This window comes from Nocardioides sp., assembly GCF_044226305.1.
In the GTDB taxonomy this organism is placed as follows: Bacteria; Actinomycetota; Actinomycetes; order Propionibacteriales; family Nocardioidaceae; genus Nocardioides.
Genome location: NZ_JBGAHF010000003.1, coordinates 111813 through 167502, shown reverse-complemented (window position 1 = coordinate 167502; position 55690 = coordinate 111813). Strand labels below are relative to the sequence as shown.

The 55690-nt window shown below is 72.6% G+C and carries 56 protein-coding genes (2 of these 56 only partly in view); 29 read left to right on the top strand and 27 right to left on the bottom strand.

Features of this window, described 5'->3' with window-relative positions; genetic code table 11:
• Window positions 1-52: the final stretch of a hypothetical protein gene (locus ACILQ5_RS04870; RefSeq protein ID WP_395656842.1), read on the top strand. 413 nt of this gene lie to the left of the window's left edge; only the last 52 of its 465 coding nucleotides appear in the window; its start codon lies off the left edge, out of view; its stop codon occupies window positions 50-52.
• 81 nt (window positions 53-133) lie between these two features.
• Here the strand turns inward: ACILQ5_RS04870 and ACILQ5_RS04865 are convergent, their stop codons facing one another.
• Complete coding sequence (locus tag ACILQ5_RS04865; RefSeq protein ID WP_395656841.1) at window positions 134-757, bottom strand: TetR/AcrR family transcriptional regulator; 624 nt, start codon at window positions 755-757, stop codon at window positions 134-136.
• A gap of 50 nt (window positions 758-807) precedes the next feature.
• Here ACILQ5_RS04865 and ACILQ5_RS04860 point away from each other — a divergent pair, with 50 nt between their 5' ends.
• A complete protein-coding gene (locus ACILQ5_RS04860) occupies window positions 808-1644 on the top strand; it encodes an alpha/beta fold hydrolase (RefSeq protein ID WP_395656840.1) in 837 nt (278 codons plus the stop codon).
• A complete protein-coding gene (locus ACILQ5_RS04855; protein ID WP_395656839.1) occupies window positions 1641-2315 on the top strand; it encodes a hypothetical protein in 675 nt (224 codons plus the stop codon). The genes ACILQ5_RS04860 and ACILQ5_RS04855 overlap by 4 nt, the downstream gene beginning before the upstream one ends.
• 79 nt (window positions 2316-2394) lie before the next feature.
• Here the strand turns inward: ACILQ5_RS04855 and ychF are convergent, their stop codons facing one another.
• The 4 genes from ychF to ACILQ5_RS04835 all read right to left on the bottom strand — a co-directional run bounded on the left by ychF (window position 2395) and on the right by ACILQ5_RS04835 (window position 6411).
• Window positions 2395-3471 (bottom strand): redox-regulated ATPase YchF, encoded by a 1077-nt coding sequence (gene ychF, locus ACILQ5_RS04850; protein ID WP_395656838.1) that lies wholly within the window; start codon window positions 3469-3471, stop codon window positions 2395-2397.
• An 11-nt stretch (window positions 3472-3482) separates the two neighbouring features.
• A complete protein-coding gene (locus tag ACILQ5_RS04845; RefSeq protein ID WP_395656837.1) occupies window positions 3483-3914 on the bottom strand; it encodes a hypothetical protein in 432 nt (143 codons plus the stop codon).
• Window positions 3915-3944: 30 nt separating this feature from the next.
• Window positions 3945-4991 carry an oxidoreductase gene (locus tag ACILQ5_RS04840; RefSeq protein WP_395656836.1) on the bottom strand — a complete coding sequence of 349 codons (1047 nt, stop codon included), beginning with the start codon at window positions 4989-4991 and terminating at the stop codon, window positions 3945-3947.
• Between the two features lie 193 nt (window positions 4992-5184).
• Window positions 5185-6411 carry a hypothetical protein gene (locus ACILQ5_RS04835; protein WP_395656835.1) on the bottom strand — a complete coding sequence of 409 codons (1227 nt, stop codon included), beginning with the start codon at window positions 6409-6411 and terminating at the stop codon, window positions 5185-5187.
• A 416-nt stretch (window positions 6412-6827) separates the two neighbouring features.
• Here ACILQ5_RS04835 and ACILQ5_RS04830 point away from each other — a divergent pair, with 416 nt between their 5' ends.
• From ACILQ5_RS04830 to ACILQ5_RS04815, 4 genes are all read left to right on the top strand, one after another.
• Entirely contained in the window at window positions 6828-8768 is a 1941-nt protein-coding gene (locus ACILQ5_RS04830) for a multicopper oxidase domain-containing protein (RefSeq protein WP_395656834.1), read from the top strand.
• Window positions 8769-8786: 18 nt separating this feature from the next.
• Entirely contained in the window at window positions 8787-9575 is a 789-nt protein-coding gene (locus tag ACILQ5_RS04825; RefSeq protein WP_395656833.1) for an exodeoxyribonuclease III, read from the top strand.
• A gap of 298 nt (window positions 9576-9873) precedes the next feature.
• Complete coding sequence (locus tag ACILQ5_RS04820) at window positions 9874-10926, top strand: DNA recombination protein RmuC (RefSeq protein WP_395656832.1); 1053 nt, start codon at window positions 9874-9876, stop codon at window positions 10924-10926.
• A complete protein-coding gene (locus tag ACILQ5_RS04815) occupies window positions 10923-11336 on the top strand; it encodes a DUF6542 domain-containing protein (protein WP_395656831.1) in 414 nt (137 codons plus the stop codon). Before ACILQ5_RS04820 ends, ACILQ5_RS04815 begins: the two co-directional genes overlap by 4 nt.
• Window positions 11337-11372: 36 nt before the next feature.
• Here the strand turns inward: ACILQ5_RS04815 and ACILQ5_RS04810 are convergent, their stop codons facing one another.
• Together ACILQ5_RS04810 and ACILQ5_RS04805 are read right to left on the bottom strand one after the other, a co-directional pair.
• Window positions 11373-11999, bottom strand: coding sequence for an L-threonylcarbamoyladenylate synthase (locus tag ACILQ5_RS04810; RefSeq protein ID WP_395656830.1), 627 nt, complete (start codon window positions 11997-11999; stop codon window positions 11373-11375).
• Between the two features lie 7 nt (window positions 12000-12006).
• A complete protein-coding gene (locus ACILQ5_RS04805; RefSeq protein ID WP_395656829.1) occupies window positions 12007-13008 on the bottom strand; it encodes a 4-hydroxy-3-methylbut-2-enyl diphosphate reductase in 1002 nt (333 codons plus the stop codon).
• A gap of 204 nt (window positions 13009-13212) precedes the next feature.
• Here ACILQ5_RS04805 and xseA point away from each other — a divergent pair, with 204 nt between their 5' ends.
• Both xseA and ACILQ5_RS04795 read left to right on the top strand, forming a co-directional pair.
• A complete protein-coding gene (gene xseA / locus ACILQ5_RS04800) occupies window positions 13213-14457 on the top strand; it encodes an exodeoxyribonuclease VII large subunit (RefSeq protein ID WP_395656828.1) in 1245 nt (414 codons plus the stop codon).
• Window positions 14450-14671, top strand: coding sequence for an exodeoxyribonuclease VII small subunit (locus tag ACILQ5_RS04795; protein WP_395656827.1), 222 nt, complete (start codon window positions 14450-14452; stop codon window positions 14669-14671). Before xseA ends, ACILQ5_RS04795 begins: the two co-directional genes overlap by 8 nt.
• Window positions 14672-14763: 92 nt before the next feature.
• Here the strand turns inward: ACILQ5_RS04795 and ACILQ5_RS04790 are convergent, their stop codons facing one another.
• Window positions 14764-15324 carry a DUF4245 family protein gene (locus ACILQ5_RS04790; RefSeq protein WP_395656826.1) on the bottom strand — a complete coding sequence of 187 codons (561 nt, stop codon included), beginning with the start codon at window positions 15322-15324 and terminating at the stop codon, window positions 14764-14766.
• Between the two features lie 35 nt (window positions 15325-15359).
• Between ACILQ5_RS04790 and ACILQ5_RS04785 the strand changes: the two genes are divergently transcribed.
• Genes ACILQ5_RS04785 through glpX form a run of 6 tightly spaced genes read left to right on the top strand, consistent with a single transcriptional unit; the run spans window position 15360 to window position 20637 of the window.
• Window positions 15360-16604 (top strand): SLC13 family permease, encoded by a 1245-nt coding sequence (locus tag ACILQ5_RS04785; protein WP_395656825.1) that lies wholly within the window; start codon window positions 15360-15362, stop codon window positions 16602-16604.
• Window positions 16605-16621: 17 nt separating this feature from the next.
• A complete protein-coding gene (locus ACILQ5_RS04780; protein ID WP_395656824.1) occupies window positions 16622-17035 on the top strand; it encodes a molybdopterin-binding protein in 414 nt (137 codons plus the stop codon).
• The gene (gene modA / locus ACILQ5_RS04775; RefSeq protein ID WP_395656823.1) at window positions 17032-17787 is read left to right on the top strand and encodes a molybdate ABC transporter substrate-binding protein; all 756 of its coding nucleotides are present in this window, start codon (window positions 17032-17034) and stop codon (window positions 17785-17787) included. The genes ACILQ5_RS04780 and modA overlap by 4 nt, the downstream gene beginning before the upstream one ends.
• Window positions 17788-17790: 3 nt before the next feature.
• On the top strand, window positions 17791-18558 hold the full coding sequence (locus ACILQ5_RS04770) for an ABC transporter permease (RefSeq protein WP_395656822.1): 768 nt from the start codon (window positions 17791-17793) through the stop codon (window positions 18556-18558).
• The gene (locus ACILQ5_RS04765; protein WP_395656821.1) at window positions 18555-19595 is read left to right on the top strand and encodes a sulfate/molybdate ABC transporter ATP-binding protein; all 1041 of its coding nucleotides are present in this window, start codon (window positions 18555-18557) and stop codon (window positions 19593-19595) included. Before ACILQ5_RS04770 ends, ACILQ5_RS04765 begins: the two co-directional genes overlap by 4 nt.
• A gap of 28 nt (window positions 19596-19623) precedes the next feature.
• A complete protein-coding gene (glpX, locus tag ACILQ5_RS04760) occupies window positions 19624-20637 on the top strand; it encodes a class II fructose-bisphosphatase (RefSeq protein ID WP_395656820.1) in 1014 nt (337 codons plus the stop codon).
• On the opposite strand, the gene ACILQ5_RS04755 is transcribed toward glpX, so the two are convergent.
• Complete coding sequence (locus ACILQ5_RS04755; RefSeq protein ID WP_395656819.1) at window positions 20602-21432, bottom strand: esterase/lipase family protein; 831 nt, start codon at window positions 21430-21432, stop codon at window positions 20602-20604. The genes glpX and ACILQ5_RS04755 overlap by 36 nt on opposite strands.
• A 193-nt stretch (window positions 21433-21625) precedes the next feature.
• Between ACILQ5_RS04755 and ACILQ5_RS04750 the strand changes: the two genes are divergently transcribed.
• Entirely contained in the window at window positions 21626-22516 is an 891-nt protein-coding gene (locus ACILQ5_RS04750) for an alpha/beta fold hydrolase (protein WP_395656818.1), read from the top strand.
• Between the two features lie 81 nt (window positions 22517-22597).
• Here ACILQ5_RS04750 and ACILQ5_RS04745 read toward each other — a convergent pair whose 3' ends face one another.
• Window positions 22598-23680, bottom strand: a complete 1083-nt coding sequence (locus ACILQ5_RS04745; RefSeq protein ID WP_395656817.1) for an ABC transporter ATP-binding protein — start codon at window positions 23678-23680, stop codon at window positions 22598-22600.
• A gap of 179 nt (window positions 23681-23859) precedes the next feature.
• On the opposite strand from ACILQ5_RS04745, the gene ACILQ5_RS04740 reads away from it, so the two are divergent.
• The 5 genes from ACILQ5_RS04740 to ACILQ5_RS04720 all read left to right on the top strand — a co-directional run bounded on the left by ACILQ5_RS04740 (window position 23860) and on the right by ACILQ5_RS04720 (window position 29178).
• Window positions 23860-25137, top strand: a complete 1278-nt coding sequence (locus tag ACILQ5_RS04740) for an extracellular solute-binding protein (RefSeq protein WP_395656816.1) — start codon at window positions 23860-23862, stop codon at window positions 25135-25137.
• Window positions 25134-26090, top strand: coding sequence for a carbohydrate ABC transporter permease (locus tag ACILQ5_RS04735; RefSeq protein ID WP_395656815.1), 957 nt, complete (start codon window positions 25134-25136; stop codon window positions 26088-26090). The genes ACILQ5_RS04740 and ACILQ5_RS04735 overlap by 4 nt, the downstream gene beginning before the upstream one ends.
• Window positions 26090-26962 (top strand): carbohydrate ABC transporter permease, encoded by an 873-nt coding sequence (locus tag ACILQ5_RS04730; RefSeq protein ID WP_395656953.1) that lies wholly within the window; start codon window positions 26090-26092, stop codon window positions 26960-26962. Before ACILQ5_RS04735 ends, ACILQ5_RS04730 begins: the two co-directional genes overlap by 1 nt.
• A gap of 5 nt (window positions 26963-26967) precedes the next feature.
• Window positions 26968-28188 carry an ABC transporter ATP-binding protein gene (locus ACILQ5_RS04725; RefSeq protein WP_395656814.1) on the top strand — a complete coding sequence of 407 codons (1221 nt, stop codon included), beginning with the start codon at window positions 26968-26970 and terminating at the stop codon, window positions 28186-28188.
• 72 nt (window positions 28189-28260) lie between these two features.
• Window positions 28261-29178, top strand: a complete 918-nt coding sequence (locus ACILQ5_RS04720) for an IS481 family transposase (protein ID WP_395656952.1) — start codon at window positions 28261-28263, stop codon at window positions 29176-29178.
• Between the two features lie 31 nt (window positions 29179-29209).
• Here the strand turns inward: ACILQ5_RS04720 and ACILQ5_RS04715 are convergent, their stop codons facing one another.
• Window positions 29210-30868, bottom strand: coding sequence for a sulfatase-like hydrolase/transferase (locus ACILQ5_RS04715; RefSeq protein ID WP_395656813.1), 1659 nt, complete (start codon window positions 30866-30868; stop codon window positions 29210-29212).
• 72 nt (window positions 30869-30940) lie between these two features.
• A complete protein-coding gene (locus tag ACILQ5_RS04710; RefSeq protein WP_395656812.1) occupies window positions 30941-31540 on the bottom strand; it encodes a DUF1707 domain-containing protein in 600 nt (199 codons plus the stop codon).
• A 37-nt stretch (window positions 31541-31577) separates the two neighbouring features.
• On the opposite strand from ACILQ5_RS04710, the gene ACILQ5_RS04705 reads away from it, so the two are divergent.
• Window positions 31578-33275 carry a fumarate hydratase gene (locus ACILQ5_RS04705; RefSeq protein ID WP_395656811.1) on the top strand — a complete coding sequence of 566 codons (1698 nt, stop codon included), beginning with the start codon at window positions 31578-31580 and terminating at the stop codon, window positions 33273-33275.
• 305 nt (window positions 33276-33580) lie between these two features.
• Here ACILQ5_RS04705 and ACILQ5_RS04700 read toward each other — a convergent pair whose 3' ends face one another.
• Both ACILQ5_RS04700 and ACILQ5_RS04695 read right to left on the bottom strand, forming a co-directional pair.
• The gene (locus ACILQ5_RS04700) at window positions 33581-34546 is read right to left on the bottom strand and encodes a DUF559 domain-containing protein (RefSeq protein WP_395656810.1); all 966 of its coding nucleotides are present in this window, start codon (window positions 34544-34546) and stop codon (window positions 33581-33583) included.
• A gap of 179 nt (window positions 34547-34725) precedes the next feature.
• Window positions 34726-34935, bottom strand: coding sequence for a hypothetical protein (locus ACILQ5_RS04695; protein WP_395656809.1), 210 nt, complete (start codon window positions 34933-34935; stop codon window positions 34726-34728).
• Window positions 34936-35002: 67 nt separating this feature from the next.
• Between ACILQ5_RS04695 and ACILQ5_RS04690 the strand changes: the two genes are divergently transcribed.
• Together ACILQ5_RS04690 and ACILQ5_RS04685 are read left to right on the top strand one after the other, a co-directional pair.
• Window positions 35003-35686 carry a spermidine synthase gene (locus ACILQ5_RS04690; RefSeq protein WP_395656808.1) on the top strand — a complete coding sequence of 228 codons (684 nt, stop codon included), beginning with the start codon at window positions 35003-35005 and terminating at the stop codon, window positions 35684-35686.
• Window positions 35683-37065 carry a class II fumarate hydratase gene (locus tag ACILQ5_RS04685; protein ID WP_395656807.1) on the top strand — a complete coding sequence of 461 codons (1383 nt, stop codon included), beginning with the start codon at window positions 35683-35685 and terminating at the stop codon, window positions 37063-37065. Before ACILQ5_RS04690 ends, ACILQ5_RS04685 begins: the two co-directional genes overlap by 4 nt.
• A gap of 119 nt (window positions 37066-37184) precedes the next feature.
• Here ACILQ5_RS04685 and ACILQ5_RS04680 read toward each other — a convergent pair whose 3' ends face one another.
• The 4 genes from ACILQ5_RS04680 to ACILQ5_RS04665 form a co-directional block, all read right to left on the bottom strand.
• Window positions 37185-37841 carry a transglycosylase SLT domain-containing protein gene (locus tag ACILQ5_RS04680; protein ID WP_395656806.1) on the bottom strand — a complete coding sequence of 219 codons (657 nt, stop codon included), beginning with the start codon at window positions 37839-37841 and terminating at the stop codon, window positions 37185-37187.
• A gap of 249 nt (window positions 37842-38090) precedes the next feature.
• Complete coding sequence (locus tag ACILQ5_RS04675; RefSeq protein WP_395656805.1) at window positions 38091-39815, bottom strand: Ig-like domain-containing protein; 1725 nt, start codon at window positions 39813-39815, stop codon at window positions 38091-38093.
• Window positions 39816-39969: 154 nt separating this feature from the next.
• On the bottom strand, window positions 39970-41211 hold the full coding sequence (locus ACILQ5_RS04670) for a PhoH family protein (RefSeq protein WP_395656951.1): 1242 nt from the start codon (window positions 41209-41211) through the stop codon (window positions 39970-39972).
• Between the two features lie 401 nt (window positions 41212-41612).
• Entirely contained in the window at window positions 41613-42386 is a 774-nt protein-coding gene (locus ACILQ5_RS04665) for an isoprenyl transferase (protein WP_395656950.1), read from the bottom strand.
• A gap of 95 nt (window positions 42387-42481) precedes the next feature.
• Here ACILQ5_RS04665 and ACILQ5_RS04660 point away from each other — a divergent pair, with 95 nt between their 5' ends.
• The gene (locus ACILQ5_RS04660) at window positions 42482-43231 is read left to right on the top strand and encodes a hemolysin III family protein (RefSeq protein WP_395656804.1); all 750 of its coding nucleotides are present in this window, start codon (window positions 42482-42484) and stop codon (window positions 43229-43231) included.
• On the opposite strand, the gene ACILQ5_RS04655 is transcribed toward ACILQ5_RS04660, so the two are convergent.
• The 3 genes from ACILQ5_RS04655 to ACILQ5_RS04645 form a co-directional block, all read right to left on the bottom strand.
• Complete coding sequence (locus ACILQ5_RS04655; RefSeq protein WP_395656803.1) at window positions 43216-45216, bottom strand: thioredoxin domain-containing protein; 2001 nt, start codon at window positions 45214-45216, stop codon at window positions 43216-43218. The two genes, ACILQ5_RS04660 and ACILQ5_RS04655, sit on opposite strands and share 16 nt — an antisense overlap.
• Before the next feature lie 135 nt (window positions 45217-45351).
• Complete coding sequence (locus tag ACILQ5_RS04650; RefSeq protein ID WP_395656802.1) at window positions 45352-45795, bottom strand: hypothetical protein; 444 nt, start codon at window positions 45793-45795, stop codon at window positions 45352-45354.
• A gap of 227 nt (window positions 45796-46022) precedes the next feature.
• Window positions 46023-46718, bottom strand: a complete 696-nt coding sequence (locus ACILQ5_RS04645) for a hypothetical protein (RefSeq protein ID WP_395656801.1) — start codon at window positions 46716-46718, stop codon at window positions 46023-46025.
• A 190-nt stretch (window positions 46719-46908) separates the two neighbouring features.
• Here ACILQ5_RS04645 and ACILQ5_RS04640 point away from each other — a divergent pair, with 190 nt between their 5' ends.
• Both ACILQ5_RS04640 and ACILQ5_RS04635 read left to right on the top strand, forming a co-directional pair.
• Window positions 46909-47529, top strand: coding sequence for a TMEM175 family protein (locus tag ACILQ5_RS04640; protein WP_395656800.1), 621 nt, complete (start codon window positions 46909-46911; stop codon window positions 47527-47529).
• A gap of 105 nt (window positions 47530-47634) precedes the next feature.
• Window positions 47635-48288, top strand: a complete 654-nt coding sequence (locus ACILQ5_RS04635; RefSeq protein WP_395656799.1) for a DUF2306 domain-containing protein — start codon at window positions 47635-47637, stop codon at window positions 48286-48288.
• A gap of 16 nt (window positions 48289-48304) precedes the next feature.
• Here the strand turns inward: ACILQ5_RS04635 and ACILQ5_RS04630 are convergent, their stop codons facing one another.
• The 4 genes from ACILQ5_RS04630 to ACILQ5_RS04615 all read right to left on the bottom strand — a co-directional run bounded on the left by ACILQ5_RS04630 (window position 48305) and on the right by ACILQ5_RS04615 (window position 52200).
• A complete protein-coding gene (locus ACILQ5_RS04630; protein WP_395656798.1) occupies window positions 48305-49468 on the bottom strand; it encodes a cysteine--tRNA ligase in 1164 nt (387 codons plus the stop codon).
• A 48-nt stretch (window positions 49469-49516) separates the two neighbouring features.
• Complete coding sequence (locus tag ACILQ5_RS04625; protein WP_395656797.1) at window positions 49517-50005, bottom strand: DUF2231 domain-containing protein; 489 nt, start codon at window positions 50003-50005, stop codon at window positions 49517-49519.
• A 207-nt stretch (window positions 50006-50212) separates the two neighbouring features.
• Window positions 50213-51538, bottom strand: coding sequence for a sensor histidine kinase (locus ACILQ5_RS04620; protein WP_395656796.1), 1326 nt, complete (start codon window positions 51536-51538; stop codon window positions 50213-50215).
• Entirely contained in the window at window positions 51535-52200 is a 666-nt protein-coding gene (locus ACILQ5_RS04615) for a response regulator transcription factor (protein WP_395656795.1), read from the bottom strand. Before ACILQ5_RS04615 ends, ACILQ5_RS04620 begins: the two co-directional genes overlap by 4 nt.
• A gap of 109 nt (window positions 52201-52309) precedes the next feature.
• On the opposite strand from ACILQ5_RS04615, the gene ACILQ5_RS04610 reads away from it, so the two are divergent.
• On the top strand, window positions 52310-53230 hold the full coding sequence (locus ACILQ5_RS04610) for an alkaline phosphatase family protein (RefSeq protein WP_395656794.1): 921 nt from the start codon (window positions 52310-52312) through the stop codon (window positions 53228-53230).
• 61 nt (window positions 53231-53291) lie between these two features.
• Window positions 53292-54047, top strand: coding sequence for a hypothetical protein (locus tag ACILQ5_RS04605; protein WP_395656793.1), 756 nt, complete (start codon window positions 53292-53294; stop codon window positions 54045-54047).
• A gap of 36 nt (window positions 54048-54083) precedes the next feature.
• Here ACILQ5_RS04605 and ACILQ5_RS04600 read toward each other — a convergent pair whose 3' ends face one another.
• Together ACILQ5_RS04600 and ACILQ5_RS04595 are read right to left on the bottom strand one after the other, a co-directional pair.
• A complete protein-coding gene (locus tag ACILQ5_RS04600) occupies window positions 54084-54986 on the bottom strand; it encodes a haloalkane dehalogenase (protein ID WP_395656792.1) in 903 nt (300 codons plus the stop codon).
• A protein-coding gene (locus ACILQ5_RS04595; protein ID WP_395656791.1) for an SCO6745 family protein crosses the window boundary here: on the bottom strand, window positions 54983-55690 show its 3' portion. Its footprint extends 186 nt past the window's final position; 708 of the gene's 894 nt are visible here — the last part of the coding sequence; its start codon lies off the right edge, out of view; it ends in the stop codon at window positions 54983-54985. The genes ACILQ5_RS04600 and ACILQ5_RS04595 overlap by 4 nt, the downstream gene beginning before the upstream one ends.

The following is a 55690-nucleotide window of genomic DNA, read 5'->3' as shown; positions in this document are numbered from 1 at the left end:
CGCCGACATCACCGACCGCGCCGGCTGGGCGTCCTGCCAGGAGGCCGGCTGACCGTCCGACGCTGACGCGAGACGGCCACACGGGAGCTCCGGTGGTCATCGGTCATCGCTGCTCCGTGCGGACCGCTCACCCTCAGTCCGAGCGCGCCGCGTGCCAGCCGGCATGCAGTGCATCCAGGGCCAGACCGATGTGCTCGTCGGCGTCCCCGGGCACGGCAGCGGGGACCTGGTCGAGTGCCGCGAGCCGGGAGATGCCGTAGACGACACCCCAGGCGATGGCGCAACGGCGCAGCAGATCGGCCTCACTGACGCCAGGGGGCTGGCAGGCCCCGACGGTGTCGTGGAGCAGGTTCCAGTAACGGATCGCCGCAGCCTGCAACCACGGGTGCTCGCTCTTGTCGATGTGGAGCGCCAGGTCGAGGTCGTGGACGTGCGGCTCGCGCGCCACCCACTCGGTGTAGGCCCGGGCCAGGGCCCTGAGCCTCGCGATCGGCGACTCTCCGGCGGCTGCCACTTCCGCCTCGGCTGCTCCCGCCGCCCGGTCGAGGCCGACCCCGGCGACGGCTGCGAGGAAGCGCCGCTTCGACCCGAAGTGGACGTACGGCGCCTGGTGGCTCACCCCCACCTGCTCAGCGACGCGGCGCATGCTGAGCTGGTCGACCGGCGCGGTGCGCAGCATCTCGAGGGTGGCCTCGACCAGGCGCATCTCCAGCGACTCCTCGACCGGCTCGGCCGGGCCATTGACAGTGTCAACCACAGGAGCGACCATACCGGCATTGACACTGTCAACCAGGGAGGTGCGGCAACATGGCCGAGACGAGATTCGTGGAGACCGTGGTAGGCCGTCTCAAGGTGACCACCGTCGGGACGGGGTACCCAGCCGTCCTCTGGCACAGCCTGTTCGCCGACGAGCGGAGCTGGCGGCGCGTGGCCGCGGAGCTCGCCCGCGACCACCGGTTGATCCTGATCACTGCTCCTGGCCACGGCGAGAGCGGCGACCGGCACCGACGCTACGACCTCCTCCAGTGCGCTCGTGCTGCTGAAGAGGTCCTGGATGCGTCGGGTGTCCACGATCCGGTGGACTGGGTCGGCAACGCGTGGGGCGGACACGTCGGCCTGCGCTTCGCGACGGCGTCCCCCCGCCGGATCAGGTCGCTGGTCACCATCGGGACACCTGTCCAGGCACTCGCCACCTCCGAGCGAGTGCGGACCCGACTCCTGCTCCTGGTCCACCGGCTGCTGGGGCCGACCGGATTCATCGTCGGCGCAGTGGTCGAGACGCTGCTCTCCCCGTCGACCCGAGCGCGCGACCCGGAGGCCGTCGAGCTCGTCCAGAGCTCCTTCGTGGAGGCAGACCCGCGTCAGCTGCGCAACGCCGTCGTCTCCGTCTCGCTGCGGCGCGAGGACCTCGGGGCACTCCTGCCGGGCATCACCATCCCCACCCTCATGATCACCGGCGAGCAGCACACCGGCTGGACGCCGGCTCAGGCCGCTGCTGCGGTCACGACGATGCCCCACGGGCACACGGCCGTCGTCGCGGATGCGGCGTACCTGGTGCCGCTCGAGCAGCCCGACGCCGTGGTGGCGTTGGTCCGCGACTTCTGGGCATCTGCCCTCGCCGAGGCGCCAGGGAGCCAGCGATGAGCCACGAGCGCACCGCGGCACTCGCCGGAGCCCTCTTCGTCGCCCTCGACATGGTGGTCGGCGTGATGGCGGGAGCGCCTCCCTCGCCGGGAGCACCCGAGGACGAGATCCTCGCCTACCTCGCCGATCATCGCACCGGCCTTGCGGTAGGGCTGTGGCTGTTCGGCCTGGCCACGATCCCGCTGCTGTGGTGGTTCGGTTCTCTCTGGGTTCGCCTGGTCCATGCCGAGGCGGGCACCCCACGACTCGCCGTCGTGTCGCTGGCCGGGTTGCTCCTCGGCGGCACCATGGCCCTCGCCTCGGCGGTGATGATGGCCGCGCTCGGGCTCCTGCCCACCGACGCCGAGGGTGCGGTCACCGTCTACACCATCGCGGCGGTGCTGCTCTCGGCCGCAGGGTTCGGTCTCGCCGCACACCTGCTGGCCGCCAACGTCCTCGCCGCCCGGGGCGACACGTTCACCAGGTGGCTGGTCGTCGTCGGGCTCGTGTCGGCGTCTGCCTTCCTCGTCTCCGCCGTGCTCGGGGCAGTGTCCAACGACGCGACCTCCAACACGATCGGTCTCATCGGCTTCGTGCTGTGGCTCGTCTGGATCCTCGGCGTCAGCCACCGGATGTGGGACGGCGACGCCCGGACCGGCTCGAGGTCGGACCTGGTGGCTCGACGCTCCTAGCGCCGACGGCCCCGGACGGGCCGCCCGCCGGGCTCGGAGCGCCGCCCGACCCGTCTGGCCGACCTCGACAGGCGGCGGCTCAGACGTTGAAGCGGAACTCCACGACGTCGCCGTCCTGCATGACGTAGTCCTTGCCCTCCATGCGGACCTTGCCGAGCTCCTTGGCCTTGAGCATCGAGCCCGCGCTCATCAGGTCGACGAAGGAGACGATCTCGGCCTTGATGAAGCCGCGCTCGAAGTCGGTGTGGATGACGCCGGCCGCCTGCGGGGCGGTCGCGCCCTTCGGGATCGTCCAGGCCCGGGTCTCCTTCGGGCCGGCGGTGAGGTAGGTCTGGAGGCCCAGGGTGTCGAAGCCGACCCGTGCCAGCACCTCCAGGCCGGGCTCGTCGACGCCCATCTCGTGGAGCATCTCGCGGGCCTCGTCGTCGTCGCCGAGCTCGACAAGCTCGGCCTCGAACTTCGCGTCGAGGAAGATCGCCTCGGACGGCGCGACGATCTCACGCATCCGCTGCTTGAGCTCCTCGTCGCCGAGCTCGTCGGCGTCGCAGTTGAAGACGTAGATGAACGGCTTGGCCGTGAGCAGTGAGAGCTCGCGGATCAGGGTGCGGTCGATGGACGTCGCAATGATCGGCGTACCGGCCTCGAGGGCGGCGAGCGCCTCCTTCGCGGCGGCGAGGTTGGCGGCCAGCTCCTTCTTGCCGCGGGCCTCCTTCTCCAGCCGCGGGATCGCCTTCTCGACCGTCTGGAGGTCCGCGAGGATCAGCTCGGTCTGGATCGTCGAGATGTCGCTGGCCGGGTTCACCTCGCCGTCGACGTGGGTCACGTCCTCGTCGCGGAAGACGCGCGTCACCTGGCAGATCGCGGCGGACTCACGGATGTGGGACAGGAACTTGTTGCCCAGGCCCTCACCCTCCGACGCACCTCGCACGATGCCGGCGATGTCGACGAACTCGACGGTCGCGGGCAGGATCCGCGCCGAGCCGAACACCTCGGCCAGGCGGGGCAGCCGGTCGTCCGGGACACCGACGACGCCGACGTTCGGCTCGATCGTGGCGAACGGGTAGTTCGCCGCGAGGACGTCGTTCTTGGTGAGGGCGTTGAAGAGGGTCGACTTGCCCGCGTTGGGGAGACCGACGATGCCGATGGTGAGAGCCACGGGCGGCGAGTCTACGGCGCGGGCGAGGGCCCTCCCCAATCAGCGGCACCACCCCGGAACAGCACCCAGGCGTAGCGCAGCGCGGTCAGGGAGAACACCAGCGTCAGCGTGACGATCACCGCCTCGATCGCCCCGCCGCCGCCCGAGGTGAGGATGCCGTGCTCGAGGTCGTAGAGCAGGTCCATCCCGAACAGGTACATCCCGGCCGACCCGGCGCACGCCAGCCAGAACGGCGCGGACGCCGTACGCCGGGTGAGCGCGACCAGCGCGAGCACGCACACCACGCCCAGCCAGGCGTCGGCCAGCGGGAAGGCGTTCTCGAAGTCGTAGTACCCCTGGGTGTGCTCGCTCGCGAGCACGTCCCGGTCGGTGAACCAGATCGACCAGTAGGCGATGTCGATCACGATCGCGACGACGAGCATCGTCTGGACGGTGCGCCTCATGGGCGCATCGTGGCAGACCCCGGCCGGGACTCAGTGCCGCGCCAGGCGCACCACGACGCCGTGCGGTCCGCTCGCCCAGCAGGCGGACCGGACGCACTGCACGGCGTCGAGCGGGGTGTCGTCGAACGCCCGCCAGCTGCGGCCGCCGTCCACGGTCACGTCGCTGCCGGTCGGGCCGACGGCGATCGCCACGTCGTGGCGCAGCCAGTCGACGCCGGAGCGGTAGCCGGAGAGGTCGCCGCCGTTGGTCCAGGTCGCGCCGCGGTCGTCGGAGTACGCCGACGCGTCGGTCCCGGCCGTCGGGGCCTCGAAGTCGCCGCCGACCGCGATCCCGTGCGGGCCCTGGAACGCCAGGGAGAAGACGCCGCCGGCCGCCGAGGCGGGGATCGTCGAGTCGCGCACCGTCCAGGTCTCACCACGGTCGTGGCTCACGAAGACCCGGGCCGCGCCGCCGCCCGAGGCGAGGTAGGCGTCGTGGCCGGAGGTCACCAGGCAGGTGCCACTGGCCGCGAACGCGAACTCGCCGTCGACCGCGTCCGGCATCCCGGCGGGGTCCACGAGCTGCCAGGAGGCACCGCCGTCCCGGGTCGAGATGATCCGGAACTTCCCGTCGACCGGGTCGCTCACGGCCAGGCCGAAGCGGTCGCCGGGGTACATCGCCAGGCAGTCGTAGAACGCGTTCGCGTCGTCGTTGACGAAGGCCTGCGTCCAGGTCTGCCCGCCGTCGGTGGTCCGGTAGATGCGGCTGTCGGTGCCCTCGCCGATGCTCAGCGCGAGCGCCGTCCGGCTGTCGCGCGCCTCGATGTCGCGGAAGAGCAGGCCGTCAGCACCCGGCGGCGAGACGTCGTCCCAGCTGCGGCCGCCGTCGGTGGTGCGCCAGACGCCGCCGGCGCTGCCGCCGACCCACGCGACCTTGCTGCTCACGGCGTCCAGGCCGCGCAGCTGCTGGTCGGTCGGCACGTCGACGTGCGTCCAGGAGGGGTCGTGGGCGTGCGGATGAGCCGCTTGGGCAGGTGCGATGGCAGCCGCTCCTGACGCGAGGACAGTGGTCATGAGGATCCCGAGAAGGCGCAACATGTCGGCACCCTAGGTCGCTCGGGACCTGACCGACAACGGGTCGCTCGACCCGGGGTGGCTCTTCTGGTGCCACGACCCCCGGATGGACCGCACCGCCCGCGACCAGCGCTCGACCCCGCAGCCCGGAACTGGCCGGTCGGTCGAACCGCTACCGCTCATCGCCCCCGTTCTGCCACTCTCGGATCCTCGGGAGCTATCTGGTTGCGGAGTAGCGGATCTTCGCCTTCGTGTTGGGCCAGACCACGCGCGCGGTACCTGACTCGGCGACCGCGACGACGGGTTCGACGAACCCCTGGAAGTCGTAGGTGTTCTCACCCTTGGATGACAGCGTCTGCACCTTGCCAGCCTTGCCGTTGGCCTGCAGCTGCAGGGCGCGGATCTCGGCCGGGGGCGGAGAGGTTCGCGACCCCGCCCTGGTCCAGTTCCAGACGAGAGTCACGCGTCCGGCACCGTCGATCCCCATCGAGTCGACGGATGCCCTCGCGACCGAACGCTCCTTGCTCATGGCCCCGCTCGAGGAGAGCCGCACCCAGTGAAGGTCGGAGCGCGAACCGACGACGGCGCGCCATGCCACGGTGGCGGTGCCGGAGCTGTCGATCACCACCTCGGGACTCCCGGAGAACCTCGAGTCTCCGAGCTTCTTCGTCTGGCCCAGCCGGCCGTCCGCAGTCACGCGCGTCGCCATGACCTGTCCACTCCGCTTGCTCCAGGCTGCCGTGGTCACACCCTGGGCGTCGATCGCCACGCCCCCCGGGAATGCGGGCTTGCTCCTCGTGGAGATCCGCAGAACGGGCCCCGCCGTTCCGTCCGTCGAGAAGCGGCTCGCCATCACCGCCGGCGCGCCACCCGCGTACCCCTGCCAGACGGCAGTCGCGCGGCCCGTTGCATCGATCGCGACGTTGGCGACATCGCCGAAGTCAAGTAGGTGCTCGTCCAGCGTCTGGACGGTCCCGACGCTGCCGTCGGGCTCGACGATCGCGGCGCGCAGCGCGGGATAGTCGCTCCAGACGACGACCGCGCGTCCGGCGTCGTTCACCGCGACGTCCGGATCCTCGCCCTCACCGAGGCTCGCAGGGGGCGTCTGGCTTCCGTCTGCGCTCACGTGGGTCCACTGCACGCCTGCGGACCCACCCCAGACGACCGTTGCTGTGCCCGTCGCATCGAGGTCCACGGCGGGGTTGTTCGAGTCGGCCCCGGGGTCCGAGAGCGTCGACGTGCTGCCGATCGTTCCGTCGGCGGCGATCGGCAGTGCCTGGATCCGGCCCTTGGACTGCTGGTAGTCGTGCCATACGACGAGTGAGTCACCGGCGGAGTCAGAGGCGATGCGCGGGAAACCGCGGCTCTGGCCGGCATCGCCGATCGTCTTCGGGCTGGAGAACGAAGCAGCCGAAGCCACAGAAGCCACGAGTACCGCGGCCACGCAGCCCGCCACCATCACGACCCCAACCCGGGATCCCCTCACGCCGCGACGGGACTTCACCATCGTTTCTCCCCATTTGCGTTGTTGTCAGCGCCCGGCCCGGCCCGTCAGACGAACCCGCTACCGGTGCTGGGAGCAAGGTCCCGAGGAGCGCACCATCTTTCGTGAATCGGCCGTGACACTAGCAACACACGGTCGAGCACGGGCGAGCTTCACTGGTGATCGCCGCGACGGCAGCGGGCATCGAGCCGAGGTGGACGGGGATGTGGTCGGCCTGCCTGACGAGCTCGCCGGCGGGGCGGGGCCCACCGCGCCACTGCAGTGGCCCCGCCCGGTCGACTACTTCAGGCTGAACGACCCGGAGCGTTGTCCCGATTCCGCCCGCGAGGACGGCCGCCCCGGGTGAAGATGCCGGGGTGACCCGCACCCACCCGCGGACCCTCGCGCTGGTCCTGCTCGCGCTGCTCGCCCTGCTCGGTGCGCTGGTGGTGCACGCCGCGGACCCCTCCGGCCGCAACGACGCCACGGCCGCGCTGGGGACGGGCCCCGCCGGCACGGCCGGCGACACCGAGCCGGTCTCGGCGACGATCCTCATCGGGCCGGCCGGCCTGACGGGCGGCTACGACACCCCGCGCGTGACGATCTCCCAGGACGGGCAGCTCTCCGTGCTCAACCGGGACTCCTACTCGCACACCGTCACCTCGGAGACCACCGACGCCCGCGGCCGGCCGCTCTTCGACGTCGTGGTGCCGCCGGGCGAGACCCGGTCCATCCCAGGGGCCACCGGGCTCGCCGCCGGCGACTACGGCTTCTACTGCCGCTTCCACCCGAACATGCGCGGCACCCTCACGGTCACCGGCGGGTCCGGCGGCACCCATGGCGGCAAGCAGCGGTTCAGGCTGCCGCTCGCCGTGCCACCGACGCTCCGCGACGCCCACGTCCGGCTCGACATGCGCAAGACCGCCGTACGGATGCTGCCGGACGGGCGGCGGACCGAGGCGTGGACGTACGGCGGCAGCTGGCCCGGCCCCACGATCCGGCGTCCCGCGGGCGAGCGGACGCTGGTCACGGTCGCGAACCACCTCCCGCGCCGGGCCGGGTCGATGTCGGTGCACCTGCACGGCGACCACCACGCGTCCCGGCACGACGGCCAGCCGACCAGCTACCTGGTGCCGCGCGGTGGCTCGCGGACCTACCGCTACGACCTGACCGACAACGGCAAGCCGGAGCCGGGGTCGTTCTTCTGGTACCACGACCATCGGATGGACCACACCGCCCGCAACAACTGGATGGGCCTGCAGGGCATGTTCATCGTCGACGACCCGCGCGAGGCGCGGCTGGGGCTCCCGCAGGGCGTGCGCGACGTGCCGCTGATGATCTCGGACCGCAGCTTCACCCGGCGCAACCAGCTGGTCCCCGTCCACGAGCCCGACATGGTGATGGACATGGGCCACGGGGACATGGGCCACGGGGACATGGGCTCGATGGACATGGGCCACGGGGACATGGGCTCGATGGACGGCATGGGCTACACCGGCCCGCACGCGCCGCCCGACGACGCGACCGTCGGCACCCAGATCCTGGTCAACGGCCGGTTCGCCCCGCACCTGCGGACGTCCGCCGTGCACTACCGGCTGCGGCTGCTCAACAGCTCGGCGTTCTCGTCGTACAACCTCACCCTCTCCGACGGCCGCCCGTTCGTGCAGATCGGCACCGGCGACGGGCTGCTGCCGGCGCCGGTCGTGCGGCAGAGCATCCTGCTCGGGCCCTCGCAGCGCGCCGACGTGGTCGTCGACTTCCACGGCGAGGCGGGCCAGGACGTCGTCCTGCAGACGGTGCCGCGCACCGACAGCGAGACCGGCACCGGGTCGCGGGTCGGCAAGCTGATGCAGTTCCGGGTGCGGGACAAGGCGCCCGACCGGACCAGCGTCCCCGACACGCTGCCCACCCCGAAGCTGGTCCGCGCGCCCGCCGCGATCTCGATGACGTGGACGTTCTCCCTGGAGGGCGACGAGGAGTCCGGCACCTACTGGGCGATCAACGGGAAGGCCTACGACCCGGACCGGGTCGACCACCGGGTCCGGCTCGGCAGCGCCGAGACCTGGCTGCTGCGCAACACCAGCGAGGTCACCCACTACGTGCACATCCACGAGGAGCAGTGGCGCACCGTCAGCCGCGACGGCCAACCGCCACCGCCGTGGGAGCGAGGGCTCGAGGACACCTGGAAGCTGGACCCGGGCGAGGAGGTCGTGGTCGCCGCCCGCTTCACCGACTACACCGGGCCGTTCATGGTCCACTGCCACATGCTCGACCACGAGGACCACGGCATGATGGCGACCTTCAAGGTGGTCCGGTAGCCGCCTAGGGTTGGCGGCGTGCGCATCGCCACGTGGAACGTCAACTCCCTCCGCTCCCGCGTCGACCGCGTCGAGGCCTTCCTGGACCGTCACGAGATCGACGTGCTCGCGCTCCAGGAGACCAAGGCGCGCGCCGACCAGCTCCCGCTGATGGGGATCGAGGCCCGCGGCTACGAGACCGCCGTCGCCGGCACCAACCAGTGGAACGGCGTGGCGATCCTCAGCCGGGTGGGGCTCGAGGACGTGGAGACCGGGTTCCCCGGCCAGCCGGGCTGGGCCAAGGACGTCGACGGTCCGGTCGAGCCCGAGTCGCGCGCCATCGGCGCCACCTGCGGCGGCGTACGCGTGTGGTCCCTCTACGTCCCGAACGGCCGCAAGCCCGACGACCCGCACTACGTCTACAAGCTCGACTGGCTGGCCCGGCTCCGCGACGCCGCCCAGGCGTGGCGCGACCAGGACGTGGCGCTGGTCGGCGACTGGAACATCGCGCCGACCGACGAGGACGTCTTCGACATCGCCCAGTTCGCGAAGTCGACCCACGTCACGCCGCCGGAGCGGGCGGCGTTCCAGGGCTTCCTCGACGACGGGTACGTCGACGTGGTCCGGCCGCACACGCCGGGGCCCGAGGTCTACACCTACTGGGACTACTACCGGCAGCGCTTCGAGCGGAACCGCGGCCTGCGCATCGACTTCGTGCTCGGCTCGCCGTCCCTCGCCGCCCGGGTGACCGGCGCCTTCATCGACCGTGAGGAGCGAGCCGGCACCGGCGCCTCCGACCACGCCCCGGTGGTCGTCGACCTGGACTGAGCCCTTGTGTTGGGCCGTCGCAGGTTCACCATGGTCTGTCGACGAACCTGCACTTCCCACGGCGTGCCCATCGTGGGAAGTGCTGCTTCGTCCGGGTCCCATGGTGAACCTGTGGCACGGCAGCACCCCGCGCCCCGTCGCAGGTTCGTCCGGGTCCCATGGTGAACCTGTGGCACGGCAGCACCCCGCGCCCCGTCGCAGGTTCGTCCGGGTCCCATGGTGAACCTGTGGCACGGCAGCACCCCGCGCGCCGTCGCAGGTCCGGCCGACTGTCGGTGGGCGCCGCCATCCTGGACCCATGACCGCCGTGACGCTCGTCCTCACCCTGATCGTCGGGCTCGCCCTGGGCTGCCTCGTCGGGGCCGTGGTGGGCGTGCTCTGGTCGCGCTCGCGCGCGCCGTACGTCGACGGCCTGGTCGACCAGGCCGAGGTGATGCAGGGGCTCGATCGGCTGAGCGACCAGATGCAGCACCTCGACCGAGCCCGGGCCGCGTGGCAGGGCGAGTTCCACGTGCAGGTCGACCAGCTCCAGCGCGAGACCCGGTCGCTCGCGACCGCGCTGCGCAAGCCGCAGGTGCGCGGCCGGTGGGGCGAGCTGCACCTGCGCCGGGCGGTCGAGCTCGCCGGGCTGGTGGACCGCTGCGACTTCACCGAGCAGGTCCGCCTCGACGACGGCGCCCGGCGCCCCGACCTGGTCGTGCACCTCGTGGGCGGCCGCACCGTCGTCGTCGACGCGAAGGTGCCGCTGGACGCCTACCTCGACGCGACCTCGACCGAGGACGACGACGAGCGCGCCCACCACCTGCGCCGCCACGTCGCCCAGCTGCGCAGCCACATCGACGCGCTCGGGTCGAAGCGGTACTGGCGCTCCCTCGACGAGAGCCCCGAGTTCGTCGTCCTGTTCGTGCCGGCCGAGTCCTTCCTCGCGGCGGCGCTGGAGACCGACGGGTCGCTCATCGAGCACGCCGCCACCCGGCAGGTCGTGCTCGCCACCCCGACCACGCTCATCGCCCTGCTGCGCACCGTCGCGCACGGGTGGAGCCATGAGGCGCTGGCCGACCAGGCCCAGGAGATCCACCGCCTCGGCCGTGAGCTGCACGGCCGGCTGGCCGGCATGAACGGCCACCTCGACCAGCTCGGCCGCTCCCTCAACGCCGCCGTCGGGCACTACAACCAGGCCGTCGGCTCCCTCGAGTCCCGGGTCCTGGTCAGCGCCCGTCGCCTCGGCGACCTGCCCACGCCGCGGCAGGTGGAGGCCGCGGGGCGGTCGGTGTCCCCGCTGGACCTGCGGCTCGTCGACCGGCGCGCCGCCGACGCCGAGGGGGTCGACGACCCTACCGTGGCGTCGTGAGTCAGCCCCGGACTCTGTGGGAGGAGGGGCGCGAACCAGGCCGTCAGGTCGTCGCGCTCGGGCTGGCCCTCGCCCTCACGGCGGTCGTGCTGGACCAGGCGGTCTTCGGCTCCGTCGGTCTGCTCTTCGACGTCTTCTTCGTGCTCAGCTGTGTCGCGATGGCCCTCGTGGTGCGGCCGCGGGACTTCTTCACCGTCGGCGTGCTGCCCCCGCTGCTCATGGTCTCGGTCTTCATCCTGGTCGGGGTGACCCGGCCGGACGCCATCGCCGACGCCGGCGACGGGGCGGTGCAGGCCGTCGTCACCGGGCTGTCCCACCACGCCGGCGCGCTGGTCACCGGCTACCTGCTGGCGCTGGTCGTCCTCGCCATCCGGCACCGGGTGATCGGCCGCCAGCACCTCGCGCACTGAGCGAGCGGGCGACCGACCGGGCGGCCGTCGTCCGCCTCAGGCGGCCTCGAAGCGCCCCGGGTCGCCGGCGCCGAGGCGGACCACCTCGGGGTAGCCCTCGGACCAGTCGATGACCGTCGTCGGCTCGGCGAGGGTCTCCCCCGCCTCGACGACCAGGTCGACCTGGTGGTCGAGCTCCTCCTTGATCTCCCAGCCCAGGCTGCGCGGCTCGGTCTCGCCGGGGAGGATCAGGGTGCTGGACAGCAGCGGCTCGCCGAGCAGGTCGAGCAGGGAGTGCACGAACACGTGCTCGGGGATCCGGACGCCCACGGTGCGCTTCTTGGGGTGCATCAGCCGCCGCGGGACCTCCTGGGTCGCCGGGAGCACGAACGTGTAGGGCCCCGGCGTCGCCGCCTTGATCGCCCGGAACGCGGAGTTGTCGAGCTTGGCGAGCTGGCCGAGCTGCGCGAAGTCCTTGCAGACCAGCGTGAAGTGGTGCTTGTCGTCGAGCCCCCGGATCCGCAGGATCCGGTCACGACCGTCGCGGTTGCCGAGCTGGCAGCCCAGCGCGTAGCCCGAGTCGGTCGGGTAGGCGATCACCTGGTCGTCGCGCAGCGCGTCGACGATCTGCTGGAGCAGCCGCTCCTGCGGGTTGACCGGGTGGACGTCGAGGTAGCGGGCCATGGCGGGCTCAGACCCGGCCCGCGGCCTTGAGGTCGCGGCGCAGCTCCTTGGGGAGCGCGAAGATGAGCGACTCCTCGGCGCTGTGCACGGCCTTCGCGTCGGGGTAGCCGCGCTCGGCGAGGAACGCGAGCACCCCGTCGACCAGGGCCTCCGGGACGCTCGCCCCGGAGGTGACGCTCACGGTGGAGACGCCGTCGAGCCACTCCTCCTGGATCTCCGAGGCGTCGTCCACGCGGTACGACGCCCGCGCGCCGGCCTCGAGGGCGACCTCGACCAGCCGCACCGAGTTCGAGGAGTTCCCCGAGCCGACCACGATCACGAGGTCCGCGCCCTGGGCGATCTCCTTGACCGCCAGCTGGCGGTTCTGCGTGGCGTAGCAGATGTCGTCGCTCGGCGGGTCGAGCAGCTCGGGGAACCGCTCCCGGATCGCGGCGACGGTCTCGAGGGTCTCGTCGACCGACAGCGTCGTCTGGGAGAGCCAGGCCACCCGGGAGGGGTCGCGCACCTCGATCCCGGCGACGTCCGCAGGGCCCTGGACCAGCTGGATGTGCTCGGGCGCCTCGCCGGCCGTGCCCTCGACCTCCTCGTGCCCGGCGTGCCCGATGAGCAGGATGTCGTAGTCCTCGTTCGCGAACCGCTTCGCCTCGTGGTGGACCTTGGTCACCAGCGGGCAGGTGGCGTCGATGGTCTTGAGGCTCCGCTGCTCGGCCTGCCGGTGCACCTCCGGCGACACCCCGTGGGCGGAGAACACCACGGTCTCACCGGCGGGGACCTCGTCGAGCTCCTCGACGAAGACCGCGCCGCGCGACTCGAGGTCGGCGACCACGTGCCGGTTGTGCACGATCTGCTTGCGCACGTAGACCGGGGCGCCGTAGAGGTCCAACGCCTTCTCGACGGTGATCACGGCCCGGTCGACACCGGCGCAGTAGCCCCGCGGCGCCGCCAGCAGGACGGCCTTGTCGGCCTGCTCGGGCGACAGGATCGGGGGCATGCCCATGTCGGTGCTCATGGCTGCCAGTCTAGGTGGCCGCCGACGCGTCGCCGTCGCGAGCGTCGGCCAGCGCGTGCGCTGGCAAGGCGGAGGAGGGAGACGGGACGGAGTCCCGGCGACCGACGACAACGCCGACCGGCGTGCGTGATGGCCGGCGCGCAGCAGGCGAGGCGGAGGTGGCGACCGTCCACGACGTCGGCCCCATCCCCTAATCTCACGGCCATGGCCCTGGAGACGTCGTTGGAGTCGCCGGCCCCGGTGCGGCAGATCGCCAACGCGATCGCCAGGTGGGTGGACCGGCTGGGCGCCGTCTGGGTGGAGGGCCAGGTCGCACAGGTGAGCCGCCGCCCCGGCATGGGGACCGTCTTCATGACGCTGCGCGACGCGGTCGCCGACATCTCGGTCACGGTCACCTGCTCGCGCACCCTCTTCGACGGGCTCAACCCACCGCTGGTCGAGGGCGCGAGCATCGTCGTCCACGCCAAGCCGTCGTACTACGCCAACCGCGGCACGCTGTCCCTCTACGCGCGCGACATCCGGATGGTCGGCCTCGGCGAGCTGCTCGCGCGGCTCGAGCGCCGCCGCCAGCTGCTGGCCGCCGAGGGCCTGTTCGCCGCCGAGCTCAAGCGGCCGCTGCCGTTCCTGCCCGGCACCGTCGGGCTGGTCACCGCCCCCAACAGCGCGGCCGAGCGCGACGTGGTGGAGAACACCCGCCGCCGCTGGCCGGCCGTCCGGTTCGAGGTCGCGTACGCCGCGATGCAGGGTCCGCGCTCCGCCGGGGAGGTGATCGAGGCGGTCGAGCGCCTCGACCGGCTCGAGGCCGTCGACGTGATCGTGGTCGCCCGCGGCGGCGGCTCGGTCGAGGACCTGCTCCCGTTCTCCGACGAGGGACTCGTCCGGGCCGTGGCGAAGGTGCGCACCCCGGTCGTGTCCGCGATCGGCCACGAGCCCGACCAGCCGCTCCTCGACCTCGTCGCCGACGTCCGCGCGTCCACCCCGACCGACGCCGCCAAGCTGGTCGTGCCCGACGTCGCCGAGGAGGCACGCAACGTCGCCCGGGCCCGGGAGCGGATCCGCGGCACGCTCGCCGGCCTGGTCGCCCGCGAGCAGGCCGGCCTGGACGCGCTGCGCTCGCGCCCGGCGCTGGCCGACCCGCGCAGCCTGCTGGACGTGCGCGGCGCCGAGGTGGCGCAGCTGCGCGACCGGGCCCGCCGCTGCCTGCGCCACTCGCTCGACCGGGCCGCCGACGACCTCGGCCACCAGCGCGCGCGGGCCCGGGCCCTGTCGCCGCTGGCCACGCTCCAGCGCGGGTACGCCGTGCTCCAGGACGCCGACGGCCACGTGATCAGCTCCGTGGCCGGCGTCGTCGCGCAGCAGCAGGTCAGCGTCCGGGTCGCCGACGGCCGCATCCACGCCACCACCACGAGCACCGAGACGAGCACCGAGCCCGAGGAGAGTCATGGCTGAGAAGAAGGCCGCGCAGCAGACCGAGCCGGCCCCGTCGTACGAGGCGGCCCGCGAGGAGCTGGTCGAGGTGGTCCGTGCCCTCGAGGCCGGCGGCACCACCCTCGAGGAGTCGCTCGCCCTCTGGGAGCGCGGCGAGAAGCTCGCCACCGTCTGCCAGGACTGGCTCGACGGCGCCCGCCAACGCCTGGACGCGGTCCTGGACGCCGACGGTTGAGTCGAGGGTTCTGACCCGTTGAGTCGTGGGTTTCGACCAACCCGAGTGGTCACAACCCTCGACTCGAGTGGTCAGAAGTCTCGACTCGACCGTTACGGGGTGATGGGGTCGGTCGTCAGGGACTGGACGAAGGTGCGCAGGGCGTCGGCGTCACCGGAGCTGTAGACGAGCACGGTGTCCTCGCCGACCTGGGTGGTCCAGGCGTGGTCGTCGTCGGTGTCGTCCCAGCCGGTCCAGGTGCCGACCGAGGTCGTGAGGGTGTCGCCGCTCTCGCTGGTCCCGCCGCCGACGTAGGTCTCGAGCAGGTCGGTGGTCGAGGCGTCGGCCTGGTGCACCCCGGCGGTGTGCTCGTCGTCGGTCGTGAACACCATGTCCACCTCCGGGCGGGTGCCGGAGTCGAACGACGCGGTCTTGGTCGTCCAGCCGTCGGGGAGCGTGGGCGGGTAGACCGGCTCCAGCCCCAGCTGCTGGATGCTCGCCACCATCTCCTGGTAGTCGACGTCGTCGGGCTGGTACTCCGGGGTGTTCCGGAACGCGCCGCGGAAGACGACGATGCCCAGGACGACCAGCACCAGCACGATGATCGAGCCGATCAGGCCGCCGAAGCTCCGCTGGTAGCGGCTCGGCTGGCCGGTCCCTGACGCCTCGCTCACGCCGTCCATCCTCACAGGTCGTCTAACCTCGCGAGGTGCCGCCCCTCGACCTGGTCCCGCTGGCGGCGCTGCTGGCCCTGCTCGTCACCGCCTACGTCCACCCCACCGCGCGGACCGAGCTCGGGGTCGGCCTGCTGGCCGCGGCAGCGACGCTGACGACCGGCATCCTCGGCGGCTCCGAGGTCGAGGAGGTGCTGCGCCGGCTCGGCCCGGTGGTCCTCTTCCTGGTCACGATCCTCGTCGTCGGGGACGTCTGCGCCCGGGCGGGCGTCTTCGTCGCCGCGGCCGAGCGGGTCCGGTCGGCCAGTGGGGGGAGACCGGTCCACCTGTTCACGGGCGTCTTCCTGCTCGCCGCCGCGGTCACGGCGGTGCTGAGCCTGGACGCGACGGTGGTGCTGCTGACCCCGGTCGTCGTGGTCGCCGCGGCCGCCGCCGGCACCTCCACCCGGCCCGGGGCGCACGCCTGCCTGCGGATGGCGAACTCCGCCTCGCTGCTGCTCCCCGTCTCCAACCTCACCAACCTGCTGGCGATGCCGCACCTCGACCTCACCTTCGGGCAGTTCGCCGTGACGATGGCGCCGGTGCTGGCCGCCGTGCTCGTCGTCGAGTACGGCGTCCTGCGGCTGCTGTTCCGTCGACCGCTCGCCGCCCCCGCCACGCCGGACGCGCCCGTCGCGCGTCCCACCCCGCTCGAGCCGGTCCCGCTGGTGGTCGTGGCGCTGATGCTGGTCGGCTTCGCGGTCGGCTCGCCGCTCGGTGTCGAGCCCTGCTGGATCTCCGGCGTCGCGGCCGTGGTGCTCGTGGCCTGGGCGCGGCACCGGCGCCTGGTGACCTGGCGCCAGGCCGGCCACGCCGCCCACCCGGCGTTCGCGGTGTTCGTGCTCTGTCTCGGCCTGGTCGTCGAGGCGCTCTCGGTCGGCTTCCTCGGGGACCTGGTCGCCGACCTGGTCCCCGGCGGCACCTCGTGGCTGGACCTGGTGGCGATCGCCGTGCTCGCGACGGTGCTGGCCAACCTGCTGACCAACCTCTCGGCCACGCTGCTGCTCGTCCCCCTGCTCGCGCCGCTCGGGGACACCGCGGTGCTCGCGGCGCTCCTCGGGCTGAACATCGGCTCCGGGCTGACCTACACCGGGTCGCTCGCGAACCTGCTCTGGCGGCGCACCCTGGTGCGGATCGGCGACGCCCCCTCGCTGCGCGAGCTGCACCGGGTCTCGCTGGTCGCGACCCCGCTCAGCCTGGTGGTCGCGGTGACCGTGCTGGCCGCAACTGCGGCTCTCTGAGGACAGAACAGCCGCAGATGCGGCATGATCACCGGGTGACGACGTACCGGATCGCGGAGGCCGCCGAGCTGCTCGGCGTCAGCGACGACACGCTGCGACGCTGGGTCGAGGCCGGTCGCGTGGCGAGCACCCACGAGGACGGGCGCACCGTGATCGCCGGGGCCGACCTCGCCGAGCTCGCCGCGTCCCTGGCCGACCACCCCGACCGGGACGCGACCCGGGCGTCGGCGGTGAGCGCCCGCAACCGGCTCGCCGGGATCGTCACGCGCGTCACCAAGGACACCGTCATGGCCCAGGTCGAGATGATCTGCGGGCCCTACCGGATGGTCTCCCTGATGAGCTCGGAGGCCGCCGAAGAGCTGGGCCTGGAGCCCGGCGTGCGCGCCATCGCCTCCGTCAAGTCCACCAACGTCGTCGTGGAGCGCCCGTGAAGAAGCCACTCGTCCTGTCCGCCCTGCTCGCCCTGGCCCTGCCGCTCGCCGCTTGCGGCGGCGCCTCCGACGACGCCGGCTCCACCGACACCGTGACCGTCTACGCCGCCTCCTCGCTGACCGCCGCGTTCGGCGAGATCGCCCAGGACTTCGAGGCCGACCACGACGGGGTCGAGGTCAAGCTCAGCTTCGGCGGCTCCTCCGACCTGGTCACCCAGATCCAGAACGGCGCCCCGGCGGACGTCTTCGCCTCGGCTGACACGGCCACCATGGACGAGCTCGTCGCCGACGACCTCACCGCCGCGGACCCGCAGGACTTCGCCACCAACACCCTCGAGATCGCGGTGCCGCCCGGCAACCCCGCCGGCATCAGCTCCTTCGCGGACCTCGCGAAGCCCGGCGTCCAGCTCGTGGTGTGCGCCCCCGAGGTCCCGTGCGGCGCCGCGGCCCAGCAGGTCGCCGACGACGCCGGCGTCACCCTCGAGCCGGTCAGCGAGGAGCAGTCGGTCACCGACGTGCTCGGCAAGGTCACCTCCGGCGAGGCCGACGCGGGGCTGGTCTACGTCACCGACGTCCAGGCCGCCGGTGACGACGTCGAGGGCATCACCTTCCCCGAGTCGGCCGGCGTCGTGAACACCTACCCGATCGCCCCGGTGAAGGGCGCCGGCGACCTCGCCCAGCAGTTCGTCGAGTTCGTCCTCGGCGACACCGGCCAGCAGGTCCTGGCCGACGCCGGCTTCGGGAAGCCCTAGCCCGTGCTCCCGCGCTGGCTCTGGGTGCCCGCGACCGTCGGGGCGGCGTTCGTGCTGCTCCCGCTCGTCGCCCTGGTCGCGCGCGTGGACTGGGCGTCGTTCCCGGAGCTGGTCACCTCGCCGGCGGCGCAGGACGCACTCTGGCTGAGCCTGCGGACCTCGTCGCTGAGCACCCTGCTGTGCGTGCTGCTCGGGACCCCGCTCGCGATGGTGCTGGCGCGCACCACCTTCCCCGGCCAGGGCGTCCTGCGGTCGCTGGTGCTGCTGCCCCTCGTGCTCCCGCCGGTCGTGGGCGGCATCGCGCTGCTCTACACCTTCGGGCGCCACGGCCTGCTCGGGCACGAGCTCGACGTCCTCGGGATCCAGGTGGCGTTCTCGACCACCGCGGTGGTGATGGCGCAGACCTTCGTCGCGATGCCCTTCCTGGTCGTCAGCCTCGAGGGGGCGCTGCGCACCGCCGGGCAGCGGTACGACGTGGTGGCGGCCTCGCTCGGGGCGGGACCGACCACGGTCTTCCGCCGGGTCACGCTGCCGCTGGTGCTGCCGGGGCTCGTCTCGGGAGCCGTGCTCGCCTTCGCGCGCTCGCTCGGTGAGTTCGGCGCGACGATCACCTTCGCGGGCAGCCTCCAGGGGGTCACCCGGACCCTGCCGCTGGAGATCTACCAGCTCCGCGAGACCGACGTCGACGCGGCCGTCGCGCTGTCGCTGGTGCTCGTGATCGTGGCGGTCCTCGTGATCGGGTTCGCGCGGCAGGGCCGGAGCGCGCTGTGAGCCTGGAGGTCGAGACGGTCGTCGGCGACCGCGGCCTCGACGTGGCGCTGGAGGTGGCCGACGGCGAGACGCTCGCCCTCCTGGGTCCGAACGGCGCCGGGAAGTCCTCGGTGCTGGCGGTGCTCGCCGGGCTCCTCCGCCCCGACTCCGGGCGGGTGGTCCTCGACGGCCGCGAGCTCACCGGACCCGGCACGATGGTCCCGCCGCACGACCGCCAGGTGGCGCTCCTCGCCCAGGAGCCGCTGCTGTTCCCCCACCTCGACGTCCGGGCGAACGTCGGGTTCGGGCCGCGCAGCCGCGGCGCCGGCCGTCGGACGGCGCGCGACACCGCCGAGCGCTGGCTCGCCGAGGTCGACGTCGCCGACCTCGCGGACCGGCGGCCCGGCCAGCTCTCCGGCGGCCAGGCGCAGCGCGTCGCCGTCGCGCGCGCCCTCGCTGCCGACCCCCGGCTGCTCCTCCTGGACGAGCCGATGGCCGCCCTCGACGTCGGGGTGCTGCCGGCGCTGCGGCAGACGCTGCGCCGCGTGCTCGCCGATCGCACCGTCGTGCTCGTGACCCACGACGTCCTCGACGCGCTGCTGCTCGCCGACCGGGTCGTGGTCCTCGAGGACGGCCGGATCGCGGAGTCCGGTCCGACCGCCGACGTGCTGGAGCGGCCGCACAGCGCCTTCGCCGCCCGGATCGCGGGGCTCAACCTGGTCGCGGGCCGGTGGCGCGACGGAGCGGTCGTCGGCCAGGACGGGGTCGCCGTGACCGGGCTGCCGGCCGGTCCGGTCCCTGCGTCCGGCGAGGCGGCCGTCGCGGTGTTCCGCCCCGGCGCGGTCGCGGTGTTCCGCGCCGCTCCGGGCGGCAGCCCGCGCAACAGCCTGCCCGTCGTCGTGACCGAGCTGGAGCCGCGCGGCGACCAGGTGCGGGTGCGGGCCGGGCACCTGGCCGCCGACATCACGGTCCGGTCGGCCGCCGACCTGGACCTCGCTCCCGGCACGCCGGCCGTCTTCTCCGTGAAGGCGAGCGAGGTCACCGTCTACCGGACCTAGGCCGCCTCAGCATCGGTAGAGTCCAGTCATGCCTCCGCTGTCAGTGTCACCCGAGTCCCCCGACCGCAACCTGGCACTCGAGCTGGTCCGGGTCACCGAGGCCGCAGCGATGGCCGCCGGCCGCTGGGTGGGCCGCGGCGACAAGAACGGCGCCGACGGCGTCGCGGTCAACGCGATGCGCGTGATGATCTCGACGATCGGCATGAACGGCACGGTCGTGATCGGCGAGGGCGAGAAGGACAACGCCCCCATGCTCTACAACGGCGAGCAGGTCGGCGACGGCACCGGGCCCGAGTGCGACGTCGCCGTCGACCCGATCGACGGCACCACGCTGACCGCCAAGGGGATGACCAACGCCGTCTCGGTCATGGCGGTCTCGCCCCGCGGCTCGATGTACGACCCCTCCGCGGTCTTCTACATGGAGAAGCTGGTCGCCGGAGCCGAGGCCGCGGACGTGGTCGACATCCGCTACCCCGTCTCCGAGAACATCCACCAGGTCGCGAAGGCGCAGGGCAAGCGGCCCTCCGACGTCACCGTCGTGCTGCTCGACCGCCCGCGGCACGCCCAGCTCGTCGACGAGATCCGCGCGACCGGCGCGATGATCAAGTTCATCAGCGACGGCGACGTCGCCGGCGCGATCATGGTCGCCCGCCCCGAGACCGGCATCGACCTGCTGCTCGGCGTCGGCGGCACCCCGGAGGGCATCATCGCCGCGTGCGCGATGAAGTCGCTCGGCGGCGTCATCCAGGGCCGGCTCTGGCCGCAGGACGACGACGAGCGGCAGCGGGCGCTCGACGCCGGCCACGACCTCAGCCCCGACCACGTCCTGAGCACCGACGACCTGGTCACCGGGGACGACTGCTTCTTCGTGGCCACCGGGATCACCGACGGCGAGCTGCTGCGCGGGGTGCGCTACCGCGGTGGCGGCGCCACCACGCACTCGCTGGTGATGCGCTCGCGCAGCGGCACGATCCGGTCGATCACCTCCGAGCACCAGCTGCAGAAGCTACGCGCTTTCGCCGCGATCGACTTCGACAGCTGAGACGTCGCTGCGCACCAGCGCACCGCTGACTGCGTCGACCACGCGCGGGTCGAAGGCCATGCCGAGGTGCGACGCGGTCACCTCGACGGCTCGCGCGAGCGGGTCCACGCAGGCGCGCCAGTCGACGATGCCGTCGCGGCGGGAGTAGATCGCGGTGAAGCCGACCCCGTCCGGGACGGGCCGCCGGCTGTCGCCGAAGCTCTGCTCGGCGCACGCGCCGCGCACGCACTCCTCCGACATCAGCCCGGGGATGCCGGCGCGGCTCAGCCGGACCAGCAGGTCGACGGTAGCCGCGAGCGAGACGTGGTGCGCCCCCGGCGCGAGCATCGGGCTGCCCATCGTGACGATGTTGGAGACCAGGTCCGGCCGCCGCACGGCGACGCCGCGAGCCAGCATCCCGCCCAGGCTGTGGCCGATGATCTGCACGCGGGTGCCACGGCGGATCGCGATCGACTCCAGCCGCGCCTCCAGCTGCGCGGCGGCGTTCAGGGTGCAGCCCACGTTGGACAGGATGTGCGACCGGTAGGTCCGGAACCCCTGCTGTCGCAGGGAGCGACTCATCAGGCCGAGGGTGCCGTCGCCGGCGAGGAAGCCGGGGACCAGCAGCACCGGGTCGCCGTGGCGCACGGGGCGGGCGGCGTACGGCGTCGCGCGCCGGGTCCGTCGCTCCGTGGCGGCCCGCCAGGCGTAGCGGCCGAGCTCGGTCGCGGCGCTGCCCTCGCGCAGGACCGCTGCCGGGTGGGGCATCGAGAACCCGTGCGGCAGCAGGAAGTCCGCCAGCGTCGTGGACGACATGTGATCCACGTTACGTTCCGGAGGGGACGATGTCCGGGGAATCGCCGATGGCTTCGGTCATTGACCGTCCCTTTCTCTGTCGCACGATCACGGAGGCTGATTGACTGGTCGGGTGGTGGCACCTCGCAGCAGATCTACCCAGGACGACGTCGCGGCACGCCCGAGGACGGCGGCGGTCCAGACACCCGTCGTCGTGTCCGAGGAGCTGTTCGCACCGGTCGGACGTGGCATCGAGCTGTGCTACCAGACGTTCGGCGACCCCACCGACGAGCCGCTGCTGCTGGTGATGGGGCTCGGGGGTCCGATGACGTGGTGGGACCCCGACTTCTGCACCGCGCTGGCCCGGGCGGGCTTCTACGTCGTCCGGTACGACAACCGCGACACCGGCCGCTCGACGCTCCTGCGCGGTCGGGTCGCCCGGTCCACCCTGGTGCGGGCGTTCGCGGGTCGTCGGGTCAAGGCGCCCTACGGCATCGGCGACCTGGCCGACGACGCGTTCGGGCTGATGGACCACCTCGGCCTGGGCACGGCGCACGTCGCCGGCATCTCGATGGGCGGCATGATCGTCCAGACGATGGCGATCACCCATCCTGAGCGGCTGCGCACGCTCACGAGCATCATGTCGACCACCGGCAAGCGCTCCGTCGGGTGGCAGCACCCCTCGCTGCTGCGCTCGCTGATGGCCGCGCGCAAGCCCGGCCGCGAGGCGTACATCCGCTCCAGCGCCGACCTGTGGAAGCTGATCGGCTCGCCGGCGTACCCCGAGAGCCGCGAGGAGGTCGAGCAGCGGGCCGCCGAGACCTACGACCGCGGGGTGAGCACCAACGGCGTGCTGCGGCAGATGCTGGCCGTGCTCACCCAACCCAGCCGCGGCGCCCGGCTGCGTGGCGTCCGCGTCCCCACGCTGGTGATCCACGGGACGGCGGACAAGATGGTGCACGTCTCGGGCGGCCGGGCGACGGCGGCCGCGATCCCCGGCGCCGAGCTGCTGCTGGTCAACGGCATGGGCCACGACCTGCCCGAGGAGCTCTACGACACGATCGTCGCCGCCATCCGTCGGACCGCAGACCGGGCCCGGACGTGACGCAGGGCGGCGACCCGGGGGTCACCGCCCTGCACCACTCGCGCGGTCCCGTCGAGCCCGGCGGGCTCGACCGGCGACCGGTCACTCGCTGAGGCGGTCCCCGGTGTCGGTGTCGAACACGTGCACGTTGGTCGGGTCGGTCGTGACGTACATCGTCTCGCCCTTCTGGACGTGGTCGCGCCCGCTGACCCGGATGATGATGTTGCTCGGCGTGCCCTCGACGTCGCACGTGCCGTAGACGAAGGCATCGGCACCGAGGTCCTCGACGACCGTGACCTGGACGGGGAGCCCGTCCTCGCTGTTGCCGACCACGCGCCAGGCCTCCGGACGGACGCCCACGGTGATGTTGCCGGTCATCTTCTGGGCCGCCGCCGGGTCGACCGGCACCAGGTAGTTGCCGATCTTGGCCTGGCCGTTCTCGGCCTTCGCCTCGATCAGGTTCATCTGCGGCGAACCGATGAAGCCGGCCACGAACAGGTTGACCGGCCGGTCGTAGAGCGCGAGCGGGGAGTCGACCTGCTGGAGGTAGCCGTCCTTCATCACCGCGACCCGGTCACCCATCGTCATCGCCTCGACCTGGTCGTGGGTCACGTAGACCGTGGTGACGCCGAGGTCGGACTGGAGCTTGGCGATGTCGGTGCGGGTCTGCACGCGCATCTTGGCGTCGAGGTTCGACAGCGGCTCGTCCATGCAGAAGACCTGCGGCTGCCGGACGATCGCGCGGCCCATCGCGACGCGCTGCCGCTGACCGCCCGAGAGCGCCTTCGGCTTCCGCTCGAGGTAGTCGGTCAGGCCGAGGATCCGGGCCGCCTCCTGGACGCGCTTGTTGCGCTCCTCGGTCGGGACCTTGGCCATCTTGAGCGAGAACGCCATGTTGTCCGCGACCGACATGTGCGGGTAGAGCGCGTAGTTCTGGAACACCATCGCGATGTCCCGGTCCTTGGGAGGCAGCCGGGTGATCTCGCGGTCGCCGATGAAGATCTTGCCCTTGTTGACCTCCTCCAGCCCCGCGAGCATCCGCAGGGTGGTGGACTTGCCGCACCCGGAGGGTCCGACCAGGACCATGAACTCCGCGTCCTCGATCTCGAGCGAGATGCCCGGGACCGCCGGCTTGTCGGCGCCGGGGTACCAGCGCTGCGCCTCTTCGAACCTGACTGTGGCCATGCTTCAACAACTCCTTCACCGGCAGGTACGTGCCGGACGATCCGTCGTAAAGGTGAGTGCGGTCACACTACCCCGGGCCGGAGGCGGTGGCTGGCCGATGCCGGTGGTCTGGACGACCGAGGTTTCGGCCCCTCCCAGGCGGGCACTTGTGACCTGGAACACAACGGAGGGGAGCCCCCATGTCTCGGGCCCGGCGGTCGATCGCCGCAACCGCAGCAGCGCTGTGCGCGACGGGCCTGCTGGCCGCGTGCTCCGCGAGCGCACAGGACGGCAAGACCCAGCTCGTCTGGTACATCAACCCCGACTCCGGCGGCCAGGCCAAGGTGGCCGCCAACTGCAGCACCGACGACTACACGATCACCACGCAGGTGCTCCCGCAGGACGCCAACGAGCAGCGGATCCAGCTGGCGCGACGGCTGGCCGCCCACGACTCCGGCATCGACATCATGAGCATCGACCCGCCGTTCACCGCGGAGTTCGCCAACGCCGACTTCCTCGCCCCGCTGCCCCAGGACCTCCAGGACAAGCTGAAGGAGCAGTCCTTCCAGGGCGCGACCGACGCGGCGACCTGGGACGGCCAGATGGTCGTGGCGCCGTTCTGGTCCAACACGCAGGTGCTCTGGTACCGCAAGTCCTTCGTCGAGAAGGCCGGGATCGACATGAGCCAGCCGGTGACCTGGGACCAGGTCATCGACGCGGCGGCCAAGAACGGCGGCAAGGTCGCGGTGCAGGCCAACAAGTACGAGGGCTACGTCGTCTGGATCAACGCCCTGATCTCCGGCGCCGGCGGCGAGATCGCCACCGACACGGAGAAGGGCCTCGACATGAAGCTCGAGATCGACTCCGAGGCCGGCGACGACGCAGCCAAGGTCATCGAGAAGCTCGCCCACTCGGCGGCTGCTCCCGCCGACCTGTCGGTCGCCCAGGAGGGCCAGGCGGGCACCACCTTCGGCGGGGCCCAGGGCGCGTTCATGGTCAACTGGACCTACATCTGGAACAACTACGAGGGCAACGACCCCGGGTTCAACAAGGACATCGGCTACACCCGCTACCCCCAGACCGTCGCCGGCGAGGACTCCCGGCCGCCGTACGGCGGCATCGGGCTCGGCGTCAGCTCCTACTCCACGCACGTCGACGAGGCGATGGCGGCCGTCGAGTGCATCACCAGCCCGGAGAACCAGGAGGTCAACGCCGAGATCACCGGCAACATGCCGGCCAGCGAGGCGGGCTACGCGGCCAACGGCGACGCGCTGCAGAAGATCTACCCCGAGGACCTGCTCCAGCTCTTCCAGGAGAGCCTCGACAACGCGGCGCCCCGCACGGTCACGCCGTACTGGAGCGACATCTCCGGCGGGATCCAGTCGACCTGGCACCCGGCCTCGGGCGTCAGCTCCTCGACACCCGCGACGTCGCAGACCTTCATCGACAACGTCCTCCACGGAAGGAGCCTGTTGTGAGCACCGCAACCGCGACGGCCGCAGCCGCGCCCCCCGCCGGCAAGAAGCGGCCGGTCGCCAGCGACCGCTCACGAGCGGAGAACCGCCTCGGGCTGAAGCTCGTGGCGCCGGCCGTGGTCGTCATGCTGCTGGTCACCGCGTGGCCGATGATCCAGGCGATCTACCTCTCGCTGTTCCGCTACCGGCTGACCACACCGGACGACAAGTCGTTCGTCGGGCTGGGCAACTACGCGACGGTGCTGACCGACTCGCTCTTCTGGCAGGACACGCTGAACACGGTGATCATCATGGTGGTGACCGTGGCGGTCGAGCTGGTCATCGGGTTCGCGTTCGCGATGGTCATGCACCGCATCGTCTTCGCCCGCGGTGCGATCAGGACCTCGATCCTCATCCCCTACGGCATCATCACCGTGGTGTCGGCGTACGCCTGGCAGTTCGCGTTCAGCCTCAACAACGGCTTCGTGAACGCCTGGTTCAGCTGGCTGCCCTGGATCAGCCCGGACACCAACTGGTTCGGGAGCCACTGGCCGGCGATGTTCGCGATCATGGTCTCCGAGATCTGGAAGACCACGCCGTTCATGGCGCTGCTCCTGCTGGCCGGTCTCTCGCAGGTGTCCGAGGACATGATCGAGGCCGCCGAGGTGGACGGCGCCACCTGGTGGCAGCGGCTCTGGAAGGTGATCCTCCCGAACATGCGGGCGGCGATCATGGTCGCCGTGCTGTTCCGGGCGCTCGACGCGTTCCGCATCTTCGACAACATCTTCGTGATGACCCGGGGCGCCCAGGACACCGAGTCCTCGTCGTTCCTGACCTACCGGCAGGTGATCGCGCAGTTCCAGCTGGGGCTGGGCTCGGCGCTCTCGGTGCTGCTCTTCCTCACCGTGCTGCTGCTGGCCTGGCTGATCGTGAAGCTGTTCCGCGTCGACCTGGCCCAGGCGAGGGGTGAGGCGTGATGGCTGCGTCCAAGACCCGCAACCAGGTCGGGACCTGGATCGGCTTCGTCGTGATCCTGGTCTGGTGCCTCCTGCCGGTGGCCTGGATCATCTCGCTGTCCTTCAAGGGCCCCGGCGAGACCGCGGCCGGAAGCGCCCAGTTCCTGCCCAAGACCTGGACCCTGCAGAACTTCCGCGACATCCTCGGCTTCGGCACCGTGACGCCGGGCCAGGAGAACACCCACCAGGACTTCCTCGACGCCCTGCGCAACTCGTTCGGGGTCGCGTTGATCGCGACCTTCCTCGCGGTGATCTTCGCGACGCTGGCGGCCTACGCCATCGCTCGCCTCGAGTTCAAGGGCAAGCGCTTCGTGCTCTCGCTCGCCCTGGCGATCGCGATGTTCCCGGTGGTCGCGCTGGTCGGGCCGCTGTTCGACCTGTGGCGGACGCTCGGCCTGTTCAACACCTGGCCGGGCCTGATCATCCCCTACATGTCCTTCACGCTGCCGCTGGCGATCTGGACCCTCTCCGCCTTCTTCCGAGAGATCCCGTGGGAGATGGAGCAGGCCGCCCAGGTGGACGGCGCCACCTCGTGGCAGGCGTTCCGCAAGGTGATCGTGCCGCTGGCCGCGCCGGGCGTGTTCACCGCCGCGATCCTGACGTTCTTCTTCGCCTGGAACGAGTTCGTGCTCGCGATCTCGTTGACCTCGACGACGAAGTCGAGGACCGTCCCGGCCCAGCTGTCCTACTTCGTCGGACCCGACCCGTTCAACCCGCCGTACGGCCTCCTGGCCGCCTCCTCCGTGGTGGTCACGGTGCCGATCATCATCATCGTCCTGCTCTTCCAGCGAAAGATCGTCGCCGGCCTCACCTCCGGCGCCGTGAAGGGGTGACCTGAGTGTCTGCCATCGACATGAAGAACATCGTCAAGATGTACGGCGACGGCTTCCCCGCCGTGAACGACGTCAGCATCGACGTCCAGGACGGCGAGTTCATGATCCTCGTCGGTCCGTCCGGCTGCGGGAAGTCCACGCTGCTGCGGATGATCGTGGGGCTGGAGGACATCACCTCCGGCGACATGATGATCGGCGACAAGCGGGTCAACGACCTCGCCCCGCGCGACCGCAACCTGGCGATGGTCTTCCAGAACTACGCGCTCTACCCGCACCTGACGGTCTACGAGAACATCGCGTTCCCGCTGCGCCTGGCCAAGGAGAAGGACGACGAGGTCGACCGCAAGGTCCGCGACGCCGCCAAGACGCTCGAGCTCGAGGAGCACCTCGAGCGCAAGCCCGGCAACCTCTCGGGCGGCCAGCGTCAGCGGGTCGCCATGGGCCGCGCGATCGTCCGCGAGGCCGACGCGTTCCTCTTCGACGAGCCGCTGTCGAACCTCGACGCCAAGCTGCGCGGCCAGATGCGCACCGAGATCGCCCGGCTGCAGAAGCGGCTCGGCATCACCACCGTCTACGTCACCCACGACCAGACCGAGGCGATGACGCTCGGCGACCGGGTCGCCGTGCTCAAGCGCGGGCTGCTGCAGCAGCTGGCCACCCCGCGGGAGCTCTACGAGAACCCCGGCAACCTGTTCGTGGCCGGATTCATCGGGTCGCCGCCGATGAACTTCCTGCCCGTGACCATCGAGGGCACCTCGGCGAAGCTGCCCTTCGGCAGCGTCGAGCTGCCGCCCGAGAAGGCCGCGAAGGCCGAGGGCAAGGGCCTGCTGATGGCCGGCATCCGCCCCGAGCACTTCGAGGACGCCTCGGTGAAGAACGACCACGCTCCGGGCTCGACCTTCCGGGCGACGGTCGACGTCGTCGAGTGGCTCGGCAACGAGACCTACGCCTACATCCCGTTCGAGGCCCCGCCGGAGGTCGAGGAGCAGCTGCGCCAGCTCGAGCGCGACCTCGACGGCGAGTCCCTCCACACCCAGCTGGTGGTGTCCCTCGACGGCTCCAGCCGGATCCGGGAGGGCGAGGAGGCCGAGATCTGGGTCGACGGCTCGAAGATGCACCTGTTCGACCCCGCCACCGGGGAGAACCTCACCGTCGACCGGGAGCACGCCGGCCGGATCCCCACCCGCGCCGAGCAGACCGAGATGCCCGAGGCGGCCCCCGCCTAGGTCTAGAACTGACGGACGTCGTTGACAGTTCGGGTCTCTTATCCCTAGGAGACCCTCGTGACAGAACGAGAACTGGAGCGGCGGGCAAAGCACAAGCTCGCGGTGCTCAATCACGTCGAGGAAGTCAGCGGCAGCGTCTCGGCCACCTGCCGCTACTACGGCATCAGTCGAACCTGCTACTACAAGTGGCTCAAGCGATACGAGGACGAGGGGTTCGAGGGCCTGAAGGATCGCTCGTGCGCACCGCACAACTCGCCCAGGGCGACCCAAGCCGAGGTGGTGGAGAAGATCCTGTGGCTGCGCCAGCGCTACCACTTCGGGCCACAGAAGATCGCGATGTACCTGGAGCGGTACCACCAGATCAAGATCAGCCCCTCAGGTGTGTGGAGGATCCTGCACAAGGCCGGTGTGAACCGGCTGCCGGCCTCACAGCGCTACAAGCGACGCGAGACCCGCTGGAAGCGCTACGAGAAGCAGCGACCCGGCCACCAGCTGCAGGTCGACGTGAAGTTCATCGAGCCGCTCGGCCAGAAGGGACGCAAGAAGCGGTACTACCAGTACACCGCCATCGACGACTGCACCCGGCTCCGCGTCCTTCGCGCCTACCCACGCAATGACCAGAAGACCGCGATCGCATTCATCGACCACGTCTTGTCGAAGCTGCCGTTCGCCGTCGACCAGGTCCAGACCGACAACGGCCAGGAGTTCGGCTCAACGTTTCACTGGCACCTGATCGACAAGGGCATCGGACACATCAAGATTAAGCCCCGGACACCACGCCTCAACGGCAAGGTGGAGAGGTCCCACCGCATCGACTCCGAGGAGTTCTACCGACTCCTCGAGGGCGAGGTCATCGACGACGCCCGTCTCTTCGAAACCCGACTCCAGGAGTGGGAGGACTACTACAACTACGATCGCCCACACGGCGCACTCGGCGGCCAAACACCATACGAACGCCTACGACAGAAAGCCGCAGACCCGCTGTCATGAGGGTTCGTCAGTCACACACCTAGGCCTCACATCAGCGGGTCAGCTCCCGGCAGGTGCTGGGCGCGCAGTCCACCCACGCCAGCAGCCGGCGCCGGAGGTCGCGCACCCACGGGTCGTCGCGGTGGGTGGCGTAGACGTTGCGCCGCTCCCACGAGAGGCGCCGGTAGTCGTAGAGCTCCCAGGCGTACCGCGTGCCGCGCCACGACTGGTCCATGTCCAGCCGGACCAGCAGGCCGCGGGTGCTGCGCACGGCGACGTACGACGGAATGGCGTCCAGCCGGCCGCCCGTCCCGGCATCGGCGTCGGGCTCACCGGGGACGACCGGCCCGTGGGTGTGCTCGACGAACGCGTAGGACGCTCGGCTCGCGCCGGGGTCACGCAGCGACGGGACCAGGCTGGTGCCCGCGCGCGCTCCGCTGGCCGGCGCGCCGGCCAGCGCCTCGATGGTCGGCGCCAGGTCCAGGTTGGTCGTGACGACGGGGCGCGGACCGGGGACCACGCCGGGACCGGTGACGAGGAGCGGCACGTGCACGTCGGAGTCGTACGGCGTCCCCTTCCCGCCCGCGAGCCCGTGCTGGCCGAGGTGGAAGCCGTTGTCGGAGGTGAGGACGAGGTAGGTGTCCGGACCGACGGCGCTGCGCAGGCGGGCGACCATGCGGTCGATCGACTGGACCATCCGCGCCCGGTCGCGCAGCAGCCGCTCGGCCCTCGCCCGGCCCATCGGGTGGCTCGAACGTCGCCAGGAGGCCGCGGGACGGCTGGCGCTGCCCGGCGTCACGTAGGTCGGCGCGTTGTCCCTCGGCGAGTCCCCGAACCCCGGGAGGTCGCGCACCGTGAGCGACCGGCAGCGGCGCGGCCCGCAGCTCCCGTTCGGCTGTCCGGGACGCGGCCGGTCCCGCAGCGCTGCCGGGTAGTGGGAGTCCCCGGGCCAGGCCGGGCCGCCGACGCGGGCGTGCGGCCCGTACGGCGCGACGTAGAGGAAGTAGGGGCGGTCCCCGGCCTCGTAGTCGTGCACGAGGCGCAGCGTGCGGCGCGCGATCACGTTCGTCGCGTACCCGCGGTCCTTGCGCTCCCGGCTGGCCGCGGCCGGGGGACGCGGCACGTGGTGGAGGACCAGGCGGTCGCCCTCGCGGGTGGTCCGGTCGAAGTCCCACTCGCGGTAGCCCCCGCTCACGACCGCCTCGAAGTCGTCCCAGCCGGGGACCAGCGGGAGCCGGCCGCCCACCGGCTCGTACTCGTTCATGAACTTGCCGACGAAGCCGGTGCGGTAGCCGCTGCGGTGCAGCGCGACGTTGACGGTGTGCGCCTGGTCGCCGTGCCGGCGGAACGCCCGGTAGCCGCCCTGCGGCCTCCCGGGCCCGGCCGCGGTGTTGGTGCGGACCCCGTTGAGGTGGGGCGGGAGGCCGGTCAGGGTCGCGGCCCGCGACGGGCAGCACAGGGAGTCGACGACGAAGGCGTTGACGAACTCGGCGCCGTCGCGGCGCATCTGCTGTCCCGCGCGCATCGTCGAGAGCAGCTCGAGGGAGAAGTCGTCCATGATCACCAGCACCACGTTCGGCCGGTCCGGCGCCGGCGCCGAGCGCTCGGGCGGGATGGAGGTGGCCGGAGGGGTGGCGAGCTGGAGGCCCAGCACCAGGGACAGGACGAGGGCCGCCATCAAGCCCGAGCCGAGGAGTAGCCGAGAGGTCACCACCGAATACTGCACTAATTTGATTGACTTTGTGCACTCGGCTCGCCGTGCGGGACGACCGGCCGCCGCGGGTCAGCGGGGGCGCTTGCGCTGGACCGAGACACCTCCCCAGATCGCGACGCCCCGCACGCGGACCGTCGGCGAGTCCACGTCCAGGGCAGCCGGCACCCGAGTGCCGGGGCCGGAGTAGCCGCCCATGATCCCGGTCCCCTCGACCACCACGTTCACGTGCGGCGGCACGGTGATCTGGGCACCGCCCATGAAGCAGTTGACGGTGATCGTCACCTCGGGTGCGGCGAAGCTCGCGCCCCGCAGGTCGAGCTCGGCGCCGCCCATCATCGTGAACACCGACATCCGCTGGGGGACGGTCCAGGCACCCCGGCGGTCCAGGCTCCCGAAGATCGCCACGTGCCGCTCGGGCGGCGCCAGGGCCGCCGCCGCGTCGGGCGCGCGCTGCGGGCGCTGCGCCGCCGTACCGGCCGGCAGGTCGTCGGTGATCGGCACCAGGTCGGCGAAGGTCCGCGCGGCGTACGTCGCCTCCAGCCGCTGGTCGAGCTCGGCGAGGTCCAGCCGGCCCTCGCCGGCCGCGTCGCGGAGGATCTCGGCGACCCGGTGCCGGTCGGCGTCCGAGATGCGCATCCGGGTCGGGTCGGGCTCCAGCGGTCCCTCCATGCCGGCCAGCGTAGTCGGCGGACTACCCTGAGGATTCGTGAGCACAGCCCCCACGAACCCCGCCGAGTTCCGGTACTCCGACCTCCTCCCGACCGGCGCGGACGACACGCCGTACCGGCTGGTGACCACCGAGGGCGTCTCGACCTTCGAGGCGGACGGGCGGACCTTCCTCCGGGTCGAGCCCGAGGCGATCCAGCGGCTGACCGCGGAGGCCATGCACGACATCGCGCACTACCTGCGCCCCGCGCACCTCGCCCAGCTCCGCAAAATCATCGACGACCCGGAGGCCTCCGGGAACGACCGCTTCGTGGCGCTCGACCTGCTGAAGAACGTCAACATCTCCGCGGGCGGCGTGCTGCCGATGTGCCAGGACACCGGCACCGCGATCGTGATGGGCAAGAAGTCCGAGGGCGTGCTCACCGGCGCCGACGACGGTGAGGCGATCTCGCGCGGCGTGTACGACGCCTACACGAAGCTCAACCTGCGCTACTCCCAGCTGGCTCCGCTGACGACGTACGACGAGAAGAACACCGGGACCAACCTGCCGGCGCAGATCGAGATCTACTCGACGCCGTCGCACGGGGCGCCCGAGTACAAGTTCCTGTTCATGGCCAAGGGCGGCGGCTCGGCGAACAAGTCGTTCCTCTTCCAGGAGACCAAGGCGGTCCTCAACCCGCAGCGGCTGCTGCAGTTCCTCGACGAGAAGATCCGCTCGCTCGGCACGGCTGCCTGCCCGCCGTACCACCTCGCGGTGGTGATCGGCGGCACGTCGGCGGAGTTCGCGCTCAAGACCGCGAAGTACGCCTCGGCGCACTACCTCGACAACCTGCCGACGTCGGGGTCGATGGACGCCCACGGCTTCCGCGACCTCGAGCTGGAGCAGCAGGTCTTCGAGCTGACGCAGTCCTTCGGCATCGGTGCGCAGTTCGGCGGGAAGTACTTCTGCCACGACGTCCGGGTGGTGCGGCTCCCCCGGCACGGCGCCTCCTGCCCGGTGGCGATCGCGGTGTCGTGCTCGGCGGACCGGCAGGCGCTGGGCAAGATCACCGCCGAGGGCGTCTTCCTCGAGCAGCTCGAGACCGACCCGGCGCACTACATGCCCGACGCCGGCGTGGCCGAGGACATCGCGGGCGGCGAGGTGGTCGAGGTCGACCTGAACCGGCCGATGTCGGAGATCCTCGCCCAGCTCTCGCAGTACCCGGTCAAGACCCGGCTCTCGCTCACGGGACCGCTGGTGGTGGCGCGCGACATCGCGCACGCCAAGATCAAGGAGCGGCTCGACGCGGGCGAGGAGATGCCGGCGTACCTCCGCGACCACCCGGTCTACTACGCCGGCCCCGCGAAGACGCCGGCCGGCATGGCCTCGGGCTCGTTCGGGCCGACGACCGCCGGTCGGATGGACTCCTACGTCGCAGACTTCCAGGCCGCCGGCGGCTCCATGGTGATGCTGGCCAAGGGCAACCGCTCGAAGGTCGTCACCGAGGCCTGCCACGCCCACGGCGGCTTCTACCTCGGCTCGATCGGCGGACCCGCCGCCCGGCTCGCCCAGGACTGCATCAAGAGCCAGGAGGTGCTGGAGTACCCCGAGCTCGGCATGGAGGCGGTCTGGAAGATCGAGGTCGAGGACTTCCCGGCGTTCATCGTCGTCGACGACAAGGGCAACGACTTCTTCACCGACCCCTCGGGCACCGTGACCGTCCCCGTCTCCGGCATCCGGGTGCGCTCGGCCGAGTAGCCCCTCGCTTCCCACCCGGCCGCCGGGACGTCATACGAACCGGCTCCCCCGACGACCACCTCGCATGACGTCCCACCCGCCTCCTCGGGAACGTCGTACGAACCGGCTGCGCGAGCGACCACCCCGCATGACGTCCCACCCGGCCCCCGGGACGTCATACGAACCGGCTCCCCCGACGACCACCCCGCATGACGTCCCACCCGCGCGCCCCGGGGACGTCGTACGAACCGGCTCCGCCGACGACCACCCCGTATGACGTCCGGACAGCCGCCCGCGACCCAGCCCGGACGCCGGGATCGCGTCGGTCAGGCAGCGGGGAAGCGCAACGGGTTCCAGCCGGCGGAACGGAGCGCCTCGGCGATCTGGTCGAAGAACGCGTCGGGCTGGGCGCGCAGACCCAGGACGGGGAGCCGCAGCACCAGGTCTCCGTCGATCGCGAGCCGGTTGTGCCGCAGCGCGTCGCCGACCAGGTTGACCGCCCAGGCGTGCTGGATGCCGTCGACCTCGACCACGACCTTCCAGCGCCGCCAGCGGAAGTCGAGGTAGTAGGTGCCGCTCGACGTACGGCGGCACACCTGCTTGTCCGGCTCGGGCAGACCACGCTGCCGACACCCGCGCACCACGTCGAGCTCGTTCAGCGACCGGATGCCGCCCATCAGCTCGAGGACGACCTCGTGGAGCAGGAGGCGTCGCTTGTCGCGGCGGACCCGGAGGAGCTCCCCGGCCAGGTCCTCCGTGGTCACGACCCCCTGCTGCACGGCCATGGTGAGGAGCAGCGTGGCCTGCCGGTCCGAGCGGGCCCAGAGGGCGGCGCGGACCGCCGCGACGGCCGGGCGGGTCCGCGGGACGCCGCCGGGCACGACGTCGTCCGGCGCCCACCTCCGCGTCTGCCGGATGTCGACCGCAGTCCCCCGGTGCCGGACCCGAGCACCCCGCGGCACCGACACCCGGATCAGCTCGGGCGTGTAGTGCTCGAGACCGGCGAGCACGAGGGCCGAGTCCCCGTCGACCAGCGCCCGCGGCCCACCCTCCAGCACCGCGGCCCAGTGCCGCGCGCCGTGGGGCAGCGGGCCGGTGTGCAGGACGAGGCAGTGCCGCCCCAGCGACCGCCAGCGCCGCGCCCGCACCTGTGCCCGCACCTCACCACGGGCGTAGCCCAGCCGGTAGAGCTGCGTGCGCGACACGACCGACCCCTGGGCATCCGCGAGCGCGCGGAGCCCGCGGTCGCGTCGGTCGCGTCGGTACGCCTGGATCTCGACGTGATCGTTCATCCCGGGAGCGTGCCCCGGCACCGGTGGGCGGGTCCACGGACGGCCGCAGCGCTGGGGAGGACCTGGTCACGACCGGCGGGTGTGGACGGCTCCCGGCGCGGGTCTCACCGAGACGTCATGCGGGCCGGCTGCCGGAGCAACCGGCTCGTATGACGTCCGGAGGCGCCGGGCGGCAGCGGTCAGCCGGTCGTCTCGACATCGTCCTTCCGACGCTGCCGGTCCTGGTCCTCGTCGAACGTGGCGGCGTCCGGGCCGGTGGGGCCCTCGTCCGCACGGCCGCTCTCGCCGTCGGGCGCTCCCGCGACCGAGTCGCCGGGCGCCTGCTGCTCCGGGTCACCCATCCCGCTGACCTCGGAGACCTGGCCTTCGTCCTGCGTGTTGTCGGTCATGGTGGACCAGTACCCCGATCTGCCCGGTCGACCCACCGACCAGCCGGGGCATCCGTAGGCTCGCCCCGTGGAGTACGTCGAGATCGCCAGGGCCGAGTCCGAGCGCGGCGAGCTGGTGCTGCGGGAGCGTCGCGAGGAGCACGCGCCGACCGCGGTCGAGCTCCGGGCGAACGGGGTGTTCGTGATGGACACCCTCGAGACCAGCACCGAGCAGGCGCTGGCGAGCGCCGCCCTCGCCCAGGTGGCCGACCCGCGGGCGGTCGTGGTGGGCGGCCTCGGCCTCGGCTTCACGATGCACGAGGTGCTGGCCGACCACCGCGTCGAGAAGTGCGCGGTCGTCGAGATCGAGCAGGCCCTCGTCGACTGGATGCGCGACGGTACCGTGCCGCACGGCCCGGCGCTGCTCGCCGACCAGCGGGTCACGGTGGTGGTCGCCGACATCGCGGTCGCGCTCGCCGAGGCACCGCGCGCGTCGTACGACCTGATCCTGCTCGACGTCGACAACGGCCCGGACCAGCTCGTCCACGACACGAACGCCGTCCTCTACGAGGAGCTGTTCCTCGAGACGGCCCGGCGGGTGCTGCGCCGCGGCGGCGCCCTGGCCGTCTGGTCGGCGTCCCAGACGCACGCGCTCGAGCAGACGATGAAGACCGTCTTCGGCAACGCCGAGGCGCTGCGGCGCGAGGTGCTGCTGCAGGACCGCGACGAGGAGTACTGGCTCTACGTCTCGCGGGTAACGTCCGACGCATGAGCGACTTCCGGATCGAGCACGACAGCATGGGCGAGGTCCGCGTGCCGGCGGACGCCTTGTGGCGCGCCCAGACCCAGCGCGCGGTCGAGAACTTCCCGATCAGCGGGACCCCGATCGAGCCCGCGCTCATCCACGCGATCGGCCGGGTCAAGGCCGCGGCCGCGACCGTCAACGGCGAGCTCGGCATCCTCGCGCCGGAGCAGGCCGCGGCGATCGTCGCGGCGGCGACCGAGGTCGTCGAGGGCGGCCACGACGCCGAGTTCCCCGTCGACGTCTTCCAGACCGGCTCCGGCACGAGCTCGAACATGAACGCCAACGAGGTGATCGCGACGCTCGCCGCACGGGCCGGCACCGACGTCCACCCCAACGACCACGTCAACGCCAGCCAGTCGAGCAACGACACCTTCCCGACCGCGATCCACGTGGCGGCGACGCTGGCGGTCACGGGCGACCTGCTGCCCGCGCTCGACGTGCTGGCGAGCAGCCTGGAGCGCAAGGCCGAGGAGTACGCCCACCTGGTGAAGTCGGGCCGCACCCACCTCATGGACGCCACGCCGGTGATGCTCGGCCAGGAGCTCGGGGGGTACGCCGCCACCGTGCGGTACGCCGCCGAGCGGCTCGAGTCGGTGCTCCCCCGGGTCCGCGAGCTGCCGCTGGGCGGCACGGCGGTCGGCACCGGCATCAACACCCCGCCGGGGTTCGCCGAGCGCGTGATCGCGGTGCTGGCCGAGACGACCGGCCAGCCCTTCACCGAGGCACGCAACCACTTCGAGGCGCAGGGCACCCGCGACTCGCTCGTCGAGCTGAGCGGGGCGCTCCGCACCTACGCGGTCGGCCTCACCAAGATCTGCAACGACCTGCGCTGGATGTCGTCCGGCCCGACCACCGGGCTCGCCGAGATCCACCTGCCCGACCTCCAGCCGGGCTCGAGCATCATGCCCGGCAAGGTGAACCCGGTGCTGCCGGAGGCGACGCTCATGGTCTGCTTCCAGGTCCTCGGCAACGACGCCACGGTCGCGGCCGCCGGGGCCAGCGGCGCCTTCGAGCTCAACGTCGCGATGCCTGTGATGGCTCGCAACGTGCTCGAGTCGGTGCGGCTGCTGGCGGCGTCCTCCCGGGTCCTCGCCGAGCGCTGCGTCGACGGCATCACCGCCGACGCCGCCCGGATGCGGCAGTACGCCGAGTCCTCGCCCTCGGTCGTCACCCCGCTCAACAAGCACCTCGGCTACGAGGCCGCGGCCACGGTCGCCAAGCAGGCGCTGGCCGACGGCGCGACGATCCGCGAGACCGTGCTGAAGCTCGGGTACGTCGAGCGCGGCGAGCTCACCGAGGAGCAGCTCGACGCGGCGCTCGACGTGGAGAGCATGACTCACCCCTGAGCGTGCTCGACGAGGCCTGTCGCGTCACCGGGTCTCGACCCGCCGGTCGCGACCTCGTTCCTCGGTCGCGCGGCTTGCTCGACCACCATCAGTGATCGGATCCGCTTCGCGGACTCCGATCAATACCAGCCGTAGGACTCCGAGTGGCCCCACGCGCCGCACGGGCTGCCGTAGCGGTCCCGGATGTAGCCCAGGCCCCACTCGATCTGGGTGGCGGGGTTCGTCGCCCAGTCGGCGCCGGCGGAGGCCATCTTGGAGCCCGGCAGGGACTGCGGGATGCCGTAGGCGCCGGACGAGGCGTTCTGGGCCGAGGGGTTCCAGCCGCTCTCGCGCATCCACAGCGAGTCCAGGCAGCCGAACTGGTCGGAGGAGAACCCGAACTGGGGCATCAGCGCGCGGGCGATGTCGCGCGGGTCGCCCTCGGACAGCTCCACCCGGTCGGTGACGGCCGGACCGCCGGCCACCGACAGCGCCGCCTTCTTGGCCGGGTCGGTCGCGTCCCGACGGTCGGAGGACCGCGACACGACGGGCGCGCGGTCGGCCTCGGGCACCGACCCGCCCTGGATCGGCGCGCTGACCTGGGAGCCGAGGTCCTCGGCGGCCGCGGACACGCCGGCAGGAGAGCTGAGGACGCCACCGGACACGGCGGCGCCGGTCGCGGCGACGGCCACCGAGGAGAGCAGCACGGTGTTCTTCAGTGCCTTCTTCGGTGCCTCGACGAGCGGGCGCTCAGGGGCGTGCCGGTGCTTCGGAACGTACTTGGTGCGTTTCGACAAGGGCTCGGTATCGGGTAGACGACGGGGGGATCTGCGTCGACCTCAACCACCCGAGTGGCGAAAGGTCACGAAATGATCACGGGCCACCCTGCCTGACCAGACCGGTGGTTGCAAACCGAACGGCCGACTTCCGTGGCCGACGTGAAGGAGATCTCGTCCCATCGGCCACAGGAGCACCAGGAGCACCAGAGGCCTCCGTGGCCTCCCCAGGTCCGGACGCCCCGACGCGAGCGACCGGCCGGGGGCGGGTCAGTGGGTGACGGTGACGGTCCGCGCGACCCGGGCCGAGCGGTTGCCGGCCACGTCGACGGCGTACGCCGAGAACGTCCACCTCCGCTTGCCGGTCTCGACCGGCACCGTGACCTGGTAGGCCCGGCCGCTGGGGCGGGTCAGGGTGCGCTCCTCGTCGCCGGGCAGCACGACCACGACCTTCTTGACCCCGCTGTCGCGGTCGGTCGCCTGCACCGCGATCCGCAGCCGGGTGCCGGCCGGGACGCTGGCCCCGGCCTTCGGGGACGCGATCGAGACCGCCGGGGCGACGGTGTCGGGGACCTTCTTGACCCACAGCTTGAAGACGCCGTCGGGCGAGGTGTTGACGGCGGCGCCGTCCACCCCGGAGAGCCGGATCACCAGGTCGGTGCCGGCGACCGCGTGGAACTGCACCTGGCTGGTGCCGTCGGCGAGCACCGAGTCGTCGTTCGTCGCCACGTCGGGGACGAACTGGTCGACGGTCGCGACGTGGTGGCCGACCCCGAGGACGGTGTTGAACGGGCTGGTCGCGGTGTCGACCGACCAGGTGCCGGTGCTCGGGACGGTCCAGCGGTACCACACGCTCTCACCGCTGTCGGCCCCCACGTCGACGGCCGCCGGCGCCTCGCCCGGCTCCGAGGAGGCCTGCTCGTTCTGGGAGGTGACCGGCACGTTCGGCCCGACCAGGGTCGGCGCGTCCGCGTAGTCGTCGTTGGCCGGGACGGCCGAGGACGCCGCCTGGAGTCGGACGGTGCCCAGCTGGGAGAGCGGCAGGATCGGGACCCCGTCGGGGTTGCACGCCTCGACGCGGACCCACAGCCGGGCGCCGTTCGCGACCGTGGCGTGCGCCTCGCCCGTGCCGGCGCCGCCGCCGAACTCCGCGCGGTCCACGACCTGGAGGTCGCCCAGGGCAGTGCCGGGCGCGCCGGTCGCCAGGGTCACGACGCCGTGGAAGCCCGGCTGGTCGGCGCGCACGAACATGGTGCCCGCCGGCGGGTCCTGGTGGAGCCACATGCTCTGGCCGCCGTAGCAGGACTGGTCGCCGTCGTAGGTGACCGGCTCGTCGGCCTCGTGGCCGGCCGAGGTGGTGCGGACGTCGGCGACCGAGAGGGCGGGCAGGAGCGCCGACGATGCGAAGGCGTCCGCTGCGGCCCGCTGGTAGAAGGAGCTCGTCAGGGCGACGGTGCCGGTGTTGCCCGGGTCGCTGTCGCCGTGGCTGAAGTCGGTGTTGCAGCCGGCGACCGCGAGCAGGTACGGCCGGCCGTCGCCGACCATGTCGAAGTCGAGCACCGAGCTCGAGTTGCCCGGCTGCCCGGCCCGCACCGACGCGGCGGGGAACACCGGGTCGACCCGGTCGATCGTGGCGTAGTCGGGCGACGCCGACTGGGCCTTGAACACCGTCAGCACCGCGTCGAACCCGCTGCTGGGCTGGAGCTGGAGCCGCACCCGGCCGGCGGCGACCGCCGTGGGCAGCCGCAGCTCGTACCAGGCCGACGCCGCGCCGTAGCACGGGCTGGCGTCGTCCGGACTGCCGTCACCGGTCCCGAGGTAGAACGACGGGTCGTCCGGGGACCGGGTCGCGCCGACGTTGGTCAGGGTGACCGACGAGGGGCCGCTCAGCGGCAGGTGGACGACGGTCGCCGTGCTCGGGTCGTCGTCGGCGACCACGGCCGACGCCGTGCCGGTCCCCGCGGTGAGCAGCCCGGAGGCCACCAGTGCGAGCACGACGGCCGCGTTCCGGACGGGACGTCGGCGGGGGCGGGGTGCTGGCGGCATCGGTGCTCCTCACGGTCGGGCCACCGCGACCTTAGGACCGTGCCGCCCGTCGGGGCGATGGCCCGACCGGACCGGTCCGGACCGGTGCCGCCAGCACCTCGGACTACAGCGTGACGTTCTCCAGCATCTCGGTGACCAGCGCCGCGATCGGCGAGCGCTCGGAGCGGGTCAGTGTGACGTGCGCGAACAGCGGGTGGCCCTTGAGCTTCTCGATCACCGCCACCACGCCGTCGTGCCGGCCCACCCGCAGGTTGTCGCGCTGGGCGACGTCGTGGGTGAGCACGACCTTGGAGTTGGCGCCGATGCGCGAGAGGACGGTCAGCAGGACGTTGCGCTCCAGCGACTGGGCCTCGTCGACGATCACGAAGGCGTCGTGCAGCGAGCGGCCCCGGATGTGGGTCAGCGGCATCACCTCGAGCATCCCGCGGTCGAGGATCTCGTCGATGACGTCCTTGGAGGTCATCGCGCCGAGGGTGTCGAAGACCGCCTGTCCCCAGGGCGACATCTTCTCCGACTCGGACCCGGGCAGGTAGCCCAGCTCCTGCCCGCCGACGGCGAAGAGCGGCCGGAAGACGACCACCTTCTGGTGCTGGCGGCGCTCGAGCACCGCCTCGAGCCCGGCGCACAGCGCCATCGCGGACTTGCCGGTGCCGGCGCGGCCGCCGAGCGACACGATCCCGACGTCGGGGTCGAGCAGCATCTCCAGCGCGATCCGCTGCTCGGCGGACCGGCCGTGGATGCCGAACGCCTCCCGGTCACCCCGCACGAGGTGGACCTGCTTGTCGGGGCCGACCCGGCCCAGCGCCGTACCGCGCTCGGAGAGCAGGACCAGGCCCGTGTGGCAGGGCAGGTCCCGCGCCGACTCGAGGTCGACGACCCCGTCGTCGTACAGCTCGTCGAGGTCGGCGGCGGCCACCTCGAGCTCGGCCATCCCGGAGTAGCCGGTGTCGGAGTCGCTGATGCCCTCGGCGCGGTACTCCTCGGCGTCCAGGCCGACCGCCGAGGCCTTGATCCGCAGCGGCAGGTCCTTGGAGACCAGGGTGACCGCGTGGCCCTCGTTGGCGAGGTTGCGGGCGACGGCGAGGATCCGGGTGTCGTTGTCGCCGAGCCGGAAGCCCGACGGCAGCGACTCGGGGTCGGTGTGGTTCAGCTCGACGCGCAGGGTGCCGCCGAACTCGCCGACCGGGACCGGCTCGTCGAGGCGTCCGTGGGTGACTCGCAGCTCGTCCAGCATCCGCAGCGCCGAGCGGGCGAAGTAGCCCAGCTCGGGGTGGTGCCGCTTGCCCTCCAGCTCGGTGATCACCACGACCGGGAGCACCACCTCGTGCTCCTCGAAGCGGCCCATCGCGCCGGGGTCGGCGAGCAGCACGCTGGTGTCGAGGACGTAGGTGCGCACGGTCGGCGCGGTTTTCGCGCGAGCCCGTGCCTTGGCGGCCGGCGTGGAGGCGGAGCCCTGGGTCTTCGGAGCCTGCTTCGGCACGGTGACACCCCTTCGCAGGCCGGCGCGTGCACTCGCCACCCCGGCCGTGTTCGAGCTACGGACCGGTACGAGCCCGAGAGCCGGAGTGCCGGCTCCCGGCCGCACGGCAGGGCGGCTGCTGCCACCGCTGTCGTGCTGTGCAGTCGTGATGTCTCACGAACGGGCCTCCCGATACGGCGGGCTTCCCCACCCGCCGATACCGGGAACGTACGCCGGGGGCCGGGTCGTTCCGGAGCGACACGCCAGAACGCGGGGTGAACCGTGCGTTACGCCCCGAAGCGGCGCTCGCGCTGGGCGTAGGCCCGGATGGCGCGCAGGAAGTCCACGCGGCGGAACTCCGGCCAGTACGCCTCGCAGAAGTAGAACTCCGACTTGGCGCTCTGCCACAGCAGGAACCCGCCGAGCCGCTGCTCCCCGGACGTGCGGATCACCAGGTCGGGGTCGGGCTGGCCCTTGGTGTAGAGGTGCTCGGCGATGTGCTCGACGTCGATGACCCCGGCCAGCTCCTCGAGCGAGCTGCCCTGGGCGGCCGCCTCCTGGAGCAGGGACCGGACCGCGTCGGCGATCTCGCGCCGGCCGCCGTACCCGACGGCGACGTTGACCAGCATCCCGTCGACGTCGCGGGTGGCCTCCTCGGCGGCCTTCAGCTTCTCGGCGGTCGCGGCCGGCAGCAGGTCGAGGGCGCCCACGGGGTGGATCCGCCACTTCTGCTGGTCGGCCAGCGACGCGACCGCCTCGCCGATGATCTCGAGGAGCGGGGCGAGCTCGCGCTCGGGACGGTTGAGGTTGTCGGTCGAGAGCAGCCAGAGGGTGACGACCTGGATCCCGACCTCGTCGCACCAGCCGAGGAGCGGCTCGATGTTGGCGGCGCCGGCCCGGTGCCCGTGGGCGGTGTCGCGGCCCACGGCCTTCGCCCAGCGGCGGTTGCCGTCGAGCATCACGCCGACGTGCTGGGGGATGGTGTCGGGCATCCGGCGCAGCATCCGCGCCTCGTACGCCGGGTAGAGGACCCGGCGGAGCCCGTGCTTCCAGTCCGCCACGATCGTGATCGTACCCACGCGACGTTGCTCACACCGTCACCCGACGTTCGCCGGGCGCGGGGTTGCGACGCCCATACCGTGGGTAGGGTCGAGTCATGAACCAGGCCATGGACGGAGCGACACGCGCGGGGCGGCAGCTCCACGACGCCGTCGCCGAGATCACGGCTGATCTCAAGGCGGACCTGCACGACATCAAGCCCAAGCTGCGCGGCTGGCTGCACCTCGGCACCGTGCCGCTCACGCTGGCCGCCGGGATCGTGCTCATCGCGCTCTCGCCGACGACCACGACGCGGATCGGCTCCGCGGTGTTCACCTTCTCGGCGCTGCTGCTCTTCACCGTGTCGGCGATCTACCACACCGGCACCTGGTCGCCGCGGCTCTGGGCCTTCTGGCGCCGGTGGGACCACGCCAACATCTTCGTGCTCATCGCCGGCTCCTACACCGCCTTCAGCCTGCTGCTGCTCCACGACACCCAGCGCGTGGTGCTGCTCGCCACCGTGTGGGGCGGGGCGCTGCTCGGCGTCGGGTTCCGGATCTTCTGGACCGACGCGCCGCGCTGGCTCTACGTGCCGATCTACCTCGCGCTCGGCTGGGCGGCCGTCTTCTTCATCCCCGGCTTCTTCGACGGGGCGATCAAGCTCGGCGTCGGCATCGGGGTCGCGACCTTCACGATGATCCTCGTCGGCGGGGCCCTCTACACCTTCGGCGGAGCGGTCTACGGCTTCAAGCGGCCCAATCCGTGGCCGCGCTGGTTCGGCTTCCACGAGGTGTTCCACACCTTCACGATCCTGGCCTTCACCGCCCACTTCGTCGGCGTGTCGATGGCCACCTACTCGCTGCGCTGACCCCCGCGGCCCGCCCCGCTGGGCTGGTCCTCGTCCTCCCCCGGGGAGAGCGCCCGCGCCAGCTCGTCCGCGGCGGTGACCGGTCGCTCGCACACCAGCCGCCGGCAGACGTACGCCGCCGGCCGGCCCGCCACCGGTTCGCGCCCGGACAGCAGCGGGATCTCGTCGCTCGGTCCGTGCGCGACCACGACGACGGCCCCGGGGCGCCGCCGGGCGACCGCGGTGAGCGCGTCGCGCGCCGCGCCGGGCTCCCCCACGACCGCGACCTCGACCGGGCCGTCGAGCATCGACTCCGCGGCCGCCAGCGACCAGCCGGCGAACCGCGGCGCCCGCTCGGCGAGCACCGCGACCGTCGACAGCGCCGCCTCCGCGGCCTCCCGGTGCCGGCCAGACCCGGTCAGGGCGGCGTACGTCGACAGCGCGTGCACCATCGACGACAGCCCGGACGGGGAGGCGTTGTCGGAGGGGTCGCGGGGCCGGGCCACCAGGGCCTCGGCGTCGTCGGCGGTGTCGTAGAAGCCCCCGTCGTCGGCGGCGAAGTGCGTCAGCGCGGCGTCCAGCAGCACCCCGACGCGCTCGAGCCAGACCGGGTCGCCGGTCACCTGGAGGAGGTCGAGGAACCCGGAGGCGACGCACCCGTGGTCCTCGAGCACGCCCGCCGGCGCACCGACGACGCCGTCGCGGGAGACCCGGCGGAGCCGGCCGTCGACCACGTGCACGTCCCAGAGGAGGTCGGCGGCGGCCTGCGCGGCGTCGACGTGGCCGGAGCGGCACAGGCCGCTGATCGCGAGCCCGTTCCAGGCGGCGACCACCTTGTCGTCGCGGGCCGGGCGCTCGCGCAGCGCCCGGGCGTCGAGGAGCCGGCGCCGGACGCTCTCCCACCGGGCCGGGTCGTCGGGTTCGACGCGCATCTGGAGCGTGGACGCGCCACGCTCGAAGGTCCCGGCCGTCGTGACCCCGAGCAGGTCCGCAGCCCACCGGCCGTCCTCGGCGCCGAGCACCTCGACCAGCTGGGCGGGCGTCCAGACGTAGAACGTCCCCTCCTCGCCCTCGGAGTCGGCGTCGAGGGCCGAGGCGAAGCCGCCCTCGGCCGTGCGCAGCTCGGCGAGCAGGAACTCGGCCACCCCGCGGGCGACCCGGTCGCCCTGCTCGGTGCCCCAGTCGGCGTACACGCGGAGCAGCAGGGCGTTGTCGTAGAGCATCTTCTCGAAGTGCGGCACGACCCAGTCGTCGTCGACGGAGTAGCGCGCGAAGCCGCCGGCGAGCTGGTCGTGGATGCCGCCGGCGGCCATCGCGCGCAGGGTCGACCCGGCCATGGCAAGCGCAGTGTCCGAGCCGTGCCGCAGCAGGAACTCCAGCACCATCGAGGGCGGGAACTTCGGCGCACCGCCGAAGCCGCCGCGCTCGCGGTCGAGCTCGCCCATCAGCGTCGCCACCGCACCGTCCAGCACCTCGCGCGTGACCGGTGCCGGCGCCGCGGTGAGGCCCCCCGAGGCGAGGTGCTCGCGTAGCTGGCCGGCCACCCGGCGTACCTCGTCACCCCGCGTCCGCCACGCGTCCGAGAGCGCCTCCAGCACCTGCCGGAACGACGGCTGGCCGTGCCGGGGGGCGTCGGGGAAGTAGGTGCCGGCGAAGAAGGGGCTGCCCTCGTGGTCGAGGACGACGGTCATCGGCCAGCCGCCGTGCCCGGTCATCGCGGTGGTCGCCTGCATGTAGACCGCGTCGACGTCGGGCCGCTCCTCGCGGTCGACCTTGATGCTGACGAAGTGCTCGTTGAGGTACGTCGCCGTCGCCTCGTCCTCGAACGACTCGTGCGCCATCACGTGGCACCAGTGGCAGGCGGCGTACCCGACGCTGAGCAGCACCGGCACGTCGCGCCGGCGGGCCTCTTCGAACGGCTCCGGCCCCCACTCCCACCAGTCGACCGGGTTGTCGGCGTGCTGGAGCAGGTAGGGAGAGGTCGCGCTCGTGAGCCGGTTGGCCACCACGGCCACCTTCCTGTCGTCGGGCCTGCTGACCGCGACGGCTGCGCCTGGTCTCCTCGCAGACCGGCCCCGGCCGCCGGTACGTGCACGGTATGCCACGCACCGGCGACCCCACGGCCCGCCGTCGGCGGCCGGTCAGCTGACCTCGAGCTGCACGATCACCTTGTCCAGCGTGTGCGACTCGACGTCGACGGTGCCGGGTGTGGTGATCGGGGTGAGCTCCAGGTCGGTCTCGCCCTGCTCGTACTCGAGCTCCTGCTCGGGGCTGGAGTGGACGTGGATCTCGCCGGGGGCGTCGGCGGTGACGTGCAGGGTGACCGGCTGGCCGACCTCCACCTCGACCCGCTCGCCGCTCGGGGTGACCGAGTCGCCCTCGACCGTGACGTCGATGACCTTCGGCTCGGCGGCCGCGCTCGAGCCGGCGGCGGGACCGGCGTCCGAGCCCGCGTCGCTGGAGCCGCAGCCGGCGGCTCCCGCCACGCAGGTCAGCACGACCGCGACGACCGCGACCGATCGGCGCGCCGCGGCACGGGTCGACCGCCGGGTGGAGCGGTCGTGGAGCGACAGGTGGATGGACATGGTGTTCTCCTTCGGTGGGGTGAGCGAATGGGGTGGGGGGCACGGACGACGTCGGACCACGACGGCCGGAGGTGCCACAGGAATGCCGGCCGGACCTCGGAGGTCGGGCCGACGGAGGGCGGGATGCCGGCGCCTGTCTCCGGAGGCGGGCAGGCGCGTCCGACCACCGGGGCGAGGCGAGGACAGCACGGGTCATCGGGCCGGGTGCAGCCGGCCGGGCGGGGTGGTCAGCGGGCCAGGAGAGGTGGCCCGCGACGGGAGTGCGGGCGAGCCTGCCAGCGGGAGGCGCCGCCGACCGGGTCGGCGACCGGCGCCTCGAACGGGACGGGCGTCGGGACGACGACGGCCCCGGCCAGCGTCCGGGCCGCACCCATGATGCGGCGGCCGGTGAGTGCGAGCAGCGCCCACAGGCAGCGCTCCCCGGAGGCCAGCCACAGACCGACGAGCGCGGCCGCCACCAGGTGGACGGCCATCATCGGCGCGTGCGCGGACAGGTCCGCGAGCAGGTGGCCGACCGGGAGGGTGGGTGCCGTCGCCGGTGAGGAGCCGGCTCCTCCCTGGTACAGGTCCTGGAGCGAGCCCACCCGGTGCCCGTCGACCACGGGCAGCCGCCCCGTCGGCGGAAGCGTCGCGGCGACGGGATGCCCCGGGGCGTCCCCCCGGTGCCCGGCGCTCACCGCGAGCACCAGGTGGATGACCGTCTGCCCGGCCACCAGCAGGGCCACCAGCCGGACGGAGGAGGCGGGCCGCGCGAGCACCGGCGCGCTCAGCGCCACCGACGCCAGGAGCAGCGCGGCGAGCAGGACGGGGCCCGGGAGCAGGCCGTCGGCCATCACGTGGCCGACGACACCGAGCCCGAACGCGCGGAGGCCGGCGCACGACGCGCGCGCCCACAGCACCACCGCGTCGATCCGGCCGTCCACGGCGGCGATCCTCTCACGCGCCGCGGCACGCTCGCCGAGCCCACCGGGGCTGTCCACGCACCGGGACCGGGCCGCTGCCCGAGGCCGCCGCGGCGCGGGTCGGGCGGATCTGCACCGACCCCGCCCGTCGGGACGCGACCGGCACTACCCTCACCGCCGTACGACCCGGACGGCGGGAAGGAGACCCGTGGTGGACGAGGACGACCGGCTGCTCGAGAAGCGCACCCCACCGCCGCCCACGGGACCCGGTGTCGGGCGGACCATCGCGTTGACCGACGCGGTGGTCGCGATCGCGATGACCCTCCTGGTCCTGCCGCTGGTCGAGGTGACCGGGGACGTCGACACGACCGACCTGACCGGCGCCGTCTCCGACCACGGCGACCTGCTGGTCTCCTTCGCCGTCAGCTTCGTGGTCATCTACGTGTTCTGGGCCGCGCACGGCACCGCCCTGCGCCGCCTCGAGGACGCCGACGACCTCGAGGTGCCCGGGTGGCGGGGACTCAACCTGCTGTGGCTGCTGGTCATCGCGTTCCTGCCGTTCCCCACCGCACTCGTCGGTCAGGACCTGAACACCACCACGGCGCCCATCTACATCGGGACCATGTTCGTGCTGTCGGTGCTGACCTCGGCCATCATCGTCGTCACCGACCGCGCGGTCGGCGGATCGGGCCGCGGCAGGTGGGCGTGGCTCACCACGGCGGTCTTCGGCGCCTGCGCCCTCCTCAGTGCGGTGAACGCGGACCTCGGCATGTTCGCGCTGCTCGTGCTCGCCGTGGTCCGGGTCGTCGAGACCCGGGCCGCCCGGGGCTGACCCCGAAGATCACCACCTCGCTCACCAGGTGATGTGACGCCCCGTCCCCACCCGCGCTCCTAGCGTGCTCGACACCGAGACGGCACGAGCACGAGGAGCAGCACCATGGGCGTCACCCACGACCGCAGACCGGGCCAGGCCCTGGTCCCGGTGCCGCTGCTCGCGCTGAGCCTGGTCCCCCTCACCGCCGGGACGCTCCGGCTGGTCCAGCTCGCCGGCGGTCCGGACGCGATGCCGGCCGACGACCGCTTCACCGGGCTGCCGGTGGCGCTGGTCGCGCACATCCTCGCCGCGACCGTGTACGCCGTGCTCGGCGCGTTCCAGTTCCTGCCCCGGTTCCGCCGCCACCACCTGGCCTGGCACCGGCGCGTGGGGCGGGTCCTGGCCGGCGCCGGTCTGGTCGTCGCCGGGTCCGCACTGTGGATGACCCTCGTCTACGCACCCCAGCCCGGCACCGGCGAGCTGCTGTTCGCACTGCGCCTGGTGGTCGCACCGGCCCTGGCCGCCTCGATCGTCCTCGGCGTCCGGGCCGCCCGCTCCGGGGACCTCGCCGCCCACCGCGCCTGGATGGTCCGGGCCTACGCCATCGGCCTGGCCGCCGGCACCCAGGCCTTCACCGAGGGGCTGGGCGAGGCCCTCTTCGGCACCGGCGAGCTCGTCGGTGACGTCGCCAAGGGCGCCGGCTGGGTGATCAACCTGCTCGTCGCGGAGTGGGTGATCCGTCGGCCGGTCGCCCGCAGGGTCGTCGTACCCGCCTGAGCTCCCGACCCCAGGGTCAGCCGAGCCGGAGGACGCCGATCAGCCGGCGAGCCGCCTCGCCGCCCTCGTCCAGCGCCGCCGCCACCGCCGCCGGCACGTCGAGGTCGGACCGGAGCGGGCCGAGCGCGACGGCCGGGTCGCCCGGGCCGGGCCGGGCGGCTGCCGCGTAGAGCGCCTCGAGAAGCTGCTGCGACTCGTCGAGCCGCTCGGGCTCGAAGTCCCAGGCCTCGGCGTACGGGCGGTTCAGCAGGTGCAGGCGCAGCGCCGCCGGGGCGACGTCGCGGAGCAGGTCGTCGACGAGCACCAGGTTGCCGGTCGACTTGGCCATCTTGTGGCCGGCCACCCGGACCTCGCCGACGTGCAGCTGCGCGCGGGCGAACGGGCGGACGCCGGTGGCGGCCTCGGCCATCGCCGCCTGGTAGGCGTGGTGCGGGAAGAGCAGGTCCTCGCCGCCGACGAGCACGTCGACGCTGGCGCCCTGCACGGCGACGGCCATCGCGGCGCACTCGGCGTGCCACCCCGGGCGCCCCCAGCCCCACACGCTGGGCCAGGCCGGCTCGCCGTCCGACGACGGCCGCCAGACGGGGACGTCGAAGGGGTCGTCCTTGGCGCGGTCGTCGGGGCGGTCGCCGTAGGCCAGCGACCGGGCCCGGGCGTCGTCGCGGTCGAGACCCGAGCGGGCAGCGACGTCGGCGCCGCGGAACCAGACGGTGCCGTCGCGCTCGTACGCCGCACCGGCGTCGAGGAGCGCCTGGGCCAGCTGCACCACCGCGTCGACGTAGTAGCGGGCGCGCGGCTGGTGGGCCGGCGTGGCGACGCGCAGGGCACGCATGGAGTGGTCGAAGACCGCCTCCTGGGTCAGCGCGAGCTCGTCGAAGTGGGCACCGCGCCGGCGCGCCGCCTCGAGCAGCACGTCGTCGACGTCGGTGACGTTGCGGCAGGTCCGGGTCTCGACCCCGGTGCCGTCCAGGACTGTCGCCAGGACGTCGGCCCACACGAAGGTGGCGGCGTGGCCGAGGTGGGTGACGTCGTACGGCGTGATGCCGCAGACGTACACCCGGGCCGAGCCGACCAGCGTCAGCTCGGAACCGCCCAGCACGAGGTGCTGTGGGGCCGCCGGCGGCGCGCCCACGCGCTGCGCGGCGTCGAGGACCGCCGAGGTCATGTGGCGCTGCGACATGACGTCAGTCTGGCACCCGGCCGGCCCGCCGCGGGCGCCGTCCCCGGGTCAGTCGCTGTCGGTGTCGCCGCCCGAGGACGACGAGGACACCTTGTCGCCCCAGGCCGCGCGGGCGCCGGAGTCACCGACCCGGTAGACCTGCACCGCGCAGGCGACCGAGGCGAGGACGGCCACGACGGCCACGGCCGTCGGCAGCCAGGCCGGACCGGGCCGTCGGTCCTCGGGACGTCGTGCGAGCCAGACGAGCACCGCGGAGAGGATCAGCACGGGCAGCACGAACCAGACCAGCTGGTCGCCGAGCTCGGCGTGGCTGCCGGGGTCGCCGACGTGCTCCTCCAGCGACTCGCCGCTCGAGGTCGCCACCGGGCACAGGGCCGCGCCGATCGCGGCCGCCGCCACCACGAACGGTCCGTAGGGCGCCCGCCACTTGGGCACCACGGCGATCACGATGGTGCCGATCACCGCGAGCGGGACCAGCACGACGACGGCATGGACGACGAGAGGGTGGACGGGGAGGCCGTTGATGGTGTCGAACACGATCGCGATGTTCCCAGCGAGAACCTGCACCGAACCTGACAGCGTGCGCCCCACCGGGCGGGTCCTCTGGGCGCCCTCGTCGCGGCGGCCGCCCTGCCGCGCCCGGGACGTCATGCGACGTGACGGTCCAGGCGACCACGGCGGATGACGTCCCAGGGGAGGTCATCCGATCCGGTCGTCGCAGCAGCCCGGACGGATGACGCGCGGTCAGGCGCGCGGCAGGCGGAGCACGAACGACGCCCCCGAGTCCGGCGACTCCACGACGATCTCGCCGCCGAGCGACCGGGCGACGCGCTGCGCGATCCCCAGTCCCAGGCCGGTGCCCCCCGAGCCGGAGGCGCCGACGTCGAAAATCCGGTCGCGGACCCGCTCGTCGACACCGGGGCCGTCGTCGACGACGGCGATCGCGACCGCGTGCGGCAGGTCGGTCGCCCGGATGACGATCCGGGAGCGTGCGTGCGACACGGCGTTGTCGAGCAGCGGCGCCAGGGCCCGCAGCACGATCGTGCGGGAGCCGGCGACCCGGGCCGCGGACGACCCGGTCTCGTCGACCAGGTCCAGCGACGCCGGCACCGTCGGGCGCAGTGCCTCGACGAGCTCGGACACCCGGCAGGTCGCCGACGCCTCCGCCGTGGCCGGGTCGCGCGCCACGTCGACCAGGGTCGTGATGACCTCGGCCATCGCACGGGCGGCGCGCGAGATCTCGACCAGGTCCGCCCGCGTCCGCCCGTCGTCGACGCCGCGCATCAGGGCGAGGTCGGCGGAGCCCTGGATGGCGGTGAGCGGCGTGCGCAGCTCGTGGGCGAGCTCGGAGGTGAGCCGCTGCTCGGACCGGATCGCCATCGCGACCCGGTCGAGGAGGTGGTCCAGCGTCTCCCCCAGCTGGGCGAGTTCGTCGTCCGCCGGTCCGAGGTCGAAGCGCTGGGTGAGGTCGTGCTCGCTCCAGTCCGCGGCCCGCTCCGCCATCTGGGTCACCGGGGCGAGCGCCTGGCTGGTGACGCGGAGGGCGACCAGCGCCGCGAGGAGGACGACCAGCAGCCCGACGCCGACGACGGCAGCCAGCGCGACCAGCTCCGAGCGTGCGTAGGGCTCGGTCGGCTGGCTGACGACCACGACCCCGTGCTGTCCGCCGGCCGTCGTGAAGGGCTCGGCCAGCAGCCGCAGCTCCCCCGGGGCCGTCGCCTTGGTCGGCTCCGTGACGCGGGCCAGGTCGTCGGCCGCGTCACGGGCCTGCTTCTCGATCGTGCCCGCGACCAGCACCCCGTCCGCGTCGTACACCCGGACCCCCGGGTCCAGCGCATCGACGGGGACGACGACCGTCGGCGCCCCGGCCGGGGAGCTGGTGTCGACGATGCTCACGACCGCGTCCGCGCGGTCCTCCAGGCTCCGGTCGACGTCGTGGCGCGCCGCGTGGTCCAGCACCTGCTCGACCAGCACGGCGACCACGACCATCACGACCGCGACCAGCGCCACCGTGGACAGCACGATCCGGCCGCGGAAGGTCCGCGGACGCAGGCGCCGCAGGACGTTCACGCGAGCCTGAACCCGACGCCGCGGACCGTCTGGAGGTGGAGCGGGGAGCCGACCTCGTCGAGCTTCACCCGGATCCGGCGCACGTAGGAGTCGACGGTGTTCTCGTTGACCTGCGCCCCGTCCGGCCACGCCGCCGCGACGACCGCCCGGCGGCGGACCACCTCGCCGGGACGGGAGGTGATCGCGGCGAGCATCCGGAACTCGGTCGGCGTCAGGAGCACCTCGCGGTCGCCACACACGAGCGCGTGCCGGGCCGGGTCGAGGACGAGGTCGGTCGGCGCCTGACCGGTGACGATGCGTCCACGCTTGGCCAGCGCGTCGATGCGGGCGATCAGCTCCTTCACGTCGAAGGGCTTGGGCAGGTAGTCGTCCGCGCCGGCGCTGAAGCCGGCCAGCCGGTCGTGGACCGCGCCGAGAGCGGTCAGGAACAGGACGGGGGCGGGCTGCCCGGCCGAGCGGAGGGCCAGGCAGACGTCGCGCCCGTCGGAGTCGGGGAGCCCGATGTCCAGCACGATCACCGCGAGCGAGTCGTCGTCGGAGAACAGGCGGAGCGCCTCCCGCCCGTCGTGCGCGGAGACGCCCTCGTGACCGGCGTGCTCCAGGGCGGCGAGGACGACGCGCCGGATCGCCGGGTCGTCCTCGCACAGACCGATGCGAGCCATGCGGAGGTGCCCCCTCTCAGGTGCCCCGAGCGTGCGCCGACCCACCTGCAAACTACCTGACCGGGACCCATCTGCCCCGGTGACCGGTGCGACCCGGCACGATGTCCCCGTGACCCGTGGCCCCCGTCGTGCCCTCCGCGCGTCCCTGCTGACCGCCTCCTTGCTGACGGCGCTCGTCCTGACGCCGCTGCTGCTGGTGCCGGGCGGGACCGGTGCGGCAGCGGCAGAGCCCGCCCCAGCCGCAGCGGCACCGGGGGTCACCAAGGTCCTGGTGTTCGTCGTCGAGAACCACTCCCTCGCCCAGGTGCGCCGCGGGATGCCGTGGGTGCGCGGGCTCGCGGACCAGTACGGCTACGCGACCCGCTACCGGGCGATCACCCACCCGTCGCTGCCCAACTACCTCGCCATCGCCGGCGGCAGCACGTTCGGCGTCACCGACGACCAGCCGCCCGCCGCACACCCGGTCCGCCGGCCCAGCGTCTTCGGCGAGGCGATCGCGGCGGGCAGCACCGCGACGACGTACGCCGAGGGCATGACCGGCCGGTGCCGGCTCACCAACACCGGTCGGTACGCCGTGCGGCACAACCCGTGGACCTACTTCCGTGCCGAGCGGGCCGCGTGCCGCGAGCACGACGTGCCGCTGCGCCGGCTGGCGGGCGACGTCGACGCCGGCACGCTCCCCGCGGTCGGGCTGGTCGTCCCGGACGTGTGCCACGACGCCCACGACTGCTCCCTCGGGCGGGCCGACGACTGGCTCGAGCAGCAGGTCGGCGAGGTCCTCGCCGGCCCCGACTTCGCGGCCGGGACCCTCGCGGTGGTGATCACCGCCGACGAGGACGACGGCGACCACGGCAACCGGGTGCTGACGGTCGTCGCGCACCCGAGCCTCGAGCACCAGGTCGTGCGGACCCGCCTCACCCACTACTCGCTCTCCCGGTCCCTGGCCGAGGTGGCCGGCGTGGATCCCCTGCAGCACGCGCGGGGCGCCACCTCGCTGCTGGACGCGTTCGGGCTCGCCGCGTCGCCGTAGCCCGGCCGACCGGGTGCGGCCGTTCAGGCCGGATTCAGCGGCGTGGGCGCACGCTGGCCCCATGACCAGCCACCGCACCACCCGCGTGCTCACGACCGCGCTGCTCGTCCTGCCCGCCGCCGCACTGACCGCCTCGGCAGACGCCGCGCCGGCGGCGCCGGCCGGCGCACCGACCTCCGCACCGACCTCCGCGCACCCCGCTCCGACGCGCTTCGACCACCCACACGCCAACCCCTGGTTCCCCCTGCGCCCCGGCACCGTCTGGGTGTTCCGCGGCACGGACGAGGGCCGCCGCCTCACCCAGCGCACCACGGTCAGCCAGCGGCACCGCCTGGTCGACGGGGTGCGCACCACGGTCGTCCTCGACGTCGTACGCCGCGCTGACGGCAGCGTCGCCGAGCGCACGCACGACTGGTACGCCGCCGACGACGCCGGCCGCGTCTGGTACTTCGGCGAGGCGACCGCGACCTACGACCGGCAGGGCCGGCTCGTCGACCGCGAGGGGTCCTGGGAGGCCGGCCGCGACGGGGCCCGCGCCGGGGTGATCATGCCGGCCCGGCCGCACCCGACCGACGCCTACCGGCAGGAGTACCGGGCCGGGGACGCCGAGGACCAGGCCTGGGTGGTCGAGCGCGGCGCCCGGGTCCGCACCCCCGCGGTGACCACCCGGCACGCGCTGCGCACCTTCGAGTGGTCGCGCCTCGAGCCGCGGGTGGTGTCCGCCAAGCTCTACGCCCGCGGCTACGGCGTGGTCGTCGACCAGGACGTCGCTGGTGGGGACGAGCGGTTCGTGCTCATCCGGATGCGGCGCGGTTGAGTCGAGACTTCTGACGGTCGAGTCCCGACTCGACCCTCAGCCGACGAACGCCACCAGGTGCCGGGCGACCTCGGGGCCCCGGTCCTCCTGGAGGAAGTGGCCGGCGCCCCCGATGGTCGTGTGTGGCTGGCCGGCCGCACCCGGCACGTGCTGCGCGAACCAGCGGTCGGCACCGCGGGTGACGGGGTCCTGGTCGGAGAAGAGCAGGAGGAACGGCTTCTCCCACGCCTCGAAGACGGCCCGGGCGGCCAGGTTGGCCGCGCTCGCCGGGTCCTCCGGCGATGTCGGCACCAGCGTCGGGAAGACCCGCGCGCCCGCCTTGTAGCTGTCGTCCGGGAAGGGCGCGTTGTAGGCGTCGACCACCTCCGGCGGCATCGGCTCCGCCGCGCCCATGCTCACGATGACGCCGACGTCGAAGTTCGGGGTCGTCTGCGAGAACTCCTGCCACTGCAGGAACGCGTCGGTGATGGGCTCCAGCCCGGTCGGCAGGCCGGTGTTGCCGATCGCGACGCGTGCGAACCGGTCGGGGTTCTCGGCGACCACCCGCAGCCCGACCAGGCCGCCCCAGTCCTGGCCGAAGAACGTCACGTCGTGCAGGTCGAGGACGTCGAGCAGCAGCGAGCGCACCCACTCGACGTGCCGGGCGTAGGTGTAGTCGTCGCGCTCGGTCGGCTTGTCCGAGCGGCCGAAGCCGACCAGGTCGGGTGCGATGCAGCGCAGCCCGGCGTCGGCCAGCACCGGGATCATCGTGCGGTAGAGGAAGCACCACGACGGCTCGCCGTGCATCAGCAGCACGACCGGACCGTCGGCCGGACCCTCGTCGAGGTAGTGCATCCGGAGCGTCCCGCCGTCACCGTCGGGCACGTGGGCGTAGTGCGCGGCGAAGCCGAACCCCGGCAGTGACTCGAAGCGCTCGTCCGGGGTGCGCAGGACCTTCATCGGTGGCTCTCTTCCGTGCAGGGGTCGGGTCGGCGGTGGCGGGCGGCCGGCATCCACTCGGGGCCCGCGGTGGCGTCGATGCGGGCGACCAGGCGGTCGCCCACCGGCTCGACGAGGTCGAGGTAGGTCTGGGTCAGGTCCGCCCCGAGGTGGCGCCAGGCCCGCTCGGTGATCCGGTCGGTGCGCGCCTCGATGTCGTCGCGCAGCGCCAGGCCCGCGGCGTTGACGCGTCCGTCGGCGGCCAGGCCGCGCTGCTCGAGGTCGGCCATCGCCTCGGCGAGGGCGGCGTCGTCGGAGCCGCGGCTGCGCGGGATCCAGTCGGCCGGGTAGTTGAGCATCGCGTTGTGGAGCAGCCCGGCCTGGGTGGCGCTGACGTCCTCGGCGGCGAGGATCGCGAAGTGGGTGTCACCGCGCCACTCGCGGAGGCAGTTCACCGCCAGCCAGGCCGACAGCAGCGGGTCGTCCGGGCGGGGCTGCTGCCGGTGCGCGGCGAACAGCACCCGGCCCGAGACCGGAAGCGCGTCGGCGGCCTCCCACAGCGGCGCGGCCAGCGCCGCGAGCCCGTCGCAGACCTCGGGGACGTAGGCGTGCAGCCCCTCGACGACCGCGCGGTCGCGCACGGCCGTGATGGCGTCGTACGTCGTGCGCTCCTCGGCCAGCGCCATCGCGAACTGGATGAAGAGGGGGCTGATCGAGTAGTACGC

Excerpts from the sequence above, each read along its gene's own strand:
- ACILQ5_RS04860 (WP_395656840.1), top strand. The coding sequence starts at position 808 with ATGGCCGAGACGAGATTCGTGGAGACCGTGGTAGGCCGTCTCAAGGTG.
- ACILQ5_RS04855 (WP_395656839.1), top strand. The coding sequence starts at position 1,641 with ATGAGCCACGAGCGCACCGCGGCACTCGCCGGAGCCCTCTTCGTCGCC.
- ACILQ5_RS04845 (WP_395656837.1), bottom strand. The coding sequence starts at position 3,914 with ATGAGGCGCACCGTCCAGACGATGCTCGTCGTCGCGATCGTGATCGAC.
- ACILQ5_RS04840 (WP_395656836.1), bottom strand. The coding sequence starts at position 4,991 with ATGTTGCGCCTTCTCGGGATCCTCATGACCACTGTCCTCGCGTCAGGA.
- ACILQ5_RS04820 (WP_395656832.1), top strand. The coding sequence starts at position 9,874 with ATGACCGCCGTGACGCTCGTCCTCACCCTGATCGTCGGGCTCGCCCTG.
- ACILQ5_RS04810 (WP_395656830.1), bottom strand. The coding sequence starts at position 11,999 with ATGGCCCGCTACCTCGACGTCCACCCGGTCAACCCGCAGGAGCGGCTG.
- ACILQ5_RS04805 (WP_395656829.1), bottom strand. The coding sequence starts at position 13,008 with ATGAGCACCGACATGGGCATGCCCCCGATCCTGTCGCCCGAGCAGGCC.
- xseA (WP_395656828.1), top strand. The coding sequence starts at position 13,213 with ATGGCCCTGGAGACGTCGTTGGAGTCGCCGGCCCCGGTGCGGCAGATC.
- ACILQ5_RS04795 (WP_395656827.1), top strand. The coding sequence starts at position 14,450 with ATGGCTGAGAAGAAGGCCGCGCAGCAGACCGAGCCGGCCCCGTCGTAC.
- ACILQ5_RS04780 (WP_395656824.1), top strand. The coding sequence starts at position 16,622 with ATGCGGCATGATCACCGGGTGACGACGTACCGGATCGCGGAGGCCGCC.
- glpX (WP_395656820.1), top strand. The coding sequence starts at position 19,624 with ATGCCTCCGCTGTCAGTGTCACCCGAGTCCCCCGACCGCAACCTGGCA.
- ACILQ5_RS04755 (WP_395656819.1), bottom strand. The coding sequence starts at position 21,432 with ATGTCGTCCACGACGCTGGCGGACTTCCTGCTGCCGCACGGGTTCTCG.
- ACILQ5_RS04745 (WP_395656817.1), bottom strand. The coding sequence starts at position 23,680 with ATGGCCACAGTCAGGTTCGAAGAGGCGCAGCGCTGGTACCCCGGCGCC.
- ACILQ5_RS04740 (WP_395656816.1), top strand. The coding sequence starts at position 23,860 with ATGTCTCGGGCCCGGCGGTCGATCGCCGCAACCGCAGCAGCGCTGTGC.
- ACILQ5_RS04730 (WP_395656953.1), top strand. The coding sequence starts at position 26,090 with ATGGCTGCGTCCAAGACCCGCAACCAGGTCGGGACCTGGATCGGCTTC.
- ACILQ5_RS04710 (WP_395656812.1), bottom strand. The coding sequence starts at position 31,540 with ATGGAGGGACCGCTGGAGCCCGACCCGACCCGGATGCGCATCTCGGAC.
- ACILQ5_RS04700 (WP_395656810.1), bottom strand. The coding sequence starts at position 34,546 with ATGAACGATCACGTCGAGATCCAGGCGTACCGACGCGACCGACGCGAC.
- ACILQ5_RS04695 (WP_395656809.1), bottom strand. The coding sequence starts at position 34,935 with ATGACCGACAACACGCAGGACGAAGGCCAGGTCTCCGAGGTCAGCGGG.
- ACILQ5_RS04685 (WP_395656807.1), top strand. The coding sequence starts at position 35,683 with ATGAGCGACTTCCGGATCGAGCACGACAGCATGGGCGAGGTCCGCGTG.
- ACILQ5_RS04670 (WP_395656951.1), bottom strand. The coding sequence starts at position 41,211 with ATGGGCCGCTTCGAGGAGCACGAGGTGGTGCTCCCGGTCGTGGTGATC.
- ACILQ5_RS04660 (WP_395656804.1), top strand. The coding sequence starts at position 42,482 with ATGAACCAGGCCATGGACGGAGCGACACGCGCGGGGCGGCAGCTCCAC.
- ACILQ5_RS04650 (WP_395656802.1), bottom strand. The coding sequence starts at position 45,795 with ATGTCCATCCACCTGTCGCTCCACGACCGCTCCACCCGGCGGTCGACC.
- ACILQ5_RS04635 (WP_395656799.1), top strand. The coding sequence starts at position 47,635 with ATGGGCGTCACCCACGACCGCAGACCGGGCCAGGCCCTGGTCCCGGTG.
- ACILQ5_RS04630 (WP_395656798.1), bottom strand. The coding sequence starts at position 49,468 with ATGTCGCAGCGCCACATGACCTCGGCGGTCCTCGACGCCGCGCAGCGC.
- ACILQ5_RS04615 (WP_395656795.1), bottom strand. The coding sequence starts at position 52,200 with ATGGCTCGCATCGGTCTGTGCGAGGACGACCCGGCGATCCGGCGCGTC.
- ACILQ5_RS04605 (WP_395656793.1), top strand. The coding sequence starts at position 53,292 with ATGACCAGCCACCGCACCACCCGCGTGCTCACGACCGCGCTGCTCGTC.
- ACILQ5_RS04600 (WP_395656792.1), bottom strand. The coding sequence starts at position 54,986 with ATGAAGGTCCTGCGCACCCCGGACGAGCGCTTCGAGTCACTGCCGGGG.